This is a genomic window from Pseudomonas sp. TMW 2.1634, assembly GCF_001703595.1.
GTDB lineage: Bacteria > Pseudomonadota > Gammaproteobacteria > Pseudomonadales > Pseudomonadaceae > Aquipseudomonas > Aquipseudomonas fragi.
The window spans coordinates 567,851-625,521 of record NZ_CP016849.1 but is presented as its reverse complement, the minus strand read 5'-3'; the positions used below and the strand labels follow the sequence as shown (position 1 = coordinate 625,521).

44 protein-coding genes, 3 tRNA genes and 3 pseudogenes (2 of these 50 running past the window's edge) are annotated in these 57,671 nt (G+C 61.5%); 15 read left to right on the top strand and 35 right to left on the bottom strand.

What is annotated here, in order from left to right; genetic code table 11:
* From BFC21_RS02950 to BFC21_RS02930, 5 genes and pseudogenes are all read right to left on the bottom strand, one after another.
* Positions 1 to 740, bottom strand: a pseudogene (locus tag BFC21_RS02950) (TonB family protein); it reaches 51 nt to the left of the window's first position.
* Positions 737 to 1,183, bottom strand: coding sequence for a protein TolR (tolR, locus tag BFC21_RS02945; RefSeq protein ID WP_016780534.1), 447 nt, complete (start codon positions 1,181 to 1,183; stop codon positions 737 to 739). The pseudogene BFC21_RS02950 and the gene tolR overlap by 4 nt, the downstream one beginning before the upstream one ends.
* A gap of 14 nt (positions 1,184 to 1,197) precedes the next feature.
* Positions 1,198 to 1,908 (bottom strand): protein TolQ, encoded by a 711-nt coding sequence (gene tolQ / locus BFC21_RS02940; protein WP_088377145.1) that lies wholly within the window; start codon positions 1,906 to 1,908, stop codon positions 1,198 to 1,200.
* A gap of 48 nt (positions 1,909 to 1,956) precedes the next feature.
* A complete protein-coding gene (locus BFC21_RS02935) occupies positions 1,957 to 3,873 on the bottom strand; it encodes a phytase (RefSeq protein WP_120265662.1) in 1,917 nt (638 codons plus the stop codon).
* 83 nt (positions 3,874 to 3,956) lie between these two features.
* Entirely contained in the window at positions 3,957 to 6,491 is a 2,535-nt protein-coding gene (locus BFC21_RS02930) for a TonB-dependent receptor (protein ID WP_120265661.1), read from the bottom strand.
* 397 nt (positions 6,492 to 6,888) lie between these two features.
* Between BFC21_RS02930 and BFC21_RS02920 the strand changes: the two genes are divergently transcribed.
* Both BFC21_RS02920 and BFC21_RS02915 read left to right on the top strand, forming a co-directional pair.
* Positions 6,889 to 7,809, top strand: coding sequence for a GGDEF domain-containing protein (locus BFC21_RS02920; RefSeq protein WP_120265660.1), 921 nt, complete (start codon positions 6,889 to 6,891; stop codon positions 7,807 to 7,809).
* The gene (locus BFC21_RS02915) at positions 7,806 to 8,840 is read left to right on the top strand and encodes an AraC family transcriptional regulator (protein WP_120265659.1); all 1,035 of its coding nucleotides are present in this window, start codon (positions 7,806 to 7,808) and stop codon (positions 8,838 to 8,840) included. Before BFC21_RS02920 ends, BFC21_RS02915 begins: the two co-directional genes overlap by 4 nt.
* A 137-nt stretch (positions 8,841 to 8,977) precedes the next feature.
* On the opposite strand, the gene BFC21_RS02910 is transcribed toward BFC21_RS02915, so the two are convergent.
* Positions 8,978 to 9,988 carry an Ldh family oxidoreductase gene (locus tag BFC21_RS02910; protein WP_120265658.1) on the bottom strand — a complete coding sequence of 337 codons (1,011 nt, stop codon included), beginning with the start codon at positions 9,986 to 9,988 and terminating at the stop codon, positions 8,978 to 8,980.
* 132 nt (positions 9,989 to 10,120) lie between these two features.
* Between BFC21_RS02910 and BFC21_RS02905 the strand changes: the two genes are divergently transcribed.
* The 6 genes from BFC21_RS02905 to BFC21_RS02880 all read left to right on the top strand — a co-directional run bounded on the left by BFC21_RS02905 (position 10,121) and on the right by BFC21_RS02880 (position 15,388).
* A complete protein-coding gene (locus tag BFC21_RS02905) occupies positions 10,121 to 10,996 on the top strand; it encodes a MurR/RpiR family transcriptional regulator (protein ID WP_016780528.1) in 876 nt (291 codons plus the stop codon).
* Positions 10,997 to 11,009: 13 nt separating this feature from the next.
* Entirely contained in the window at positions 11,010 to 11,765 is a 756-nt protein-coding gene (locus BFC21_RS02900; RefSeq protein WP_088377139.1) for a transporter substrate-binding domain-containing protein, read from the top strand.
* A 104-nt stretch (positions 11,766 to 11,869) separates the two neighbouring features.
* Entirely contained in the window at positions 11,870 to 12,589 is a 720-nt protein-coding gene (locus BFC21_RS02895) for an ABC transporter permease (RefSeq protein ID WP_088377138.1), read from the top strand.
* Positions 12,586 to 13,296 (top strand): ABC transporter permease, encoded by a 711-nt coding sequence (locus tag BFC21_RS02890; protein WP_016780525.1) that lies wholly within the window; start codon positions 12,586 to 12,588, stop codon positions 13,294 to 13,296. The genes BFC21_RS02895 and BFC21_RS02890 overlap by 4 nt, the downstream gene beginning before the upstream one ends.
* Positions 13,297 to 13,344: 48 nt before the next feature.
* Positions 13,345 to 14,586 carry an FAD-binding oxidoreductase gene (locus BFC21_RS02885; RefSeq protein ID WP_088377137.1) on the top strand — a complete coding sequence of 414 codons (1,242 nt, stop codon included), beginning with the start codon at positions 13,345 to 13,347 and terminating at the stop codon, positions 14,584 to 14,586.
* A 16-nt stretch (positions 14,587 to 14,602) separates the two neighbouring features.
* Positions 14,603 to 15,388 (top strand): amino acid ABC transporter ATP-binding protein, encoded by a 786-nt coding sequence (locus BFC21_RS02880; RefSeq protein ID WP_088377136.1) that lies wholly within the window; start codon positions 14,603 to 14,605, stop codon positions 15,386 to 15,388.
* Here the strand turns inward: BFC21_RS02880 and BFC21_RS27110 are convergent.
* Complete coding sequence (locus BFC21_RS27110) at positions 15,368 to 16,087, bottom strand: hypothetical protein (protein ID WP_162939280.1); 720 nt, start codon at positions 16,085 to 16,087, stop codon at positions 15,368 to 15,370. The genes BFC21_RS02880 and BFC21_RS27110 overlap by 21 nt on opposite strands.
* A 70-nt stretch (positions 16,088 to 16,157) precedes the next feature.
* Positions 16,158 to 18,194, bottom strand: a complete 2,037-nt coding sequence (locus BFC21_RS02865; protein ID WP_088377135.1) for an NADPH-dependent 2,4-dienoyl-CoA reductase — start codon at positions 18,192 to 18,194, stop codon at positions 16,158 to 16,160.
* A 211-nt stretch (positions 18,195 to 18,405) separates the two neighbouring features.
* On the opposite strand from BFC21_RS02865, the gene BFC21_RS02860 reads away from it, so the two are divergent.
* Both BFC21_RS02860 and BFC21_RS02855 read left to right on the top strand, forming a co-directional pair.
* Positions 18,406 to 19,536 carry a carbon-nitrogen hydrolase family protein gene (locus BFC21_RS02860; RefSeq protein WP_088377134.1) on the top strand — a complete coding sequence of 377 codons (1,131 nt, stop codon included), beginning with the start codon at positions 18,406 to 18,408 and terminating at the stop codon, positions 19,534 to 19,536.
* Positions 19,537 to 19,540: 4 nt separating this feature from the next.
* Complete coding sequence (locus BFC21_RS02855) at positions 19,541 to 20,581, top strand: AraC family transcriptional regulator (protein ID WP_088377133.1); 1,041 nt, start codon at positions 19,541 to 19,543, stop codon at positions 20,579 to 20,581.
* Positions 20,582 to 20,816: 235 nt separating this feature from the next.
* On the opposite strand, the gene BFC21_RS02850 is transcribed toward BFC21_RS02855, so the two are convergent.
* The 20 genes from BFC21_RS02850 to leuC all read right to left on the bottom strand — a co-directional run bounded on the left by BFC21_RS02850 (position 20,817) and on the right by leuC (position 41,715).
* The gene (locus BFC21_RS02850; RefSeq protein ID WP_088377132.1) at positions 20,817 to 21,650 is read right to left on the bottom strand and encodes a DUF2242 domain-containing protein; all 834 of its coding nucleotides are present in this window, start codon (positions 21,648 to 21,650) and stop codon (positions 20,817 to 20,819) included.
* A 288-nt stretch (positions 21,651 to 21,938) separates the two neighbouring features.
* Positions 21,939 to 22,015 (bottom strand) — tRNA-Asp (locus BFC21_RS02845).
* Between the two features lie 101 nt (positions 22,016 to 22,116).
* Positions 22,117 to 22,193 (bottom strand) — tRNA-Asp (locus BFC21_RS02840).
* Between the two features lie 55 nt (positions 22,194 to 22,248).
* Positions 22,249 to 22,324: transfer RNA gene (locus BFC21_RS02835), tRNA-Val, on the bottom strand.
* Between the two features lie 98 nt (positions 22,325 to 22,422).
* A complete protein-coding gene (locus BFC21_RS02830) occupies positions 22,423 to 23,190 on the bottom strand; it encodes an SDR family oxidoreductase (RefSeq protein WP_162939380.1) in 768 nt (255 codons plus the stop codon).
* Positions 23,191 to 23,198: 8 nt separating this feature from the next.
* Positions 23,199 to 24,410: an O-succinylhomoserine sulfhydrylase gene (locus tag BFC21_RS02825; protein ID WP_016780516.1), complete on the bottom strand. Its 1,212-nt coding sequence runs from the start codon at positions 24,408 to 24,410 to the stop codon at positions 23,199 to 23,201.
* A 64-nt stretch (positions 24,411 to 24,474) separates the two neighbouring features.
* Positions 24,475 to 25,980 (bottom strand): amidophosphoribosyltransferase, encoded by a 1,506-nt coding sequence (gene purF / locus BFC21_RS02820; RefSeq protein WP_016780515.1) that lies wholly within the window; start codon positions 25,978 to 25,980, stop codon positions 24,475 to 24,477.
* 41 nt (positions 25,981 to 26,021) lie between these two features.
* Positions 26,022 to 26,579: a CvpA family protein gene (locus BFC21_RS02815; protein ID WP_088377130.1), complete on the bottom strand. Its 558-nt coding sequence runs from the start codon at positions 26,577 to 26,579 to the stop codon at positions 26,022 to 26,024.
* A 106-nt stretch (positions 26,580 to 26,685) separates the two neighbouring features.
* Entirely contained in the window at positions 26,686 to 27,303 is a 618-nt protein-coding gene (locus BFC21_RS02810) for an SPOR domain-containing protein (protein WP_088377129.1), read from the bottom strand.
* Complete coding sequence (gene folC, locus BFC21_RS02805; protein WP_088377128.1) at positions 27,287 to 28,594, bottom strand: bifunctional tetrahydrofolate synthase/dihydrofolate synthase; 1,308 nt, start codon at positions 28,592 to 28,594, stop codon at positions 27,287 to 27,289. Before folC ends, BFC21_RS02810 begins: the two co-directional genes overlap by 17 nt.
* Positions 28,591 to 29,511: an acetyl-CoA carboxylase, carboxyltransferase subunit beta gene (gene accD, locus BFC21_RS02800; RefSeq protein WP_088377127.1), complete on the bottom strand. Its 921-nt coding sequence runs from the start codon at positions 29,509 to 29,511 to the stop codon at positions 28,591 to 28,593. The genes folC and accD overlap by 4 nt, the downstream gene beginning before the upstream one ends.
* A 269-nt stretch (positions 29,512 to 29,780) precedes the next feature.
* Positions 29,781 to 30,404 carry a phosphoribosylanthranilate isomerase gene (locus tag BFC21_RS02795; protein ID WP_088377126.1) on the bottom strand — a complete coding sequence of 208 codons (624 nt, stop codon included), beginning with the start codon at positions 30,402 to 30,404 and terminating at the stop codon, positions 29,781 to 29,783.
* A gap of 56 nt (positions 30,405 to 30,460) precedes the next feature.
* Complete coding sequence (gene truA, locus BFC21_RS02790) at positions 30,461 to 31,285, bottom strand: tRNA pseudouridine(38-40) synthase TruA (protein WP_088377125.1); 825 nt, start codon at positions 31,283 to 31,285, stop codon at positions 30,461 to 30,463.
* 425 nt (positions 31,286 to 31,710) lie between these two features.
* The gene (locus tag BFC21_RS02785) at positions 31,711 to 34,104 is read right to left on the bottom strand and encodes a FimV/HubP family polar landmark protein (protein ID WP_120265656.1); all 2,394 of its coding nucleotides are present in this window, start codon (positions 34,102 to 34,104) and stop codon (positions 31,711 to 31,713) included.
* A gap of 61 nt (positions 34,105 to 34,165) precedes the next feature.
* On the bottom strand, positions 34,166 to 35,176 hold the full coding sequence (locus BFC21_RS02780) for an aspartate-semialdehyde dehydrogenase (RefSeq protein WP_016780507.1): 1,011 nt from the start codon (positions 35,174 to 35,176) through the stop codon (positions 34,166 to 34,168).
* 1,221 nt (positions 35,177 to 36,397) lie between these two features.
* Entirely contained in the window at positions 36,398 to 37,510 is a 1,113-nt protein-coding gene (gene asd / locus BFC21_RS02775; protein ID WP_016780504.1) for an aspartate-semialdehyde dehydrogenase, read from the bottom strand.
* 68 nt (positions 37,511 to 37,578) lie between these two features.
* The gene (gene leuB / locus BFC21_RS02770; RefSeq protein WP_016780503.1) at positions 37,579 to 38,661 is read right to left on the bottom strand and encodes a 3-isopropylmalate dehydrogenase; all 1,083 of its coding nucleotides are present in this window, start codon (positions 38,659 to 38,661) and stop codon (positions 37,579 to 37,581) included.
* A 56-nt stretch (positions 38,662 to 38,717) separates the two neighbouring features.
* On the bottom strand, positions 38,718 to 39,485 hold the full coding sequence (locus BFC21_RS02765) for a class I SAM-dependent methyltransferase (RefSeq protein ID WP_016780502.1): 768 nt from the start codon (positions 39,483 to 39,485) through the stop codon (positions 38,718 to 38,720).
* Positions 39,486 to 39,640: 155 nt separating this feature from the next.
* Entirely contained in the window at positions 39,641 to 40,285 is a 645-nt protein-coding gene (leuD, locus tag BFC21_RS02760) for a 3-isopropylmalate dehydratase small subunit (protein ID WP_016780501.1), read from the bottom strand.
* Entirely contained in the window at positions 40,282 to 41,715 is a 1,434-nt protein-coding gene (gene leuC / locus BFC21_RS02755) for a 3-isopropylmalate dehydratase large subunit (RefSeq protein WP_016780500.1), read from the bottom strand. The genes leuD and leuC overlap by 4 nt, the downstream gene beginning before the upstream one ends.
* 133 nt (positions 41,716 to 41,848) lie before the next feature.
* Here leuC and BFC21_RS02750 point away from each other — a divergent pair, with 133 nt between their 5' ends.
* Together BFC21_RS02750 and BFC21_RS02745 are read left to right on the top strand one after the other, a co-directional pair.
* Positions 41,849 to 42,769 (top strand): LysR family transcriptional regulator, encoded by a 921-nt coding sequence (locus tag BFC21_RS02750; protein WP_088377123.1) that lies wholly within the window; start codon positions 41,849 to 41,851, stop codon positions 42,767 to 42,769.
* Between the two features lie 39 nt (positions 42,770 to 42,808).
* Positions 42,809 to 43,997: pseudogene (locus tag BFC21_RS02745) on the top strand (acetyl-CoA C-acyltransferase family protein).
* A gap of 111 nt (positions 43,998 to 44,108) precedes the next feature.
* Here the strand turns inward: BFC21_RS02745 and BFC21_RS02740 are convergent.
* On the bottom strand, positions 44,109 to 44,975 hold the full coding sequence (locus tag BFC21_RS02740; protein WP_088377121.1) for a pirin family protein: 867 nt from the start codon (positions 44,973 to 44,975) through the stop codon (positions 44,109 to 44,111).
* 326 nt (positions 44,976 to 45,301) lie between these two features.
* Between BFC21_RS02740 and BFC21_RS02730 the strand changes: the two genes are divergently transcribed.
* Complete coding sequence (locus tag BFC21_RS02730) at positions 45,302 to 47,734, top strand: TonB-dependent siderophore receptor (RefSeq protein WP_088377120.1); 2,433 nt, start codon at positions 45,302 to 45,304, stop codon at positions 47,732 to 47,734.
* 85 nt (positions 47,735 to 47,819) lie between these two features.
* On the opposite strand, the gene hcnC is transcribed toward BFC21_RS02730, so the two are convergent.
* The 3 genes and pseudogenes from hcnC to BFC21_RS02715 all read right to left on the bottom strand — a co-directional run bounded on the left by hcnC (position 47,820) and on the right by BFC21_RS02715 (position 50,789).
* Positions 47,820 to 49,076, bottom strand: a complete 1,257-nt coding sequence (gene hcnC / locus BFC21_RS02725) for a cyanide-forming glycine dehydrogenase subunit HcnC (RefSeq protein ID WP_088377119.1) — start codon at positions 49,074 to 49,076, stop codon at positions 47,820 to 47,822.
* Position 49,077: 1 nt separating this feature from the next.
* Positions 49,078 to 50,475 (bottom strand): annotated as a pseudogene (hcnB, locus tag BFC21_RS02720) (cyanide-forming glycine dehydrogenase subunit HcnB).
* A complete protein-coding gene (locus BFC21_RS02715) occupies positions 50,472 to 50,789 on the bottom strand; it encodes a (2Fe-2S)-binding protein (protein ID WP_016780495.1) in 318 nt (105 codons plus the stop codon). Before BFC21_RS02715 ends, hcnB begins: the two are co-directional and overlap by 4 nt.
* A 176-nt stretch (positions 50,790 to 50,965) precedes the next feature.
* Here BFC21_RS02715 and BFC21_RS02710 point away from each other — a divergent pair, with 176 nt between their 5' ends.
* Entirely contained in the window at positions 50,966 to 51,829 is an 864-nt protein-coding gene (locus BFC21_RS02710; RefSeq protein WP_088377117.1) for a LysR family transcriptional regulator, read from the top strand.
* Between the two features lie 92 nt (positions 51,830 to 51,921).
* Complete coding sequence (locus BFC21_RS02705; protein WP_088377116.1) at positions 51,922 to 53,160, top strand: AGE family epimerase/isomerase; 1,239 nt, start codon at positions 51,922 to 51,924, stop codon at positions 53,158 to 53,160.
* Between the two features lie 843 nt (positions 53,161 to 54,003).
* Here BFC21_RS02705 and BFC21_RS02700 read toward each other — a convergent pair.
* The 3 genes from BFC21_RS02700 to BFC21_RS02690 all read right to left on the bottom strand — a co-directional run.
* Positions 54,004 to 56,439 carry a TonB-dependent siderophore receptor gene (locus tag BFC21_RS02700; protein WP_120265654.1) on the bottom strand — a complete coding sequence of 812 codons (2,436 nt, stop codon included), beginning with the start codon at positions 56,437 to 56,439 and terminating at the stop codon, positions 54,004 to 54,006.
* Positions 56,440 to 56,539: 100 nt separating this feature from the next.
* Positions 56,540 to 57,517: a FecR family protein gene (locus BFC21_RS02695; protein WP_120265653.1), complete on the bottom strand. Its 978-nt coding sequence runs from the start codon at positions 57,515 to 57,517 to the stop codon at positions 56,540 to 56,542.
* Positions 57,514 to 57,671 carry the final stretch of a sigma-70 family RNA polymerase sigma factor gene (locus tag BFC21_RS02690; RefSeq protein WP_120265652.1) on the bottom strand. Its footprint extends 343 nt past the window's final position, so the window shows 158 of its 501 coding nt (coding positions 344-501); its start codon lies off the right edge, out of view — the gene reads right to left on this strand; its stop codon occupies positions 57,514 to 57,516. Before BFC21_RS02690 ends, BFC21_RS02695 begins: the two co-directional genes overlap by 4 nt.

The following is a 57,671-nucleotide window of genomic DNA, read 5'->3' as shown; positions in this document are numbered from 1 at the left end:
CTGGCCATCGACCATACGCGGCTGGTAGCGGAATGTTGCCGCCGCCACCAGTGACGGACGAATAAACGCCGGATGGCAGTTGCCCACCACTTTGGGGTTGTCGACCTTGCCCTGCGGCGTCACCGAGTACTCAACCGTGCAGTCGCCTTCAATACCTTTGTCCAGCGCCCGCTGCGGGTAGTCCGGGGCTTGCTTGCTGATCGGCAGGTACTGACGCACATCCGCCGCCGCTGCGGCCTGTTGCGCCCGACGGGCGTTGTCCGCCGCTGCAACCCGGGCCTGTTCAGCCACGGCCTGCTGACGCTGGGCTTCAACCTGCTCGGCGCGCTGCTGCGCAGCTTTTTGTTGCTCCACTTGCGCCCGCTTCTGCTCCTTGACCCGCTTGCGCGCCAGCGCCGCCTGTTCCAGTTTGCGCGCCTGTATCTGCGGGTCCACTTTGGGTTTACCACCTCAGGTTTTGCCTCGACCACCGGCGCCGGCGCCACCACCGGCAACGCCTCTGGCGCAGGCGCAGGCGGTGCGGCGACCGGCTCGGCGGGCAGCATCACCAGCCGGGTTTTCAGGGTCGAGGGCGCAGGTTCCGGCAGTGATTGCTCCATGCTCCAGCCAAGCACCAAAAAAGCCACCACGGCGCTGTGCAGGGCCACGCTGACCACCAGCGCCTGGCTGTCACGCCATACCCGCGTCCACGGCAACGGCTGCGCCTGCACCATCGAGCCATGCATCAACGCGGCACTCATTGCGGCGCCTCGGTCACCAGCCCCAGGTTGCTCACGCCACCTTGCTGCAGGGCCGCCATCGCCTTGACCACGCTGCCATAGCCCGCCTCGTTGTCGGCACGGATATACACCTGGGTGTTGCTGTCCTGGGCCACTACCTGCCCGACCTTGGCCTGCAACTCTTCAAGGCTTACGGCGCTGTCGGTCTGGTTTTTGGTGTCCAGTTCACTGCCCAGGTTCCAGTAGTAGCCGCCTTCGGCCTTGACCGACAAGGTGAGGATTTTCTGCTGGCTGTCATTGACCAGGGCTTCGCTCGCAACCTTGGGCAACTCGATTTTCACCCCCTGGGTCAACATGGGCGCGGTCACCATAAAGATCACCAGCAGCACCAGCATCACGTCGATGTAAGGCACTACGTTCATTTCGGCCTTGGGCCCGTGTTTGCGCTGTGGTCGAGCAAGCATGTTCAAACTCCCTTTCAAGCGACGGCGGACATGTTCCGCGAACCGGCATGCAGGCTGCGGTACAAGCGCATCTGCACTTCGTTGCCGAGGCTGTAGTAACGGGTCAGCAGGGTCTGGCCACGGGCCGAGAAGCGGTTATAGGCGATGACCGCCGGGATCGCCGCAAACAGGCCGATGGCCGTGGCGATCAGGGCTTCGGCGATACCCGGGGCAACGGTTGACAGCGTTGCCTGTTGCACCTGGGACAGGCCGATAAAGGAATTCATGATCCCCCACACGGTGCCGAACAGGCCGATATAGGGGCTCACCGAACCCACGGTCGCCAAAAACTGCAGGCCTTTCTCCAGGCGAACTTCCTGCTCGCTGATGGCCACATACAGCGCCCGCTCCACCCCTTGCATCACACCTTCGGCATCCACCCCCGGCTGCTGCTTGAGCTGGGCGTATTCACTGTAGGCGGCGGCGAAGACTTGCTCGGCACCGGCATCTTCATGGCTGGTATCGCGGCTTTCGCGGTACAGGGCATTGAGCTCACCCTGGCTGCGCAGGCGCCGGGCAAAGCTGTCCATGTCGCGCTCGCTGCGGCGCAGGATGGCGCTGCGGCGCACAATCAGGAACCAGCTCAGCAGCGAAGCCAGCAGCAGAGTCAGCATCACACCCTTGACCAGCAGACTCGCGTCGCTGATCAGGCCCCAGATCGTCATATGTTCCATGGTTGCGTGCATGTTGTTGCTCCAGTAAGGGGGTATTTATAAACGGCTTAAATGACCGGGTTATGGCAGGCGCAATGCCTTGGCCACTTCGCTCCAGGGGATGTACTTGAAGTTCTGCGCCTGCTCGGGCATGCGCTTGCGACCGTCCTGCACCACCAGCATGCCTTTGCTCCACGGGCCGCCGAGGTTGGCCGAGGTCACTTCCAGGCCATCGGTTTCCGACGCGCCATCGATGCCCGCAGCGGCATTGACCCCTACCCGGAAAGCACCTCGCAAGGCATACGGCGGCTCGGCATCGACCACCACATAGCTGTCGTTGCCCTGGCTGGAGATCACCAGGTAGTTGTCTTTTTCGGTCTGGTACAGGCCCATGCCTTCGATATCGTCATGCACCGGGCCGCCCACCTTGATCACGCTGGTCAGCGTGGCCGGTTGATCCGGTCGGGCATCCACTGCCCACACCGCTACATCCTCTTCACCGATAAACAGGCGCTGATTGCGATCGTCTGCCACGCAGCCTTCAGGCTGGGTCGCGACCTTGAACTGGCGCACCAGTTCGCCCTCAACCTTGTCACCCTTGGCGTATAAGCGGTGCTGCACAAAGGTGCCGTCCTTGTCGTTGGCAAAGCTGTAGATCTCGCCCGACGGTGCCTTGAACAGGCACAGGCCGTAGATGTCGCTAACCGGCGTGGCAATCTCGCCCGCTTCCTGCAAGGTGCCAGTGGCGCGGTCGATGCTGAACACACTGAGGCTGTTGTGATCGCGGTTGGTCGCCACCGCCAGGTCCACAGTGCGCCCGCCCAACTCGAAGCCCGGGCGAACATCGACGTTGTTCAGCCGCCCGACCGGCAGATGCTGCACGCGCTTGCCCTGCAGGTCGTACACCTCAAGGCCCTGCTGCTTGTTGGTGCCCAGCACCCGGCTCAGGGCCGGGGTTTGCGGGTGAACCCAGATGGCCGGGTCATCGGCGGCATCGCCCTGGCTCATCACCACGTCGGTTTGTACCGCAGGTTTCACGCTAACCAGCACAGGGGGCAGGCTGGCCGGCGTGGCTTTCCAGGCCAATGCGCCGTCGTACAACTTGTTGCTGGCACCGTCCTGCACCAGCAGTTGCAGGCCTTGTGGCGTCTGGCGCAGGGCCAGGTGCTCGGGCTCGGTGACTCCGGTCAGCGCGAGGCTGGCAACGGGTGCCCAGCCCTTGCCCTGTTGCTGATACAGGTTCAGTTGGGCGGCCTCGGGATCGAGGCCAAGCAGGCCGCCCGGCACCAGGGCCATATCTCCGGCGGACTTTTTCAGGTTGCCAAACGGCTCGACCATCGCCACCGGCACACGGGACGCATCGGCCTCAGCATGGGCCGGGTAGGCCCACCAGCCCACATTCTCCTCGTTGACGAACAGGTTCTGCGCGGCGTCATCGACCTTGCAGAACTTGGCCTGCGGCGGCAGCGGCAGGCTGCGCACCAGCAGCGGCGTCGGCAGGCGACGGCTGTCGGCCGCCACCAGCCACTGTTCGCCCTTGCCCTCTTCGCCCACGGTAAACAGGTAGATATTGCTGGCGTCATCCTGGTACAGGCACACGCCATTCACCGCATAGTCCCGGGCAGGCAGATAGGACGGTGCCTGCCATTGATGGCTCTTGGGGTCGAGGTTGAACAGTGCGACCTGCTGCTTGTCCTTGTCGTTGCTGGCCACCAGCACCTGATCGCCCAGAGCGCGGCTGTCCAGTCCGGCAAAGGCGCCCTGTACCCGGCTCAGGGTTTTGCCCTGTTTGTCGAGCAGCATCAGGCCCTCGCGCTTGCTTGCCGCCAGACGTTCTTCACCCGTGCCATTGGGCAAGAAACCCAGGGCCTGGGCCTTGCCGGTGGACCATTGCTGCAAGGCCGGGGCGGCGATATCGGGGGCAGCCTGGACGCTGCCTGCGGTCAGGCAGGCCAGCAAGGGCAGGAAGCGGGGTTTGCGTTTGAACAAATAAGTCATGGGTAATGCCAGTCCGTAAATGGATGAAAGACCGAGTTGCCTGTATCGCGAGCAAGCCCGCTCCCACAGGGGTCATCCAGCGCTTAAAAATGGGTGTAGGTCAGGCCCAGCGAGTAGGTCGGGCCGTATTCTTCGTACTGGTTGTTGAAGCGGCTGTTGCCGCTGTACATGAAGTACGGCTGGTCCGTGAGGTTCTGGGCGTCGAACTTGAGCTGCAGGTTCTTGGTCAGCGAGTAGCGGGCGCTGAAGTCGACAAAGGTCTGCGCATCGACATAGGTGTCATGGGCCTTGTCGTTGACCCCGGCCAGTTCGTAGAGGTAGTCGGACTTGTAGTTGGCCGACAGGCGCAGGCTCAACTTGTCGTCTTCCCAGCCAAGCATCAGGTTGCCGACGGTCTTGGACTGGTTGGGCAAATCGATATCGCGCTTGAGGCTGGCCCCGGTGGCAGCGTCAACGCCCTTGATGCTGGCATTGGAGCGGCTGAAGGTGCTGTTGGCGCCCAGGATCAAACCGTTCCAGGGTGATGGCAGCCAGTCGAACTTCTGCGAGTAGGCCAGCTCCAGGCCATAAAGCTTGGCGCTGTCGCCGTTGGCGTAGCTGTGGGCTTCGGTAAAGTCGACCCATTCGCCGCTACCCGCCAGGTCGTTGTTGTAGACGAAGTTCTTGATATCCTTGTAGAACAGGAACGCCGACACCGTGCCCGCCTGCCCCATAAAGTGCTCGATGCCAAGGTCGAAGTTGCTCGATTCCAGCGGCTTGAGGTTGGGGTTGCCGAACTCGGCCTTGTCGTCTTCGATCACAAAACCCGGGGCCAACTGGCCAAAGGTCGGGCGCACTACGGTATTGGTCCAGGCTGCACGTACCTGGGTGTTTTTCGCCAACTGGTAACGGGCATGCAGCCCTGGCAGCCAGTGGTGGTAATCGCGCTGGGTGTCCTGGTCTTCAAACACGCCATCGCGCACGCCCGTGCCCTTGGCCTCGAACTCGGTGCCCTCGTAGCGCAGGCCGGCGATAAAGCGCCAGTCATCAATATCCACGGTATTCATCAGGTACGCGGCGTTGATGTCTTCGCGCATCTTGAAGTCATTGGCCCGCGAGTCCTGCTCGTTGTAGAAGTCGTCGCGGTTCAGGCCACCGATCAGGTCCTTGATCGCGCCGCCGCTGATGCCAGGGCCGTACTGGCCGAGGTTGTAGTGCAGGTTGCCCTTGTTGAACGCATTAAGGCTCAGTTGCTCGTCGCTAAAACCCAGGTCGGAGAAGTCCTTGTAGGTCCAGGCATTGAGGTCGTTGTCCTTGTTGCGCCGGCTGACCTTGCCGCCGAACTTGACCTGGGAGGCGTAGCCCTGCACGTCGTAGTCGCGGGCCAGGTCCAGGCGGATGTTTTTCTCGGTGTCCTTGGTGTGCTGTTCTTGCCAGTCCACCTTGTCGAGGCTGAAGTTGTTGGGGTCATAAAAGCCTGCGCCGATGATCGGCCGCGGTTTTTCGGTGTCGTAGAAGCCGCCGTCACCAATGCTGGAGCTGCCCTTGAACGTTGCGCCGGCGATGCCGCCCGGATTGTCTTCGCTGGACTCGCTGTAACCGGCCTGCCCGCTCAGGGTCCACAGGCCCATAGTGCGTTCGCCGCCGAATACGTAGGACTGGATTTCCTGGGTTTCCTCGCGCTGCTTGAGCTTGCGCTTGGTCTTGGTTTTGCCCACTTCGTCTTCGACCTGGGGGTCGGAGAACTCAAAGGCGGTGGAGTTGCGGGTTTCGTTGTCTTCAAAGCGGCTGTACAGCGTGCGCAGGTACAGGCTGGTGTCGTCGTCGGGCTTGTAGTCGAAGTTCAGGCCGCCACCGGCACGCTCGCGGCTGATTTCATAAACACGCTGTTCAAAACTGTTGAGGCGCGCGCCATCGGTGAAATCCCAGTCGCCGCCGGTTTCGACGTTGTCGGAGCGAAAGTCGCGCTTGTTCCAGCTCAGGGCTGCGGCCACACCGAAGTTGTCGACACCGTCACCCAGGCTGAAACGGTCGCTGATGGCCCCCGATACCTTGGGGCTGGTCTTGTGGCTGTTCTTGTTATAGCCGGCCTCGGTGCTGCCGGTATAGAACAGGCCATCATGATCGAAGGCCGAAAGGCTTTGCACGTCCACCGTGCCGCCCAGGGAGTTGGCATCCATGTCCGGGGTCAGGGTCTTGATCACCGACAGCGACTGCACCAGTTCCGAGGGCAAGACGTCCAGGGCCACGGCGCGGCGGGCGCTTTCCGGGGACGGTACCAGCGTACCGTTGATGGTCACGCTGTTGAGGTCCGGGCCCAGGCCGCGCACGCTGACAAAGCGGCCTTCGCCCTGGTCGCGCTCGATGCTGATGCCGGGCAGGCGCTGCACGGCCTCGGCGACGTTGGCGTCGGGCAACTGCGCCACGCCATCGGCATGCACCACGCTTTCAATGGTGTCCGAGTTGCGCTGTTGCTTGAGCGCCTTGTCCAGGCTGACAGCCTGGCCGACCACTTCGACGTGCTCGGTGGCACCAAGGGTTGATACCTCGGCGGCGCTCAAACGCTCGCTGGCGATTGCCAGGGCCAATGCACTGACCGTAAAGCCGACCCACTGCGCCTTGCTGCGACACTTGTACATGCTTGTCCTCCCCCAAAATCGCCCGTCAGGCCGGGCAAATGGCCCGACAACTTGGGAGCGAAAGCTAGGGTCGGTGGATGACAGAGCTGTGACAGTGTTTGGCTAAAACCCCGAAACAGAGGCTTTTTAGCGGTACTTTGAAGGCAATTGAGCTGATATGACCCGCGTCAACTTCCTCGCACCCTGTGGGAGCGGGCTTGCTCGCGATGGCATCAACGCGGTGCAACTGAGCCATCCCGTCGCCTGCATCGCGAGCAAGCCCGCTCCCACGGGGTAAACGGGGAATGTTCAAAGTTTTTGCACCACACACCTGAGCTGATTCGACCCGCAAGCCCCGTCATACAGTTGTCACACCGCTCTGCTCTGCTGACCGGCAATAGGTTTGGGTAGAACTGTGATGACTTGGTTAAACGTGCTTAAACACCATCGCTACAAGCTTGGTTTACTGTTGCTGGCGGCCAATGCCGCGGTGCTGCTGAACCTGGCATTCGGCACCCCCAAAACCTTCAGCGAGTGGCATTGGCTGGATATCTTCGGCGAAGGCGGCACCGCCCTGTTTATGCTGTTCTGGCTGGGGCTGGTGATTAAAAGCCGGCCCACCGGGCGGGTCACCAACTACCTGGCGTACGGCCTGTGCTTTATGTTTTTTTCCTGGTGGGTGGATGTGCTCGACGAATTTATCCGCCTGCCCAAGCACATCGGCTGGGATCACTGGATGGAGTCGGCGCCCATGCCCATCGGCATGATCCTGCTGACCATCGGCCTGTTCCACTGGCATCGCGAGCAACAGGCCATTAACCAGCAGATGGAGAAGCGCGAGCGGGTGTTTCGTGAACACCGCCTGTTCGACAAACTGACCCCCCTGGGCGGCGCCGAATACCTCAAGCGCCAGGTCAGCGACTGTCTGGCGCAAAGCATCGAGCAGCAACAGCCGCTGTCGTTGCTGGCACTGGATATCGACGACTTTGCCGCGATCAACCAGCATTACGGCCACACCGAAGGGGACGCCGTGCTGCAAGCCCTGAGTCAGTTACTGCTGCTCAACCTGCGCCGCCACGACCTGCTGTGCCGGCTGGCTGGCGACCGTTTTGTGGTGTTGCTGCCCAATACCGGCGAGAGCCAGGCCCGGCTGCTGGCCCTGGAGCTGCAACAGGCCGTACAGAGCCTGGCTCACAAAACCCGCCAGCATGGCGAGCGGGTGTATCTGTCGGCCAGTACCGCGGTGATGATGGCGGTGGATGAAGCCCCTGATGAACTGCTCAAGCGCCTCAACCTGGCACTGGCGCGGGCCAAGCCGCCACGGAGCAAACGCGCATGACCCTCGACAGCCGCTGGTACGAAGCCGACAGCCGCTTTATTGCCGGGCACTATCAACCCGCGACCCTGATCGACCTTGCCCTGTCGCGAGATATCGACAGCCATCGCCTGCTGCGCGGCACCGGGCTGTTCTACGACGATATCGTTGCCGGGCACACCCGCCTCAGCCCGCAGCAATGCTTCGCCCTGATCGCCAATGCACAGCGCCTGCTCGAAGCCGATGACAGCAGTTTTCTGTTTGGCCAACGCCTGTTGCCTGGGCATTACGGCCCGGCCAGCCACGCCCTGCAACAGGCGCAGAACCTGCAACAGGCCCTGGAAACCCTGATCCACCACCGCGCCCTGCTCAGCCCCTTGCTCACCCCGCGACTCTTGCTGGACGACAAGTACGCCTATGTGTACTGGCTCGACAGTTGCGGGGCCCAGGAGCAATTGCGTTTTGTGCTGGAAGCCAGCATGACGGCGCTGAAGGCAATGAGTCAGTGGCTCAGCGGCGAGCGCCTGCCGTGGGAATGCAGCTTCAGCCACCCGCAGCCGCGCTATGTCGAGCAGTACTGGGTGCATCTGGGCGAGAACACCCAGTTTGGCTGCCAGCTGGACATGATGCGCCTGCCCCGCGAATACCTGACCCGGCCCTGGCCCAACGCCTCGGCCATTGCCCGGCAAGTGGCTTACCAGCAGGCGCAGGTGCAGCTGCACGGCCTGGGCTTTCGTGCCAGCCTGCTTGACCGGTTGTATGTGTACTTGCGCGACAACGCGCGGCAGGCACCGAGCCTGGAGCAAACGGCGCAGCATTTTTGCGTGAGCCAGGCCACCCTCAAGCGCAAGCTGAACAAGCACGGCACCCACTTTCAGGCTCAGCAAGACCAGGCGCGCAAACACATGGCACTGTACCTGTACCAGTTCAAGGGGCTGAGCAACGAAGCCGTGGCCGAATACCTGAACTTCAACGACCCGGCGAACTTTCGCCGCGCCTTGAAGCGCTGGACGGGGTGTACGCCCAACCTGATACGGCAGTTTTTGGCGCTGTAAGCCACCACCAAAACCTGATGCGCGCAGATGGATTGTGGGAGCGGGCTTGCTCGCGATGCAGGCCACGCGGGTGATCTGGCAAGCCGCGGTCATGCTATCGCGAGCAAGCCCGCTCCCACAGGTTTTGCGGTGTTCAGTTAACCTGCCAGCTCGCGCAATTTGGCCAGTTCTTCAGCCCCCAGCGGGATACCTGCGCTCAACGACTTGGCGCGCTCGATAAAGCGCCGGTCCCCGGGCATGCGCTCCAGCCCCACCGCATGCATCTGCCGCACCAGTTCGGCGCTGCGCTGGGCAAAGCTGTTGCCGCCGGACTTGCTCGGGTCGATCACGATCAGCAGTTGACCGGTCCACGGGGTTTGCGCGCCCGGGTGTTTCGACCAGTCAAACTCGAACGAGAAGTTACCTCCCGTCAGCGCCGCCGCCAGCAATTCGACCATCATCGACAGCGCCGAGCCCTTGTGCCCGCCAAAGGGCAGCAAGGCGCCACCATCGAGAATGGCTTTCGGGTCTTCGGTCGGCTCGCCCTGCTTGTCCACCCCCATGCCCGCAGGCAGCGAGTGGCCCTTGCGCGCAGCTATTTGCACGTCGCCGTGGGCAATGGCGCTGGTGGCCAGGTCGAAGACAATCGGATGACCATCGGCACGGGGCGCGGCGAAGGCGATCGGGTTGGTGCCAAACAGCGGTTTTTGCGCACCGTGGGGCACCACGCAGGTCATGCTGTTGACCACGCTCAAGGCCACCAGGCCTTCTTCGGCAAACGGCTCGACATCCGGCCAGAGCGCGGCAAAGTGATGGGAGTTGCGAATCGCCAGTACCGCGATCCCGGCGCTGCGGGCTTTTGCCACCAGCAATTCACGGGCCGCAGCCAGGGCCGGCTGGGCGAAGCCACCAGCGGCGTCCACGCGGATAAAACCCGAGGCGACGTCTTCTACCACCGGCACCGCCTGGCCATCCACCCAGTTGCTGGCCAATGACGACAGATAGCCCGGAATGCGAAACACGCCGTGACTGTAGGAACCATCGCGCTGGGCTCGGGCGCAGTTGTCCGCCAGTACCCGGGCGACCTGCGGCGAGGTGCCATGACGCTCGAAAATTCGCTGCAGCAAAGCGGTCAATTCGGCGAGGGAAAGCGACTGCGTGGAAGACATTCTGGCGCTCCAATCTGATTATTTTTGTCTGAGGCAAACTATCCTTCGATGACAGTTCTCTGTCAATTGTTGACTTAATGACAGAAAACATTCACTTTCTGCAACGCGCTGAAATAAAAACAGGAAGCAGTCGTGAGCCAGCCGATTAAACAACGCCTTGAAAGCAGTCTGTCAACCGCCGCCCCGTCGGGCCGGGCGATTGCCAGTTACATGCTGGCCAATCTTTACGAGCTGCCCTTTCAGACCGCCGCCGACATCGCCAGCAAACTGGGGGTCAGCGAATCCAGTGTCGGGCGCTTTTGCCGCTCCCTGGGCTACAGCCATTTCAAGGATTTAAAAAACGATCTCAAGGACGACCTGGGCGATGGCCCGTGGCTGGTCGGTGATCGCCTGCAAGAATTCCGCCAGCAATCGAGCCAGAGCCCGCAGGCCCTGCCGCGCAGCTTCGAGCTGGAAGTCGGAGCGCTGGTCAAGGTCTACGAATACAGCCTCACGCCACAGTGGCAGGCCGTCAGCCAGCGCCTGGCCACACGGCGCAAGGTGTTTGTCGCAGGGTTCCAGACCGAGCGCGGGATCGCCGCCTCGATGGTGCACTTGCTGCAATACCTGCGCGACGGCGTGCAGCTGGTGGACGGTGCCGCCGGGCATTACGCCGACGTGCTGCTGTGCCCGCCCGCCGACTGTGCCCTGGTGGTGTTTGAAGCCCGCCGCTATTCACGCCACGCCCAGCTGTTGTGCCGCAAGGCGCGCGAGGCCGGGATCGAGGTCACGTTAATCACCGACACCTTCTGTGACTGGGCCGACCAGAGCGCCAGTGAAGTGTTCCGCGTGCCCACCGAATTCAACCTGTTCTGGGAATCCACCGCGGCCATGCTGTCGCTGGTGCATCTGCTGATCAACGAAGTGTGCAAACAACTGGGGCCTGACGTTGAGAAGCGTCTTGAGGCAACCGCGGCCTTACACAATGAGTTCGTGGGCTACACATCCTCACCCGGATCAAAACAATAAAACGAGGTGCTAGATGAAATACGTCATTCGCTTTGCAAGTGCATGCGCCCTGGTGGCCGCCGTTGCCGCCAACGCTCACGCCGATACACTGACTATCGCCACCGAAGGCGCCTACCCTCCTTTCAACACCACCAATTCTGACGGCACGGTGTCCGGCTTTGACGTCGATATCACCAATGCCCTGTGCGAACGCATGAACGCGCAATGCAAGATCGTCGCCCAGGATTGGGACGGCATCATCCCGGGGCTAATGGCGAAAAAGTACGACGCTATCGTGGCTTCGATGATCGTGACCGATGAGCGCAAGAAGAAAATCGCGTTCACCAATCACTACTACCGCACGCCGCTGTCCATTGCCGTACCTAAAGACTCTGACATCACCGATGCCCAGATCAACTTCAAGGGCCGCACCATCGGTGCCCAGGGCGCAGCGACCCAGGGCATCTACGCCGAAGACCACTACGAAAAAGCCGGAGCCAAGCTCAACCTCTATCCAACCCTGGACGAGGCCAATGCCGAGCTGAAAAACGGCCGCGTCGATGCGGTGATTGCCGACAAATTCCCGCTGCTGGAGTGGATCAACAAAGCCAGCGACGACTGCTGCAAGATCATCGGTGACGTCAACGGCACCAATGCCGACGCGGCCATTGCCGTGCGCCAGAGCGACACCGTGCTGCGCGAGCGCTTCAACAAGGCGCTGGACGAAATCGTCGCCGACGGCACTTACAAAAAAATCAGCAGCAAGTACTTCGACTTCGACATTTACTGAGTCGCCCGCCCTCGTTTGAGGGCCTCCCTGCCATTGACCCTGCCCTGCGCACTTAAGGTGCGCGGCGGCTGAATTTCGGCCCAATTTTGCCCGGGGACTCGAGCATGCTCGATCAACTCTCACTCCTTTCTTTTGCCAGTGGCGGCTGGGGCTCGGCGCTGCTCGCCGGTGCGCTGGTGACCATTGCCCTGGCCTTGAGCTGCCTGCCCATCGGCTTGCCCCTGGGCCTGGCCGTAGCGGTGGCGGCACGCTCGAAAAACCGTTGGCTGCGGGCGTGGGCGACCACTTTTTCCACAGTATTTCGTGGTTTGCCGGAACTGCTGACCCTACTGATCATTTACTACGGCTGCCAGATCGCCGCGCAAAAGCTGCTGGCCATGATGGGCTACGACGCCCAGGTGACGATCAATACCTTCGTCGCCGCGATGGTGGCTTTCAGCCTGGTATTTGCCGCCTTCTCCAGCGAGATCTGGCTGGGTGCGTTCAAGACCATCCCCAAGGGTCAGTTCGAAGCGGCCTCGGCCCTGGGCCTGAGCAAATTCACCACCTTTCGCAAGGTGGTACTGCCGCAACTGGCGCGCATCGCCCTGCCCGGTCTGTCGAACAACTGGTTGTCGCTGCTCAAGGACACCTCGCTGGTGTCGACCATCTCCCTGGTGGACCTGATGCGCCAGACCAACCTGGCGGTGAGCGTGACCAAGGAGCCGATGCTGTTCTACACCGTCGCCTGCCTGGGTTATCTGTTTTTCTCGGCGATCTCGGGGCGCCTGTTCGCCTTCCTTGAGCGCTACTTCAGCCGCCACCAACGGAGCGTGCAGCCATGAGCCTGGCGGACCTGCAAAACATGTTTCTCAACCCCGATTTGCTGGAGCGTTATGGCCCGCGCTTTATCGACGGGCTGCTGGTCACGGGCAAGCTGGTGGCGATTTCCTTCACGCTCGGCGCCTTGCTGGGCTTGCTGATCGCCCTGGGGCGTTTGTCCAGCAACCGTTTCTTGCGCAGCTTCACCGGCGCCTATGTGTATTTCTTTCGCGGCTCGCCGCTGCTGGCACAACTGTTTTTGCTCTACTACGGCTTGGGCTCATTCAAGGGCTTCTGGCAGGACGTTGGGCTGTGGTGGTTTTTCCGCGATGCGTGGTTCTGCACCCTGCTGGCTTTTACCCTCAACACGGCGGCCTACCAGGCCGAGATCCTGCGCGGCAGCATCCTCTCCGTGGCCCAGGGCCAGCGTGAAGCCTGCAAGGCCCTGAACCTGTCGCGCTGGACCGCCTTTCGCAAGATCATCCTGCCGCAGTCGCTGCTGGTGGCGATCGGCCCGCTGGGCAACGAACTGATCCTGATGATCAAGGCCAGTGCCATTGCTTCGCTGGTGACCATATACGACCTGATGGGCGTGACCAAGATGGCGTTCTCGCGCAGTTTCGACTTCCAGGTCTACCTGTGGGCCGCCGTGCTCTACCTGCTGATCGTGGAAGTGGTGCGCCGCAGCCTGAAGCTGATCGAAGGCCGCCTCGGCCGTCACTTGCAGTAAGCCCATTGTCCGGGCTGCGAACACGGCCCCTGTTTTAAGGATTTGTTTATGCACTGCGACACTATCGTTCTGGGCGCCGGCATTGTCGGCGTCAGTACAGCGTTGCACCTCCAGGCCCGCGGGCGCAGCGTGGTGCTGCTTGACCGCGCAATGCCGGGCAGCGGCACCAGCCACGGCAATGCCGGGCTGATCGAGCGCGCCAGCGTCATCCCTTACTCGTTCCCGCGGGAAATCTCGCGCCTGCTGCGCTATGGCCTCAACCAGCAATCGGACGTGCGCTACAGCCTCAAGCACTTGCCCAAGGCCGGGCCGTGGCTGTTGAAGTACTGGCAGCAATCCGCGCCCAAGGAGCTGGCCAAGGCCACCGGCGCCATGCTGCCGCTGATTGAAAAATGCGTCAGCGAACACGACCTGCTGGCCGAACCGGCCGGCGTCACGGCGCTGATCGATGACAGCGGCTGGATCGAGGTCTATCGCACCCCGGCAGACTTCGACAAGGCCCAGCGCGATGCGGCGGCCCTGAGTGAGTACAAGCTCAACTACCGGGTGCTGGGCGAGCAGCAGGTGCATGCCCTGGAGCCAGGGCTGCATACCGATGTGATCGGCGGCATCCACTGGCTTGACCCCAAGACCGTCAGCGATCCGGGCGGCCTGACCCGTGGTTATGCCGAACTCTTTGTAAAACGTGGCGGCACCTTTGTCACAGGCGACGCCACCAGCTTGCGGGCCACAGCCGGGCAATGGCAGGTCGAAAGCCAGAAAGGCCTGATCGTCGGCAATGAAGTGGTGGTTACCCTGGGCCCGCAAGCGCGGGCGATTTTCGAACCGCTGGGTTATCGCATTCCCCTGGCGATCAAGCGCGGCTATCACATGCATTACGCGGCCAAAGACGGCCAGACCATGCAGCACCCGATTCTCGATTCGGTGGGCGGTTATGTACTGGCACCGATGGTGGGAGGCATTCGCCTGACCACCGGGATCGAATTTGCCGACAGCGATGACCCGATCAATGAAATCCAGCTGCGCCGCTGCGAAGAACGGGCCCAACGCCTGTACCCGCTGGGTGAGCGTGTGGATGCCGAACCTTGGCTGGGCCGGCGCCCGTGCCTGCCGGACATGTGCCCGGTGATTGGCCCTGGCAGCCGCCACAAGGGCCTGTGGTTCAACTTTGGCCATGCCCATCATGGCCTGACCCTGGGCCCGGTCAGCGGGCGCCTGCTGGCCGAAATGATGACCGGCGAAAAACCTTTCACCGACCCTGCGCCCTATAGCGCCGAGCGTTTTCACTGATCACTGGAGACACACCATGCTCGCACAACCTGCTTACGTACACCCCGTGTCGCCAGTCACTGACACCCGCAAGGTAGTCGTGGATATCGCCGGGCTGAACAAGTACTACAGCGCCTTTCATGTACTCAAGGGCATCGACCTGAAAGTGCGCGAAGGCGAACGCATCGTGCTGTGTGGCCCGTCCGGCTCCGGCAAGTCGACGTTGATCCGCTGCATCAACCGCCTGGAAATCGCCGAACAGGGGCGCATCCTGATCAACGACACCGACCTGTCGCTGCCTACCCGTGAGGCGAGCAAGGTGCGCAGTGAAATCGGCATGGTGTTTCAGCATTTCAACTTGTTCCCGCATATGAGTGTGCTGGACAACTGCATCCTGGCGCCGATGTCGGTGCGTGGCTTGTCGCGCAAGAAGGCCATTGAACTGGCGCAACACTTTTTGACCAAGGTCGGGATTGCCAGCCAGGCTGATAAATACCCGAGCCAGTTGTCCGGCGGCCAGCAACAACGTGTGGCCATTGCCCGGGCGTTGTGCATGGAACCGAAAATCATGTTGTTCGATGAGCCGACTTCGGCACTGGACCCAGAGATGGTCAGCGAAGTGCTGGACGTGATGGTCAACCTGGCCGGCAGCGGCATGACCATGTTGTGCGTGACCCATGAAATGGGCTTTGCGCGCCAGGTGGCGGAGCGGGTGTTGTTCCTGGATGGCGGCATGGTGATTGAAGACTCGCCGCCGGAGGACTTCTTCAACGCCCCGAAAAGCCCGCGGGCCAAGGCGTTTTTAGCGCAGATCGTGCATTAAACACAGGTGTGGGAGCTGGCTTGCCTGCGATGCGATCTGGCTGGCAAACCGCAGTGATGCCATCGCGGGCAAGCCCGCTCCCACATTGTCCCTGGCAAGTCGCAGCTTCTTTGAACACCACAAAATCTGTGGGAGCTGGCTTGCCTGCGATGCCTGCGACGCGGTCTGGCTGGCAAACCGCAGTGATGCCATCGCGAGCAAGCCCGCTCCCACATTGTCCCTGGCAAGGCGCAGCTTCTTTGGGCACCACGGAACCTGTAGGAGCTGGCTTGCCTGCGATGCGATCTGGCTGGCAAACCGCAGTGATCCCATCGCGGGCAAGCCCGCTCCCACATTGTCCCTGGCAAGGCGCAGCTTCTTTGGGCACCACGGAACCTGTAGGAGCTGGCTTGCCTGCGACGCGGTCTGACTGGCAAACCGCAGTGATCCCATCGCGAGCAAGCCCGCTCCCACATTGTCCCTGGCAAGGCGCAGCTTCCTTGAGCACCACAAAATCTGTGGGAGCTGGCTTGCCTGCGATGCCTGCGACGCGGTCTGACTGGCAAACCGCAGTGATCCCATCGCGAGCAAGCCCGCTCCCACATTGTCCCTGGCAAGGCGCAGCTTCCTTGAGCACCACAAAATCTGTGGGAGCTGGCTTGCCTGCGATGCCAGCGACGCGGTCTGACTGGCAAACCGCAGTGATCCCATCGCAAGCAAGCCCGCTCCCACAAGAATTTGGCAAGGCGCAGTCTCAGCACACACCGCAAAACCTGTGGATGTCGGTTATCTACAGCTGCGCCGCCAATCTCGACCCCTGATCAATGGCCCGCTTGGCATCCAGCTCCGCCGCCACATCCGCGCCGCCAATCAAGTGCACGTTCTGCCCCGCTGCCACCAGCCCGTCCTGCAACTCACGCAACGGGTCCTGCCCGGCGCAAATCACAATGTTGTCCACTGCCAACACCTGCGGCTCGCCTTCGCCAATGCGGATATGTAGCCCTGCATCGTCGATGCCCAGGTACTCGACACTGTTGAGCATCTGCACCTGCTTGTTTTTCAGACCCGCGCGGTGGATCCAGCCGGTGGTTTTGCCCAGGCCGTCACCCACCTTGGTTTTTTTCCGTTGCAGCAGGAACACCTGGCGCGCCGGGGCATGCACCTCGGGCTTGATTCCCGCCACACCGCCACGGGCTTCAAGCGCACTGTCGATGCCCCATTCCTTCCAGAACGCCTCGCGGTCCTGGCTGGTGGCAACGCCCTGATGCACTAGGAACTCCGACACGTCAAAACCAATCCCGCCCGCGCCAATCACCGCCACTTTGGCGCCCACCGGCTTACGCTGCAGAATCACATCCAGGTAGCTCAGCACCTTGGGGTGATCGATGCCCGGAATCGCCGGAGTTCGTGGCGCGATGCCAGTGGCCAGAATGATCTCGTCAAAACCGCCATCAACCAATTGCTGCACACCCACCCGGGTATTCAGGCACAGCTCGACGCCGGTGGTTTGCAGCTTGCGCTTGAAGTAACGCAGGGTTTCGAAAAACTCTTCCTTGCCCGGCACGCGCTTGGCCACGTTGAACTGACCACCGATTTCGCTGGCCGAGTCAAACAGCATCACCTCATGCCCGCGCTCGGCGGCTACGGTGGCAGCAGCCAGCCCGGCCGGGCCGGCACCCACCACGGCGATTTTTTTCACGGCAATGGTCGGCAAATAATTGAGTTCGGTTTCATGGCAGGCACGCGGGTTGACCAGGCAACTGGTCAGTTTGCCGCCAAAGGTGTGGTCAAGGCACGCCTGGTTGCAACCGATGCAGGTATTGATCTCGTCGCTGCGCCCGGCAGCCGCCTTGTTGACGAACTCGGGGTCGGCCAGGAACGGGCGCGCCATCGACACCATGTCGGCATCGCCATCGGCCAGAATCTGCTCGGCGATTTCCGGGGTGTTGATGCGGTTGGTGGTAATCAGCGGTACCTTCACCGAGCCACGCAGCTTGGCCGTGACCTTGCTGAACGCCGCACGGGGCACCTTGGTGGCGATCGTCGGGATACGCGCTTCGTGCCAGCCGATACCGGTGTTGATCAGGGTCGCACCGGCCGATTCGACAGCCTTGGCCAGTTGCACGATTTCTTCCCAGACGCTGCCGCCTTCCACCAGATCGAGCATCGACAGGCGGTAAATGATAATGAAATTCGAGCCAACGGCTTCGCGCACGCGACGTACGATTTCCACCGGCAGGCGCATGCGGTTTTCGTAACTGCCACCCCAACGGTCGGTACGCTGGTTGGTGTGCGCCGCCAGGAACTGGTTAATCAGGTAGCCTTCCGAGCCCATGATCTCGACACCGTCATAGCCCGCGCTTTGGGCCAGCCTGGCGCAGGTCACGAAGTCGCTGATCTGCTTTTCGATGCCCTCCTCGTCCAGCTCCTTTGGCTTGAACGGGTTGATCGGTGCCTGGATCGCACTCGGCGCGACCTGGCGCGGGCTGTAGGCATAGCGCCCGGCGTGGAGGATCTGCAGGCAGATCTTGCCGCCGGCATCGTGTACGGCGCGGGTCACGACCACATGCTTTTCGGCTTCTTCGACGGTGCTCAGCTTGGCTGCGCCGCTGTACACCCCACCCTCGTCATTGGGTGCAATGCCGCCAGTGACAATCAGGCCCACGCCGCCACGAGCACGCTCGGCAAAGTAGGCAGCCATGCGCTCAAAGCCGCCAGGCTTTTCTTCCAGGCCGGTGTGCATCGAGCCCATCAGGCTGCGGTTGCGCAAGGTGGTAAAACCCAGATCCAGGGGGGCGAGTAAATGCGGGTAACGAGGGGCGGTCATCGAAAAGCTCCACAACGGGCGAAATCACGGAACGCGGGATGCTCTGCGGCTCCCGGCGCTTGATAGGAGGCACAGTAAAGACTCAATCGGCCCCACTCAATGACCCAAAGTTACAAATTATTAACCCTAGTGCGCAGCCCCCCTTGGCAAGTCGGCGCGCGCCACCTACCCTAGAGGCCGAATTCCGCTGAAAGCTGTCCGCTCTATCTCTATGCGCAAACTCATTGGCTGCACCTTACTGATTGCCCTTCTCGCCGCTGCCGGCAGCTATGCCTGGTGGACCACGCAAAGGGACGTTGGCCACTACCTGTCTGACCTGCGTATCGAGCTGGCCATCAACGACGGCGTCAATAACGACCGTGGCAACCTGCTGGGCATCGAACCCGATCTGTCGCCACGGGATTATCAAAGCCTGGCACTGGTTCACCTCAAGCTTGCGGCGTACCTCAACAGCGCCCGCGACGCCGGCCTGATCAACGACAAAACCGTAGTGGTACTGCCGGAACATATCGGCTCGTGGCTGATGTTCCGTGGCGAAAAAAGCCAGCTGTACCAGGCAGCCAACCTCAATGAAGCCATGCACTGGCTGGCCATCAGCAACCCCCTGGCCTTCGCCGGTGCCTGGTTACGGGCCGACGGCGAAAGCCGGACCAACGATGCCCACCTGCGCATGAAGGCCGCCAGCATGGCCGCCGACTACCAGACGCTGTTCGGTGGCCTGGCCAAGGAATTCGGGGTAACCCTGGTGGCTGGCAGCATTGCATTGCCCGAGCCACGCATTGAGCACGGCAAGCTGCTGCCCGGCAGCGGCCCGCTGTACAACAGCAGCGTGGTGTTTGACCGCACGGGCGTAGCGCTCGGCAAACCCCAGCTTCAGTTATTGCCCACCTATGAAGAACAGAGCTATATCCAGCCCGGCCCCGACCATGAGTTGAATGTGGTGGACACCCCGGCCGGGCGCCTGGGCATCCTGATCGGCAGCGACAGCTGGTACCCCGAGAACTACCGCACCCTCAACGAAAAAGGCGTGCAATTGATTGCCGTGCCAGCGTTTATCGTCGGCAAGACCACTTGGGACAAGCCCTGGGGCGGCTATAAAAGCGTATCGACCCCCAGCGAAATCAGCCTCAAGCCCGGCGAAGTGACCGAAGGCGATGCCTGGCATCGCCTGACCCTCATCAGCAGCCTGCCCAGCAGCACCGCCGAAGCGGGCATGACCGTGTTCCTGCGCGGCAAGTTCTGGGACAAGCACAGCACCGGCCAGGGCTTTATCAGCCGCAACGGCCAGACCAGCCCGGACCAGCCGGTGAGCGGCGCCCGGTTGCTCAATCTCTGGTTGTAATGCCATGAAGCCGCTGCCGATGCGCCTGGGCGATCTTTCGGTCGGGTTTGTCCAGGCCCTGGCTGACGCCGTGCGCAGTTGCGCCCAAGACCCGGCACCGCTGCTCGAACAGTTCGGCCTGGACCCGGCTCGCCTGGCCCAGCCGCTGGCACGCCTGTCGATCCCCCGCTATATGCGCCTGGGCCACGCCGCGATTGCCCTGACCGGCAACCCGGCCCTGGGCCTGCGCATGGGCCAGCTTAGCCGCCTGAGCCAGGTGGGGCTGGCCGGGGTTACCGCAGCCCAGGCCCCCACCGTGCGTGAAGCGGCACGCACCCTGATCCGCTTCGAGCCCTTGTACGGCTCCAACTACCGCGGGCAATCGAGCCTGCACGAAGATGCCCGGGGCGCCTGGCTGCGGTTTTACTCCATCAGCCCGTACAACGCCTACAACCGCTTTGTGGTGGACTCGATCATCGCTGGCTGGTTGCAGCACCTGTCAACGGTCGCGGCGCAACCCTTGAGCTGCGAACAGATCGATATTGAATTCAGCGAGCCGGATTACGCGCAGCACTACAGCGAGCTGGGCAGTGTCGCAATCCACTTTCGCGCCGACACCAATCAATTGCGCCTCAATCACGCCACCCTCGACTTGCGCAACCCCCAGCACTGCCCCAGCACCTGGGCGTACCTGCTGCAATTGTGCGAACGGGAACTGGAGCAACTGACCCGCACCCGCAGCCTGCGCGAGCGCATCACGCAATTGCTGGGGCCTTTGCTCAATGGCGGTCGCGAACCCGACCTGGAAGAAGTGGCGGCACGCCTGAAGCTGCCAACCTGGACCCTGCGCCGCAAGCTGACAGAAGAAGGCACGCAGTTTCGCGCCATTCTCAATGACACACGACGCGACCTCGCCATGACCTATATCCGTGATACAGAGCTGGCCTTTGGCGAAATTGCCTATTTGTTGGGGTTTGCCTCAGCCGAGGCGTTTCAGCGGGCTTTCAAGCGCTGGAATGCGCAGACGCCGGGGGAGTACCGCCGGCGTCAGCGCCAATCTGCCTGAGGCGATGCAGGGCTCAAAGCTCTGTCGCGTCATCGGCAGGGTCCAGCGGGTCCAGTTCAAAGGCCTGGTACTCAAGCAGCTCTTCCTGATAGTCGTCCATTGCAGCATCCCTTTTCAGTCTGTGTTAAGTCATGCCTGAGCATAAAGTGCCCGCATGAAGGAAAAATGACACCTTCGCGCGCACTGTCAATACCCATTGATAAACGTAGCAGAGCTTTTGAGATTTACTGCACAGTTATTGAACGGTGGAAGGCTCTGCTGCGGCAGGTGCGGGGGTGATGGCAGGCTCAGCTGCAGGCTCGACCACAGGCGTCACCGGTGCCACAACTGCTGGCACCGTTACAGGCACCTCAGCAGGCAGCACAGGCTCAACGGCTGCCGGTGGCACCACCGGCTCGCTGACAGGCGCCACCGCAGGCTCAGGCACAATAACCGGCACAGCTGCAGGCACAACGACTTCAGCCTTCACCGGCGCGGGTTCCGGCACACCCAATTCAGGCTTGGGTTGTTGCGGGGCGTGCGGCGCTTTCTTTTCTTCCTTGGGCTTGGGCAGGAACACTTCGACCAAGCCAAAGAAACGGTCATAGAACTGCGCCGAAGACACCGTCTCGCTGGCGACCTTGACCATCGAGTCATCGGTGGAGCCAATCGGCATCGACACCGACCCCAGCACACCGACACCCAGGCTGGCAGAGTTGTTGACTTTCTTCAGTGCGTATCGGTCCTGCAGCGCATTGGCGAACATGGTGGCGTGATGCTCAGAACCGCCATCGTCAGCACACACAATGTTGAAGCTGATTTCCAGATGGCTTTCGCCAGTTTGCTGGAAGCTCTTGTGGCCGCTGATCATCTTTGGGTCGTTGCTGGTGATGATATAGCCCTGGCTGAGCAAAGCGCGGCGCGCTGCTTCGCAGGCAGTCTTGTCGGTCACCGGGTAATTGCGCGAGAACGTACCGGAGTCATCGAAGTTTTCATGTTCATAGATGGCTGTTTTCTTCGACGAACAACCTGCGAGACCAGTCAGCACGAGGGCGACTACCACGGCACGCACGGGGAATGACATAAGCATTGAAGATCCTGAAGAGAACGGTACGGGGCGTATTGTGCATCAAGTGGGGTTTTTTGCGTGGGTTTGATTGGCTCATCCCCCGTGAAACTGCGCATCGCCTGTGGGAGCGGGCTTGCTCGCGATGGCATCCGCGCGAACCAGCAGAAGCACCGCGCCGCGTGTGTCGCAGGCAAGCCAGCACCCATAGCGATTTTGCAGCATCCCGAGCCAAATCCCGGGCACAAAAAAAGCGACCCTTGGGTCGCTTTTTTTGCAGCTTCAGAGAGTTCAAGGGCTCTGGAGCAAATATGGCGCAGCGGACGGGACTCGAACCCGCGACCCCCGGCGTGACAGGCCGGTATTCTAACCGACTGAACTACCGCTGCGTATCGCTCGGACTTGCGCCCGTTTGAAACTTTTAAACCTGTGACTGAACAGCTTCGGTGCTTTTCAATCGCAAACCAGGCGAGCCTGATTTGTACAAATATGGCGCAGCGGACGGGACTCGAACCCGCGACCCCCGGCGTGACAGGCCGGTATTCTAACCGACTGAACTACCGCTGCGCGTCGGTGGCAGTTCCTTTCGGAACGACCTTTCTCTTGCGAGAATCTCAAGAAGTGGTGGGTGATGACGGGATCGAACCGCCGACCCTCTGCTTGTAAGGCAGATGCTCTCCCAGCTGAGCTAATCACCCTTTGCTTCGTTGAGGCCGCGAAATTTACGCACCTATCGAAGCTAAGTCAAGGACAAGATTGGGTTTTTTTCGAAATTTGCAAAAATAGTGGTCTGGCCTTACTCGCCGTAGATCATCTTCTTGCTCATGCCGCCATCCACCACAAACTCCTGCCCCGTGACAAAACCGGCATTGCGCGACAACAACCACGCAACCATCGCTGCAACGTCTTCCACGCTCCCTGCCCGGCCCGCCGGGTGCTGGGCATGATCGGCCTCTGTCAGCGGCTCTGCGCGCCTTGCAGAGGGATCACGGGCATCGATCCAGCCCGGGCTGACAGCATTGACCCTGATCTGCGGGCCAAGGCTGATGGCCAGTGCGTGGGTCAATGCCAGCAACCCGCCCTTGCTCGCCACATAAGCCTCGGTATCAGGCTCCGACTGACGGGCGCGGGTAGAAGCCAGGTTAACGATCGCCCCGCAATGCGCACGCAGATACGGCGCGCAATGCTTGGCCAGCAACATCGGCCCGGTGAGATTGACCGCCAGGACGCGGTTCCAGTGTTGCAGGTCGAGGCTTTCCAGAGGCGTATTGTGCGGATCCGCAATCGCGGCGTTGCACACCAGCCCGTCGAGCCGGCCGAACTGCCCCAGCACCTGGGCGACACACTGGATGACATCGGCCTCAACCGACACATCCATCGTCACGAACCAGGCACTTTCACCCAGCGCCTTGGCCACCCTGGCGCCACGGGCACGGTCAATATCGGTCAACACCACTTGCCAGCCTTCACTGACCAGCCAGGCCGCAATCCCCAGGCCAATGCCGCGTGCAGCGCCGGTCACCAGCGCTACACGGCCATTACCGCCAACCGGTGCTTCGAGCATCCAATCGGTCACAGCGCAGCCAGGCCCCGTGCAAGGTCGGCCTGCAGGTCGGCAACATCTTCCAGACCCACGGCAATGCGGATCAGGCTGTCACGAATACCGGCCGCTTCACGCTCCTGCGGTGCCAGGCGGCCATGGGAAGTGGTCGCCGGATGGGTAATCGTGGTTTTGCTGTCACCCAGGTTGGCAGTGATCGAGATCAGGCGGGTGGCGTCGATAAAGCGCCAGGCGCCCTCCTTGCCGCCCTTGACCTCAAAACTGACAACGGCACCAAAACCGCGCTGCTGGCGCTGGGCCAATTCGTACTGTGGATGACTCTTGAGACCGGCGTAGTGAACCTTCTCTACGCCGTCCTGCTGCTCCAGCCACTCGGCCAGGGCCTGGGCACTGGCGCAGTGAGCGCGCATACGCAGATTGAGAGTCTCCAGCCCCTTGAGGAAGATCCACGCATTGAACGGGCTCAGGGTCGGCCCGGCAGTGCGCAGGAAACCGACGATTTCTTTCATCAGCTCGCCACGACCGGCAACCACGCCGCCCATGCAACGGCCCTGACCATCGATAAACTTGGTTGCCGAATGCACCACGATGTCTGCGCCCAGCTTCAGCGGCTGCTGCAAGGCTGGCGTGCAGAAGCAGTTGTCTACTACCAGCAAGGCCCCCTTGGCATGGGCGATTTCTGCCAGTGCGGCGATATCCACCAGCTCGGCCAGCGGGTTGGACGGCGACTCGACAAACAGCAGCTTGGTGTTGGGCTTGATTGCCGCATCCCAGCCGGCCAGTTCGGCCAAAGGCACATAATCAACCTGCACGCCGAAGCGCTTGAAATACTTTTCAAACAGGCTGATGGTCGAACCGAACACACTGCGCGACACCAGGATATGGTCCCCGGCGCTGCACAGGCTCATGACCACCGACAGGATGGCTGCCATGCCCGTCGCCGTGGCTACGGCCTGCTCGGCACCTTCAAGGGCGGCAATGCGCTCTTCGAAAGCACGGACCGTAGGGTTGGTGTAACGCGAATAAACGTTGCCTGCCACCTCGCCCGAAAACCGCGCTGCCGCGTCGGCGGCCGTGCGGAACACATAGCTGGAGGTCAGGAACATCGCATCGCCGTGCTCGCCTTCTGGCGTACGGTGCTGGCCTGCGCGCACCGCCAGGGTGTCGAACGCTACGCCGTCGAGGTCGCTGTCCAGCCGACCTGCATCCCAATCCTGACTCATGCTGCCACTCCTTGCTGTATTAGAGAAACGCAAACCGGCCCATCAGGGCCGGTTTGGTGAAATCCTAGTTGTTGTATATGCCGATGGTGGCACCCACACCCTGGGCAACCACCTTGGACGCATCGTTGCGCGCACGCTCGATACGCTCCAGGTAGTTGTCGTCAATATCGCCGGTGACGTACTTGCCGTCAAACACCGCGCAATCGAACGCATCGATCTTGATCTTGCCGCCCCCCACCGCATCGATCAGGTCAGGCAGGTCCTGATAGATCAGCCAGTCGGCACCAATCAGCTCGGCCACTTCCTGGGTGCTGCGGTTGTGTGCGATCAGCTCATGGGCGCTTGGCATGTCAATGCCATACACGTTCGGGTAACGCACAGCCGGAGCAGCCGAGCAGAAGTAGACATTCTTGGCGCCGGCTTCACGAGCCATCTGAATGATCTGCTTGCAGGTAGTACCGCGCACGATCGAGTCGTCCACCAGCATCACGTTCTTGCCACGGAACTCAAGCTCGATGGCATTGAGCTTCTGGCGCACGGATTTTTTACGCGCAGCCTGGCCCGGCATGATGAAGGTACGGCCGATGTAGCGGTTTTTCACAAAGCCTTCGCGGAACTTGACGCCCAGGTGGTTGGCCAGCTCCAGCGCAGCACAACGGCTGGTGTCCGGAATCGGGATGACCACATCGATGTCGTGCTCAGGACGCTCGCGCAGGATCTTCTCGGCCAGTTTCTCACCCATGCGCAGACGGGCCTTGTACACCGACACACCGTCGATGATCGAATCCGGACGCGCCAGGTACACATGTTCGAAGATGCACGGGGTCAGTTTCGGGTTGGCCGCGCACTGACGGGTGTGCAGCTTGCCGTCTTCAGTGATGTACACCGCTTCGCCCGGTGCCAGGTCGCGGATCAGGGTAAAGCCCAGTACATCAAGGGACACGCTTTCGGAGGCGATCATGTACTCGACGCCTTCGTCGGTATGACGCTGACCGAAGACGATCGGACGAATGCCGTTCGGATCGCGGAAACCGACAATGCCGTAACCGGTGATCATTGCCACCACGGCGTAACCGCCGAGGCAACGGTTATGGACATCAGCCACAGCCGCGAACACGTCTTCTTCAGTGGGCTGCAACTTGCCGCGCTGCGCCAGCTCATGGGCGAAGACGTTAAGCAACACTTCCGAATCGGAGTTGGTGTTGACGTGACGCAAGTCAGATTCGTAAATCTCCTTGGCCAGCTGTTCAACGTTGGTCAGGTTACCGTTATGCGCCAGGGTGATGCCATAGGGCGAGTTGACGTAAAACGGCTGGGCTTCAGCTGAAGTCGAGCTGCCAGCGGTTGGATAACGAACGTGGCCAATGCCCACGTTGCCGACCAGACGCTGCATGTGACGCTGATGAAACACGTCACGAACCAGCCCGTTGTCCTTGCGCAGAAATAACCGGCCATTATGGCTGGTCACAATACCGGCAGCATCCTGGCCGCGGTGCTGGAGGACGGTTAGCGCGTCATACAGCGCCTGATTGACGTTCGACTTACCGACGATACCGACGATGCCACACATGCGACGCAACCCCTACTTAATGGATCTGAACTGAACACCGCTCACTTGGGCTGGGTAGCCGGCAAGAGGTGCTCCTTGAACGGAATATCAGCGGGTACGCTGATTCCGCTGGCCAGCCACTGACTGCTCCACCCCAGAATGAGGTTTTTGGACCAGTCGGCAACCAATAGAAATTGTGGCACGAGCTGCGACTCTTGCCACCATGAGTCTTGCTGTACAGGCCCCAGGCTCAACAGCCCGACGGCAGTGACCACCAGCAACGCGCCACGCGCAGCGCCGAAGGCCATGCCAAGGAAACGATCGGTCCCGGACAGGCCGGTGACGCGAATCAGTTCGCCGATAAGAAAATTGATCATTGCGCCTACCAGCAAGGTGGCGACAAACAGGATGGTGCACCCGGCGATGACACGGGCGGAAGGTGTTTCGATGTATCCGGAGAGGTATTGCGACAGCGAACCGCCGAACATCCAGGCAACGACCCCGGCAATGATCCAGGTGCACAGCGACAATGCTTCTTTTACGAAGCCGCGCTTCAAGCTGATCAAAGCGGAGATGGCGATGATTGCAACGATCGCCCAGTCAACCCAGGTAAATGGCACAGTTCAGCCTACGGATAGATGAGGCGGCGCATTTTAGCAGAGCGCCGCCGCTCAGGTAAGGCGATTTATCCGTGCCGGTGCAATCAGATTGCACCTTTTTACCCTGTCAGCCACGCTCAGGCTGAAAGCGCACCACAAAACCCTTGAGGTTTTGCTGCTTGCCGAGCAAATCACGCAGGCGGTCCGCCTCTGCACGCTCCAGCAACGGGCCGACAAAAACTCGGTTCATCCCGCCCGAAGATCGCACATAAGCGTTATAGCCTTGATTGCGAAGGGTTTTTTGCAAGTTGTCGGCACTGGCACGATTGGACAGGCTCACCAACTGGACCGACCAACTGATCGGCAAGCCGTTGGGGTCAACCCGTTTTTGCGTGGTATCGAGTTTGGCAGGAGCCTGGGCAACCGTCTGTGCCGGCGTGACGGCTGGCGGCTTGGGCGCAGCCACTACAGGCTTGGCCACTACCGCTGCTGGCGCCTGCTGTTCGACTACCGGCTGCTGAACCGGAGCCGGCTCCTCAGGGATAACCTGTGGTTCAGGCACGGCAACCGGCTCGACCTTGACCTGCGGCATTACCGGCATTTCAGGGGCACTCGGCGCATCGACCTGGATCTGACGCTGCTCGTCCTGCCGGGAGAACAACATCGGCAGAAAAATAACCGCCAGCGCCACCAGCACCAAGGCACCCACCATCCGTTGTTTGTACGCCTTATCCAGCAAAGCCATGTGCAGCCTCCTGCGTGGCACGCTGCTCCAACCACTCGAGCGCCTGCGCAACACAATAAAATGATCCGAACAACAGGATTTCGTCTTCAGCCGTGGCCCGCTCGCACTGCGCCTCAAGCGCTTGCGCCACACTGGCGTAAGCCGAAACCGAAGCGCCCAAACCTTGCAGGGCGGCCTCGACCTCAGCCCCCGGGCGCGTGCGCGGGGTGTCCAGCGGCGCAACGGCCCAATGCACGACCGACCCGGTCAGCTGTGACACTACGCCATCCAGGTCCTTGTCCGCCAGCAAACCAAACACCGCCAGGCGCTTACCGGCAACCGGCCGTTGCGTCAGGCGGCGCGCCAGGTACTCGGCAGCATGGGGGTTGTGGCCCACATCCAGCAGCACGCTCAGGGTCTTGCCCTTCCAGTTGAACTGGCGACGATCCAGCCGCCCGGTGATTCGAGTAGCCGCCAGCGCTGCCACAATCCGCTCGGGCTGCCAGGGCAGACCGCTCAGCGCGTAGGCCTGCACGGCCAGCGCCGCGTTTTCCATCGGCAGATCCAGCAGCGGAATATCGCGCAGCTCGAGCATTTGCCCCTGGGCATCCAGACCCTGCCAATGCCAGACCTCATCGGTACTGCTCAAGTCAAAGTCACGACCGCGCAAAAACAGCGGGCAGTCCAGTTCGGCTGCCCTGTCGAGCAAGGTATGTGGCGGATTGAGATCACCACACAGGGCCGGCTTGCCCGCACGGAAGATCCCGGCCTTTTCAAAGGCCACGGATTCGCGGGTATTGCCCAGGTATTCGACATGATCGACACCGATACTGGTCACCAGTGCCAGGTCGGCATCCACCAGATTGACCGCATCCAGTCGCCCGCCCAGCCCGACTTCCAGCACTACGGCATCCAGCTGGGCACGCTCAAACAGCCAGAAGGCGGCCAGCGTACCCATTTCAAAATAAGTCAGGGACGTATCGCCACGTCCTGCGTCCAGGGCCGCGAAGGCCTCACAGAGCAGTTCGTCGCTGATTTCAGCCCCGTCAATCTGTACGCGCTCGTTATAGCGCAGCAGGTGGGGCGAGCTGTAAACCCCCACCTTGAGCCCTTGCGCCTGCAGCAATGCGGCCACAAACGCACAGGTCGAGCCCTTGCCATTGGTACCCGTCACCGTCACCACCCGTGGCGCAGGCTTTTGCAGCCCCATGCGGTTCGTTACCTCGCGTGCGCGATCCAGCCCCATATCAATGGCGGCTGGATGCAGCTGTTCAAGATAGGCGAGCCACTCGCCAAGGGTGCGCTGGGTCATAGGTTTGCAGGTGCCGGCGGAACAACGATAGTTTCAACAGGCGCAGCTACGAACACAGGGGTTGGCAAGCCCATCATCTGTGCCAGCAGGTTGCCCAGGCGTGGACGCAGTTCCTGACGGGAAACGATCAGGTCGATCGCGCCGTGCTCCAGCAGGAACTCGCTGCGCTGGAAGCCTTCGGGCAGTTTTTCGCGAACGGTCTGCTCGATCACGCGCGGGCCGGCAAAGCCGATCAGCGCCTTGGGTTCAGCCACGATCACGTCACCGAGCATCGCCAGGCTGGCCGAAACACCGCCATACACCGGATCGGTCAGAACCGAGATAAACGGGATGCCTTCTTCACGCAGACGCGCCAGCACCGCCGAGGTCTTGGCCATTTGCATCAGGGAGATCAGGGCTTCTTGCATCCGCGCACCGCCGGAGGCTGCAAAGCAGATCATCGGGCAGCGGTTTTCCAGTGCGTAGTTGGCGGCACGCACAAAGCGCTCGCCAACGATGGCGCCCATCGAGCCGCCCATAAAGGAGAATTCGAACGCCGATACCACCACCGGCATGCCCAGCAAGGTGCCGCTCATGGAAATCAGGGCGTCTTTTTCACCGGTCTGCTTCTGCGCGCCAACCAGGCGATCCTTGTACTTCTTGCTGTCGCGGAACTTGAGGCGGTCAACCGGCTCCAGGTCTGCGCCCAGCTCGGCACGACCGTCGGCATCCAGGAAGATGTCAATGCGCGCGCGGGCGCCTATGCGCATGTGGTGATTGCATTTAGGGCAAACGTCCAGGGTCTTTTCCAGCTCAGGACGATAAAGTACAGCGTCGCAAGACGGGCATTTGTGCCACAGGCCTTCAGGTACCGAGCTCTTTTTGACCTCGGAACGCATGATCGAAGGAATCAGCTTGTCTACCAACCAGTTGCTCATGCTTTCTTTCTCCAGTACCGGTGGCCAGAACAGTAGAGTTCAGGCCCCGTGTATGCCCTTGAGCTAAATTATTCAGGTGTGTGGCGATGATTGCCGGGGCCGCGGTCCGCACTCGGCAAACCAGCAAACACCCTGCAACCCTCAGCCTTCCCGACAGCACGCACCAGAGCGGCCGCCACTTTAATTTCTGCCCGTCTTCTCACCGGGCCCGCCTGCTTCGCAGAACGGTATTGATGGACGGCGGCAGAGTGCCAGCCGTCACATCGGCATCAGTTTGTTGTACGCACGGCCTGCATAAAGGCACGAATCATGTCGTGATCCTTGATGCCCTTGCTCTTTTCCACACCGCCACTGACATCCACGGCATAGGGCCTTACCCGGGCGATGGCATCGGCGACGTTGTCGACCGTCAGGCCACCCGCCAGGATAATCGGCTTGCTCAGATCCTGTGGTATCAAAGACCAGTCAAAGGCCTGACCAGTTCCGCCCGGCACACCTTCAACATAGGCATCGAGCAAAATACCGCTGGCTCCTGCATACGCCTTGCAGGCGCCGGCGATGTCATCACCGGCCTTGACCCGCAGGGCCTTGATATAAGGACGGTGATAGCCTTCGCACTGCTGCGGGGTTTCATCGCCATGGAACTGCAACAGGTCCAGCGGCACGGCATCCAGGGTTTCGTTCAGTTCACAGGCACTGGCGTTGACGAACAACCCCACCGTGGTCACGAACGGCGGCAAGGCAGCAATGATGGCCCGGGCCTGCAATGCCGTGACTGCCCGCGGGCTTTTGGCGTAGAACACGAAGCCTATGGCATCAGCACCGGCCTCAACCGCAGCCAGTGCATCTTCTATGCGGGTAATACCGCAGATCTTGCTGCGAACAACGGACATCTCGATAACACCCCGGACGCGAAAGCCCCGAATGGTAACAAATGCTTATCCGGACGTCAGCCGTCCAGACCGCTAAAACCGGTCAAGAAATGTGGACCAATGTAACGTTGCGGTAATTGGAACTCATCGCGGTATTCAACTTGCACCAGATACAGCCCGTAAGGGTGGGCCGTGACGCCACCGGAGCGGCGTTCGCGACTCTCCAGCACTTCCTTGATCCATTCCACCGGGCGCTCGCCCGTGCCGATGGTCATCAGTACGCCGGCGATATTGCGTACCATATGGTGCAGAAAGGCACTGGCGCGAATATCCAGCACGATCATGTTGCCGTGGCGGGTTACGCGCAGATGGTGCATTTCCTTGATCGGCGATTTGGCCTGGCACTGGCCGGCGCGAAAGGCGCTGAAGTCGTGCACACCCAACAGAAAGCGGGCCGCCTCGGCCATGCGCTCGACGTCAAGCGGACGGTGGTTCCAGGTGATTTCCTGATTCAGGTGCGCAGGCCGGATCTGGTCGTTGTAGATCACATAGCGGTAGCGCCTGGCGATAGCCTTGAAGCGCGCATGAAAATGCGCAGGCATGACCTGGGCCCAGGTAACGCTGATGTCATGGGGCAAATTGATATTGGCGCCCATGACCCAAGCCTTCAGTGAACGTTCGGCCTGGGTGTCAAAATGCACCACCTGCCCGCAGGCGTGCACACCGGCATCGGTACGCCCGGCGCACATCAATGAAACCGGTGAAGCGGCCACTTTGGACAAGGCGTTTTCCAGGGTTTCCTGGACGGTCAGCACCCCATTGGCCTGGCGCTGCCAGCCGCTGTAGCGCGAACCTTTGTATTCCACGCCAAGGGCGATTCGGTAAAAACCTTCCGCGGCCATTTCAGCGGCCGGGTTATCTATATTAGCCAAGGAGTTACAGCCTGATCATAAACGCAAAGGCGCCATTATAAGGCGCACCCGGCAAGACGCCATGAAACATTTCACGCTGAGGCGCGCAATACCGCGTAGCAGCTGCCGAGGAACGAAGGCTGCGTCCGGTGACGAAGTCGCCGTAAAACCAGAAGCACGGACCGGCAAGAAGATCGTTCACTCAGGCTTTACGAGCGCTTCGCACTCTGACGCAGCCTTCGTTCCTCGGCAGCTGCTACAGAATTCACATCTGGATCACGCTGCACCTGTAGCAGTTGACGAGTAGAACGAGGCTACGTCAGGTTTGGTGCGCCAAGCCGGACTCAGCCTCGCTGCGCGAGTCAGCTGCTACATAGAGCCATTGACCGGCAACAGAGTATCTACATGCATTGCACTCAGGTCAGGCGCGCCATCATTTCCAGGGCTTCAGCCTGTTGCTGTGGATTACCCTCTTCCATGACTTCGGTAAGAATATCCCGCGCACCCTCGTCGTCACCCATATCGATATAGGCCTGGGCCAGATCGAGTTTGGTGGCGGTCTCATCGGCGCCCGACAGGAAGTCGAACTCCGGCTCATCATCTGCAAAGGGCTGCTCCAGCGATGACTGCTCAAGGCTTTGCGACAGACGATGCAACTCGGCATTGACCTTGTCCAGCTCCAGGGAAAAGCTGTCTGGCTGTGCTGCGGGCGGTACACTCTCGGGTGCCAGGGACAAATCGAAGTCCGATGGCAGCTCCAGATCAGGGCTCGACGCTTGCTCTTGCGCCGCCTGGGCCTGTTGCTCGAGCACGGCTTCAAAGCTGTCGGCCGCCGGTTTGTCGGGGCTCGGTTCGGTCGCCAGCACGGTGGGCGAAGCAGCTTCGAGCTCATCAAGGCTCAGGTCAAAATCGTGATCAAACGCTTCGACTGGCGGAATCAGTTCAGGCTCAGCCTCGACCTTGCGATCGTCACGCATCATGTCCTGGACAAACTGCGCCTGTAGCTGGGTGGCAACTGCCGCCGTGGCGATGCCCGCTGCCGCAGCCGCTACCATGCCCGGGTAACGCTGTTTAAGCTGCTCGACCTGGGCGTGATTCTTGCCATTGGCAACCAGTTGCCGTTCCTGGGCAACAAAGTCTTCGCGCGCGCCTTGCTCGCCGTACACCTGCATCAGTTTTAAACGAAGATCACTGCGTTGCGGCTCCTGCTCGATTGCCGCCTTGAGCAGTGCTTCGGCCTGGCTCAGTTGGCGCTGGCCGATCAATCGCTCAGCCTCGTCCAGCACATCCGCAGCAGGCTTGGCCAGGGAGACGGCAGCGACCACAGGCGCCACGGTCTCAACCACAGGTGCTGGTGCCGGTGCCGGTGCCGGTGCCGGTGCCGGTGCCGGTGCCGGTGCCGAGTCAAGCTTGACGCTGCGCGAGGGCGTTTCAAGCCCTTCGAAACTGCTCTGCGGCATGTCCAGGTCAGCCGAAAACTCGGCTTCATGCTCAAGGTCGCGGGCCATCCGCGCGTGTTTCTCTGCTTCTTGCAAGGCATTGCGACGGCGCACAAGCAGTAATAGCAGCAACAACAGCAAGATCGCCCCGCCGCCGATCAGGCCCAGCAGCAGCGGACTGCCCAGCAAGTCCTGGAGCTTGCGCTCGTTGCCGGGCGCTGCCGCGTTTTCAACCGGGCTTGGCGCCACCGCCGTAGCAGGCGCACCTTCGCTGGCAGGAGCAATATCGGCTTCAGGGGCGTCTTCTGCCGGTGCCGCAAGCTGTGCCGGCATCGCAATGGTCGGGTCAACAGGCGTGCCTTTGTCGGCCTCCAGCCTGGCCAACTGATCGTTCTTCAATTGAATCAAGCGTTGCAACTTGTCCAACTGGCTTTGCAAATCCTGCATCCGGCTTTGCAGCTCGGCATTTTCACGGCGGCTGGAGTCCAGCCCTTCCTGAGTCATCGCCAGCTTGTCGCTCAAACGCTTCGCATCACCGGCAGCGCCCTTGCCTGCCTGGCCTGAAACCAGGCTCAGGGCATCCGCATGCACGGTTTTGGCAGCCGGGATTGGCACAGGCTTACGCCCGGTGGCATCCAACTGCTGCGCCAGCGGTACGGTTCGCCGGCCATTGCGCCAGTCGGCGTTTTGCGCCGCGACTTCGCTGACGGCCTTGGCCTGAGGCAATTGCACACTTTGCTCGGCACTGGGCAAACGCAGCACCTGGCCGGTTTTAAGGCGGTTGATATTGCCGTTGATAAAGGCATCAGGGTTTAGAGCCTGAATGGCCAGCATGGTCTGCTGCACCGAGCCACCGTTGCGGGCCTTGGCTGCGATTTCCCACAGGGTGTCACGGGCGGTGGTGGTGTATTGCGCAGGTGCTGTGGCGCCAGGCGTCGAGGCCGATGCTGCCGCAGCCGTTTGCGGCGAGAACTTGGCCGGATCGAACAACACGCTGTAGTCGCGCATCAAGCGGCCGTTGGGCCACATCACCTGCACCAGGAATTTGACGAAAGGTTCGGACAGCGGCTGACTGGACGTAACACGCAACACGCTCTTGCCGTCGGCATTGATCACCGGCGTGAAACGCAGATCCTCCAGATAGGCTGGGCGCGGCACCCCGGCCTTGCTGAATTCCTGCTCGGGGGCCAGGCTTGGCACCACTTGCGCGGCAGTCAGGTCCTTGACATCAAGCAGCTCGATTTCTGCCAGCAGCGGCTGGTTCTGAGTCGACTTGAGCGTCAGCTCCCCGAGCTCAAGCGCCTGTGCCATGCCGGATGACAGCGCCGAAGCGGCAGCGATTGCCAACACCAATTTGCGAACCTGAACCATAGCCTCTTCCTTATTGGTACAGACCTCGTCCCACGAGACCTGTATAGCAGCCAAGTATCTTTTACAGCTGGTCTTTTATCAACAACTCAGCCAACTGCACGGCATTGAGTGCGCCACCCTTGCGCACATTATCTGACGTCAACCACAGATTAAGTTCCGTGGTGTCGTCCACACCGTGGCGCACCCGGCCGACATACACGACGTCCTGGCCTACGGCATCGCCCACGGCGGTCGGGTAATCATCCGCGTCGACCAGCTCGATCCCGGCGCCCGCTTCCAGCGCAGCATTGACCGCCTCCAGATCCACCGGCCCGGCCAGTTGCAACGACACGCTGAAGCTGTCGCCAAAAAACACCGGCACTTGCACACTGCTGGCCGACACCTTCAGCGTAGGCATACCCAGCACTTCGCGCAGCTCATGAACCAAACGTTTTTCCAGGGGCACATGCCCCTGAGCGTCCGGTTTACCGACCTGGGCCAGCACATTGAACGCCATCTGACGATCAAAGAAGCTGGTTTCCAGCGGGTGCAGATTCAACAGTGCAGTGGTTTGGCGCGCCAGCTCCGAGACCGCTTCACGGCCTTGAGTCGAGACCGCCATGCAGGCGGTGACGTTCACCCGCTGGATGTCCATCAATCCACGCAAGGGCGTCAACACCACGGCCAGAGCGGTCGCAGAAGGGCTCGGGCTGCTGACCTGCAGCGGTTTTTTCAAACTGTCGAGCACCTGGGCGTTGGCTTCAGGCACCACATGCGGCGCCTGTGCTGAAGGCAATGCGCCAGACAGGTCGATCACCATGCAACCGGCTGCACTGGCCTTGGCGGCAAAGCTCAGGGTTACGGCAGGGCCAGCGGCGAAGAAGGCCAGTTGCACGCTGCTGAAATCGAATGCATCGACATCGCGCACCCGCACGTTCTTGCCGCGGAACGGCACCGACTGCCCGTCAGACTCACTGCTGGCCAGCAAATGCAGCTTGCCGACCGGGAACTCCCGTTCTTCGAGCATTTGTACGATGGTTTCACCGACAGTGCCGGTGGCGCCAACAACGGCGATATCAAAGGACGGGGTCATGGGTCTACCTCAGGCGAAACGTGGGGAGCGGCACTGTACCGGGCACAACCGTTACAGGCAACGCACCTGGCCGATTTGATCCTGCAAGATCGGCGCAGTCTGTTCAGGCAGACCGCGTTGCTGCCATCGCGGGCAAGCCCGCTCCCACAATGATCCTGCATGCCGCCGCTTAATGTGGCACAGCACTACCTGTGGGAGCTGGCTTGCCTGCGATGCAGGCGGCGCAGTTCGTTCAGGTAGACCGCTTCGATACCATCGCGGGCAAGCCCGCCCCCACAATGATCCTGCATGCCGCCGTTTAATGTGGCACAGCACTGCCTGTGGGAGCTGGCTTGTCTGCGATGCAGTCTGTTCAGGCAGACCGCTTCGATACCATCGCGGGCAAGCCCGCTCCCACAATGATCCTGCATGCCGCCGTTTAATGTGGCACAGCACTGCCTGTGGGAGCTGGCTTGCCTGCGATGCAGGCGATGCAGTCCGTTCAGGTAGACCGCTTCGATACCATCGCGGGCAAGCCCGCTCCCACAATGATCCTGCATGCCGCCGCTTAATGTGGCACAGCACTGCCTGTGGGAGCTGGCTTGCCTGCGATGCAGGCGGTGCAGTTCGTTCAGGTAGACCGCTTCGATACCATCGCGGGCAAGCCCGCTCCCACAATGATCCTGCATGCCGCCGCTTAATGTGGCTCAGCACTGCCTGTGGGAGCTGGCTTGCCTGCGATGCAGGCGATGCAGTCTGTTCAGGTAAACCGCGTCGCTGCCATCGCGGGCAAGCCCGCTCCCACAATGATCCTGCATGCCGCCGCTTAATGCGGCTCAGCACTACCTGTGGGAGCTGGCTTGCCTGCGATGCAGGCGGTGCAGTTCGTTCAGGCAGACCGCGTCGCTGCCATCGCGGGCAAGCCCGCTCCCACAATGATCCTGCATGCCGCCGCTTAATGTGGCTCAGCACTGCCTGTGGGAGCTGGATTGCCTGCGATGCAGGCGGCGCAGTCCGTTCAGGTAGACCGCTTCGATACCATCGCGGGCAAGCCCGCTCCCACAATGATCCTGCATGCCGCCGTTTAATGTGGCACAGCACTGCCTGTGGGAGCTGGCTTGCCTGCGATGCAGGCGATGCAGTCCGTTCAGGTAGACCGCTTCGATACCATCGCGGGCAAGCCCGCCCAATAAAAAGCCCGCATCCCTTGCGGGATGCGGGCTTTAGCCTGCCGGGAGCGAATCAGCGCTCCAGCAAGATCCGCAGCATGCGGCGCAACGGCTCGGCCGCACCCCACAACAACTGGTCGCCCACGGTGAAGGCACCGAGGAACTGCGAACCCATGTTCAACTTGCGCAGACGGCCTACCGGCACATTCAGGGTGCCTGTCACCTTGGTCGGGCTCAGTTCCTGGATGCTCGCTTCACGCTGGTTCGGTACCAGCTTGACCCAAGGGTTATGCTGGCTGATCAGGGCTTCGATATCCGCAATCGGCACGTCCTTGTTCAGCTTGATGGTCAAGGCCTGACTGTGGCAACGCATCGCACCGATACGCACGCAAATACCATCCACCGGAACCGGGTTCTTGAAGCGACCCAGGATCTTGTTGGTTTCTGCCTGCGCTTTCCACTCTTCGCGGCTTTGACCGTTTGGCAGCTCCTTGTCGATCCACGGGATCAAGCTGCCGGCCAATGGCACGCCGAAGTTTTCAGTCGGGTAAGCATCGCTGCGCATGGCTTCAGCCACACGGCGGTCAATATCCAGAATCGCGCTGGCCGGGTCGGCCAGTTGATCGGCGACTGCAGCATGGGTGGTGCCCATTTGCTTGATCAGCTCACGCATGTTCTGCGCACCGGCGCCCGAGGCCGCCTGGTAGGTCATGGCACTCATCCACTCCACCAGACCCGCTTCAAACAGGCCACCCAGGCCCATCAGCATCAGGCTGACGGTGCAGTTGCCGCCAATATAGTTCTTGGTGCCGGCATCCAGCTGCTGGTCGATAACCTTGCGGTTGACCGGATCCAGAATAATGACCGCATCATCCTGCATGCGCAGGGTCGACGCCGCATCGATCCAGTAACCTTGCCAGCCCGCCTCACGCAGCTTGGGAAAAACCTCGCTGGTGTAGTCGCCGCCCTGGCAGGTCAGGATTACATCGAGGGTTTTCAGCTCTTCAATGTTGTAAGCATCCTTGAGCGGAGCAATATCCTTGCCCACGGACGGACCTTGTCCACCGACATTGGAAGTCGTGAAAAACACCGGCTCGATCAGATCGAAATCCTGCTCTTCCAGCATCCGCTGCATGAGCACGGAACCAACCATACCGCGCCAACCGACCAGACCTACACGTTTCATCGCAACTACACCTTTAACAAAAAGTGGGGTCGTTACTTCCACCAACAGGAAGTAACGGGCCCGAGAGATTACAGATTCTGCAGCGCCGCGACTACTGCATTGCCCATTTCCTGTGTACCGACCTTGGTGCAACCCGCCGACCAGATGTCACCGGTACGCAAACCCTGGTCCAGAACCAGGCTGACGGCCTGTTCGATAGCATCGGCAGCGGCGGTCTGATTGAAGCTGTAACGCAGCATCATCGACACCGACAAAATGGTCGCCAGCGGGTTGGCAATGCCCTGCCCCGCGATATCCGGCGCCGAACCGTGGCAAGGCTCGTACATGCCCTTGTTGTTGGTGTCCAGGGACGCCGAAGGCAGCATGCCGATAGACCCGGTGAGCATCGAAGCCTGGTCGGACAGGATATCGCCGAACATGTTCTCGGTCACGATCACGTCAAATTGCTTGGGTGCGCGCACCAGTTGCATCGCGGCGTTGTCGACGTACATGTGGCTCAGTTCGACGTCCGGGTAATCCTTGGCCACTTGTTCGACCACTTCGCGCCACAGCTGGCTGGAAGCCAGTACGTTGGCCTTGTCCACCGAACACAGCTTTTTGCCACGTACACGGGCCATGTCGAAACCGACGCGGGCAATGCGACGGATTTCGCTTTCGCTGTACGGCAGCGTGTCATAGGCCTGACGCTCGCCGTTTTCCAGCTCACGGGTGCCGCGCGGGGCGCCGAAGTAGATGCCGCCGGTCAATTCACGGACGATGAGGATATCCAGGCCCGCAACGATTTCCGGCTTGAGGCTCGATGCATCAGCCAATTGCGGATACAGGATCGCCGGGCGCAAGTTGCCGAACAGGCCCAGTTGCGCACGGATTTTCAGCAGGCCGCGCTCAGGGCGAATGTCGCGCTCGATCTTGTCCCATTTCGGGCCACCCACGGCGCCCAGCAACACAGCGTCGGCCGCACGGGCGCGCTCCAGGGTTTCGTCAGCCAGCGGCACGCCATGCTGGTCGATGGCTGCGCCGCCGATCAGGTCGTGGGTCAGCTCGAAGCCCAGGTTGAACTTGTCACTGGCCAGCTCCAGCACCTTGACCGCTTCGGCCATGATTTCCGGACCGATACCGTCGCCTGGGAGAATCAGAATCTGCTTGCTCATGGGTTCCTCTTTCTTGTCTGTTGATGCCCCCGCAGGCGCACCCGGAAATATTCAGGTTACTTCTCGGCCCACAGCACCAGCACATCGGTGCTGAACGTGCCATCGGCTTCAATTTCAAAATAATCGCGTACTTCGGCGCCCATCGACTGCTGCAACTGGCGGATGGCCGCGCTCATGACCTGTGGCGTACGCATGCGCTCGATCCAGGAGCTGAACTCTAAACGCAAACGCTGACGCTGTGTGCTACGGGTATGCAAACCGGCTTCACTGACCTGACGCAGCCACTCGGCGGTTGAATAGTCACGCACATGGCTGGTGTCGCGCAGCACCTCGACACTTTGCAGATAGGTGTCGAACAACGGGCTGCCGGGTGAGATCACATCGATAAATGCCGCCACGCCGCCTGGTTTGAGCACCCGGCGCACTTCGCGCAGGGCCACGCCCAGATCACTCCAGTGGTGCGCCGAGTAACGGCTGAGCACATAGTCGAACTCGCCGTCGGCAAACGGCAAGCGTTCTGCCGCGCCGCAAACGGTGCTGATATTGCCCAGTTCGCGAGCGGTTGCAGCAGCACTGACTACATCGAGCATTTGCTGCGACAAGTCGTAGGCCACCACATCCTTGACCAGCCCCGCTACATGAAAGCTCACATGGCCGGCACCACACCCCAGGTCCAGTACCCGCGCCTGCGACTTGCCCGCCAGTTCGGCCTGCAGCAAGGCGAATTCGGCACCTTGCGCATGCACGGCGCTGCTCAGATAAGCCGAGGCCTGCTCACCGAATTGCTTTTGTACAACCTGGTTATGCCGGGCGGTGCTGGTCATGAAAAATTCCTTTTAATGCTCAAGATAGATGCAGCTTCCACAGGGGAACGCATTACCACTGTGGGAGCGGGCTTGCTCGCGATACAGACAACTCGGTGCATCTGGCTAATCGAGGTGATGCCATCGCGAGCAAGCCCGCTCCCACAGTTCTTCGATCAAGCGTCGCGAAACAACCACGGCTGGCTTGCGCGGTGCTTGCTTTCGAACGCGGCAATCGCATCGCCGTCCTGCAAGGTCAGGCCGATATCGTCCAGGCCGTTGAGCAGGCAATGCTTGCGGAACGCATCAATCTCGAAGCTCAACACTTTGCCATCCGGGCGGGTCACGGTTTGCGCCTCAAGGTCGATCTTGAGCTGGTAACCCGGCTCGGCTTCAACCTGGGCAAACAACTCATCCACTTCAGCGTCGCTCAGGATGATCGGCAACAGGCCGTTCTTGAAGCTGTTGTTGAAGAAAATGTCGGCGTAGCTCGGCGCGATGATGCTGCGAAAGCCGTACTCTTCCAGCGCCCACGGCGCATGCTCGCGGCTGGAGCCGCAACCGAAGTTTTCCCGGGCCAGCAACACGCTGGCGCCCTGGTAGCGCTCGGCGTTGAGCACGAAATCCTTGTTCAACGGGCGTTTGGAATTGTCCTGGTACGGCTGCCCCACATCCAGGTAGCGCCATTCGTCAAACAGGTTCGGGCCAAAGCCGGTGCGCTTGATCGACTTCAAGAACTGCTTGGGAATGATCTGGTCGGTGTCGACGTTGGCACGATCCAACGGCGCAACCAGACCGGTGTGCTGAGTAAAAGCCTTCATGCTGCGCTCCCTTCGATCAATTCGCGGACGTCGATAAAACGACCGTTTACAGCGGCGGCGGCGGCCATTGCCGGGCTCACCAGGTGGGTACGGCCACCGGCGCCCTGACGGCCTTCGAAGTTACGGTTGGAGGTGGATGCACAATGCTCGCCAGACTCCAGGCGGTCAGGGTTCATCGCCAGGCACATTGAGCAACCCGGCTCACGCCATTCAAAGCCCGCCTCCAGGAAAATCTTGTCCAGACCTTCTGCTTCAGCCTGTGCCTTGACCAGCCCCGAACCCGGCACCACGATCGCCTGCTTGATGGTGGACGCCACTTTGCGACCCTTGGCAATTACGGCCGCAGCACGCAAGTCTTCGATCCGTGAGTTGGTGCACGAACCGATAAACACGCGGTCGAGCTGGATATCGGTGATCGCCTGATTGGCGGTCAAACCCATGTACTTCAACGCACGTTCAATCGAGCCACGCTTGACCAGATCGGCTTCCTGAGCCGGGTCCGGCACGTTCTGATCAACGGCCAGGACCATCTCGGGCGAGGTGCCCCAGCTGACTTGCGGCTTGATCTGCGCGGCGTCGAGTTCAACCACGGTATCGAACTTGGCATCGGCATCGGACACCAGGTCTTTCCAGGCTTCTACCGCCAGGTCCCATTCAACGCCTTTCGGCGAGAACGGACGGCCCTTCACATAATCGACCGTCTTCTGGTCCGCAGCCACCAGGCCCACACGGGCACCGGCTTCGATGGACATGTTGCAGATGGTCATGCGGCCTTCAACCGACAGGTCGCGAATCGCGCTGCCGGCGAATTCGATGGCGTGGCCATTGCCGCCCGCAGTGCCGATCTTGCCGATCACCGCCAGCACGATGTCCTTGGCGGTCACGCCGAACGGCAATTGCCCTTCGACCGAGACCAGCATGTTCTTCATTTTTTTCGCCACCAGGCACTGGGTGGCGAGCACATGCTCCACCTCGGAAGTGCCGATACCGTGGGCCAACGCACCAAAGGCGCCGTGGGTCGAGGTGTGCGAGTCGCCGCAGACCACGGTCATGCCCGGCAAGGTGGCGCCCTGCTCCGGGCCGATCACGTGAACGATGCCCTGGCGCACGTCGTTCATCTTGAATTCGGTAATGCCGTATTCGTCACAGTTGTCGTCGAGGGTTTGTACCTGCAGACGGGAAACCTGATCGGCAATCGCTTCGATCCCGCCCTTGCGCTCCGGCGTGGTCGGTACGTTGTGGTCCGGGGTCGCGATGTTGGCATCGATGCGCCAAGGCTTGCGCCCGGCCAGTCGCAGGCCTTCAAAGGCTTGCGGCGACGTCACTTCGTGGATGATGTGACGGTCGATGTAGATCAGCGCCGAGCCATCGTCGCGCTGCTTGACCAAATGCGAATCCCAGAGCTTGTCGTAGAGCGTTTTGCCGGCCATCAGACGGTTTCCTCATCAGCTTCTTTTCTGTGCCAATAACCACTTGGCTTGTGAGGTCGATCCTATGGGGTTACAGTGAATAACTCAAATTCATAATTTTTATGCTTTGGATAACCAACAGGAATTCGAATAGATGGATCTCGCGAATCTCAACGCGTTTATTGCCATTGCCGAAACCGGCAGCTTTTCCGGGGCCGCCGAACGGCTGTTCCTGACCCAGCCGGCCATCAGCAAACGCATCGCCAGCATCGAGCAGCAACTCAAGCTCAGGCTGTTCGACCGGCTGGGCCGCGAGGTCAGCCTGACCGAGGCGGGCCGGGCCTTGCTGCCCCGCGCCTATCAGATCCTCAACGTGCTGGATGACACGCGGCGGGCGCTTAACAACCTCAATGGCGAAGTCAGCGGGCGCCTGACCCTGGCCACCAGCCATCATATCGGCCTGCACCGCCTGCCACCGTTGCTGCGCGAGTTCACCCGCACTTACCCCAAGGTCGCGCTGGATATTCAGTTTCTCGATTCAGAAGTGGCCTACGACGAAATTCTCCACGGTCGTGCAGAACTGGCGGTGATCACCCTCGCCCCTGAGCCTCACTCACTGATTCGCGCCGTACCTGTATGGGATGACCCGCTGGATTTCGTGGTGGCCCCGGAGCACAGCCTGACCCGGCAAAAAGCCGTGAGCATGGCCGATATTGCCCGCCACCCGGCGGTGTTCCCCGGCGGTAATACCTTTACCCACCATATCGTCCATCGTCTGTTCGAAGCCCAGGGCCTGACACCCAACATCGCCATGAGCACCAACTACCTGGAGACCATCAAGATGATGGTGTCCATCGGCCTGGCCTGGAGCGTGTTGCCGCGCACCATGCTCGATGAGCAAGTGGCCTCGATTGCCCTGCCGGGTATCCAGCTGACCCGCCAGCTGGGGTATATCCTGCATACCGAACGTACCCTGTCCAATGCCGCCCATGCCTTTATGACCCTGCTCGACAGCCAGGTAGATACCCTGCCTGCACAAACGGACGACGCTCAATCCCGTATTCGGGTGAAATAATCCCGCGCATTTGGCCCGATAAAACAATAAGGACTCGCCATGCACGCTTCTGACATTTTCATCCTCAGCGCCCGGCGCACGGCCATTGGCACCTTTGGTGGCTCGCTCAAGGACGTGCCCCTGTGCGATCTGGCCAGCACTGCGGTAAAAGCCGCGCTGCAAAGCAGCCAGGTCGACCCCGAGCGTATCGGCCATGTGGTGATGGGCAACGTTATTCCCACCGAACCCCAGGATGCCTATCTGGCGCGGGTTGCGGCGATGAATGCCGGGATTCCCAAGGAGACACCGGCCTACAACGTCAACCGCCTGTGCGGCTCGGGTTTGCAGGCAATCATCTCGGCCGCCCATACCCTGATGGTCGGCGACGCCGAGTTCGCCATTGGCGCCGGGGCTGAAGCCATGAGCCGCGGCCCGTACCTGATGCCCGCTGCCCGCTGCCCGTTGGGGCGCGCGCATGGGTGATACGCAGATGCTCGATTACATGCTGGGCATCCTGCACGACCCGTTCCACGGCATCCATATGGGCGTCACCGCCGAAAATATCGCCCTGCGCAACACCATCAGCCGCCAGACCCAGGATGCGCTGGCGCTTGAAGACCAGCAGCGTGCCGCCCGGGCCATCGCCCGGGGTTATTTCGACAGCCAGATCGCCGCAGTCGAAGTACGCAGTCGCAAAGGCAGTGTGTTGTTCCAGCACGATGAGCACCCGCGTGCCACCACCCTGGAGCAGCTGGCGCAGATGAAACCGGCCTTCAAGAAAGACGGCAGCGTGACCGCGGGCAATGCATCTGGGCTCAATGATGGTGCAGCGGCGCTGGTGCTGGCCACTGGTGCGGCGGTACAGGCGGGCAATCTTGCGCCGATGGCGCGGTTGGTGGCCTACGCCCATGCGGGGGTAGAGCCAGAGTTGATGGGCTTGGGGCCGATACCGGCGACGCGGCTGGCGTTGAAACGGGCGGGGTTGAAGATCGAGGATATGGACGTGATCGAAGCCAATATCGCCTTTGCCGCCCAGGCTTGCGCCGTGATGCAGGAACTGGGCATGGACCCGGCCAAGGTCAACCCCAACGGTTCGGGCATCGCCCTGGGCCATCCGGTGGGCGCCACGGGGGCAATCATCGCGACCAAGGCCATCCATGAGCTGCACCGGATCAAAGGCCGCTACGCCCTGGCGACCATGTGCATTGGTGGCGGCCAGGGCATAGCGGTGATCTTCGAGCGGGCTTGATAATGCACTCGCTGGTGGGAGCGGGCTTGCTCGCGATTGAGGCCCCGCGGTCTGGCAGGCAAACCGCGGCGAGGCCATCGCGGGCAAGCCCGGCTCCCACAGACAGCGTCGTTACGCCTGCATGCGGCCGAACTTGCCCGACTGGAAGTCCACGAACGCCTGATGGATCTCGGCATCGGTGTTCATCACAAACGGGCCGTGCCCGACAATCGGCTCATCGATCGGTTCGCCGCTCAAAATCAGCAGCACCGCATCGTCGGTGGCCTGCAGGCGGATCTGCGAACCGTCACGCTCGAACAGCGCCAGCTGGCCTTCACGTACAACGTCCTGGTCATTGACCGTCACCGCACCGTGCAACACCACCAGCGCCGTGTTGCGCCCTTGATGCAGATCGAAGGTGGCCGACTTGCCTGCGTGCAGACGGATATCCCACACGTCGATGTCGGTAAAGGTGCGCGCCGGGCCGCGCTGGCCGTCGAATTCACCGGCAATCAGGCGCAACCGGCCGGCATCGTCCTTGAGCGCCAGGTCAGGGATATCCCTGTCGACAATGCCCTGATAACCCGGCGCAGCCATTTTGTCCTTTGCAGGCAAGTTGACCCATAGCTGCACCATCTCCAGGGGGCCGCCACTGCGGGCAAACGCCTCGGAATGGAACTCCTCATGCAGGATCCCCGATGCGGCCGTCATCCACTGCACATCACCCGGGCCGATCACCCCGCCGTTACCAGTGGAGTCGCGGTGCTCGACTTCGCCCTTGTAGACGATGGTCACCGTTTCAAAACCACGGTGCGGATGCTGGCCTACCCCACGACGCTCTGTAGTGGGCGTGAACTCGGCTGGCCCGGCGTAATCCAGTAGCAAAAATGGGCTGATGTGTTTGCCCATGCTGTCGTAGGAAAACATCGTGCGAACCGGAAAACCATCGCCGACCCAATGAGGGCGTGGCGCTTGATAAACACCCAGAATCTTTTTCATGTTGCACCTCCTGTAAATCATGAGCACCACTATAGATTCGCTTCACCCACAAGACTAGATAGGCTTTTTGGCACTGTTCGTTCCACAAATAGAACAACCCCCCCTGTGGGAGCGGGCTTGCTCGCGATCCTGTCAATGCGGTCTACCAGGAAAACCGCGTCGCCCGCATCGCGAGCAAGCCCGCTCCCACAAAGGCTCGCCACTGCGGCCTGAAGCTGAAAACCAACTATTTAAAAAACCTGTTTCTGGTTTCTCAATCGCGCTGCGTCTAATAACTATTCCCATTAACAAAAAAGACTTTTCCTACTTCGGAGCCTAGGCACGCGATGCAACAACCCAACTTGAGCCGAACCCCTCTTTCGATCGCCCTGGTGGCCTCGATGCTGCTGGCCACTTCCATTGCCCAGGCGGCGCCAGTGACCTTGAACATCCCGGCGCAAGCGCTGGCCAGTGCGCTGAATGAACTGGGCAAGCAGGCCAACCTGCAAATCCTCTACAGCCCGGATCAGGTACAGGGCATCAAGTCGCGTTCGGTCAGCGGTTCGCTGGAACCGGTCAAGGCGCTGGAGTCCCTGCTGCAAGGCAGCGGCATTGCCTGGCAGCTCAATGGCGATACAGTGATTTTGAACGCGCCCCAGGGCAAAGGCCTGGAGCTGGGCGCGACCAACATTACCGGTCAGGGCCAGGGCGACTCGCTGACCACCGAAGACACCCATGCCTATACCACCGGCGCCAGCAACAGCTCGACCAAACTGCCGCTGTCGCTTCGCGAAACCCCGCAGACCGTCACCGTAGTAACCCGCCAACTGATGGACGATCAGGCCGCCCAGAGCATTGGCGATGTGCTGCGCAATGCTCCCGGGGTGTCCACCCAGGCCTACGACAGCAAACGCATGGAGTATTCCGCTCGCGGCTATGCCATCACCAACTTCCAGTACGACGGCGTCAACACCCTGTATGACGGGGTATTCGATGAAGGCGCAACCAAGGTCGACATGGCCCTCTATGACCGCGTCGATATCGTCAAGGGCGCCACCGGCCTGCTCTCGGGCTCCGGCGAGCCCTCGGCCACGGTCAACCTGATCCGCAAAAAACCGACCCGCGAGTTCAAGGCCTCGGTCACCGCCAGCGCGGGCTCGTGGGACAACTACCGCACCGAAGGCGATATTTCCGGGCCACTGAATGAAGACGGTAGCGTGCGCGGGCGCCTGGTGGCGGTGTATCAGGATGCCGACTCGTACCGCGATCACGCCTCGAAGAAAAACGACGTGTTCTACGGCATCATCCAGGCCGACCTCACCCCCGACACCCTGTTCACCTTCGGCATGGACTACCAGAACATCAAGCCGCGCGGCGCGTCCTGGACCGGCAACCCCTACTACTTTTCGAACTACACCAAGACCGATTTCAGCCGTTCGTTCAACCCGGCCACCGACTGGAGCCGGCGTGACGTGCAGATCCAGTCCACCTTCGCCTCCCTGGAACACCGCTTTGCCAATGACTGGAAGGTCAAAGGCACCCTCACCCAGCAAACCAACGACCACGACACCCTGCTCGCCTCGGCCAGCGGCGGCCAGCCTGACCCGGTCACGGGGGACGGCATGTTCTTCTACTGGGGCAAATGGGAAGGCCATCGCGTACAAAACACCTTCGACATCAATGCCAGCGGCCCCTTCAGCCTGTTCGGCCGTGAACATGAGCTGGTGGTGGGCGCCACGTCACAATCGTCGCGCCAGACCGGCGCCACCTTTGACGGCACCCAGTTTGGCCTGGTGCCGGGCAGCATCTTTGACTGGAACGGCAAATATCCGCAGCCGGACTTCCCGAAAAACGGCAAGTACGAAACCAACCAGAACCAGAACAGTGCCTATATCGCCGCACGCTTCAAGCCGGCAGACGACTGGTCGATCATCCTCGGCAGTCGCCTGAGCGACTTCCAGTACAACAGCACCTACACCTACTACCAGCAGTCCAGCTCGTTCCAGGACAACAAGACCACGTCCAAGCAACACGGCAAGGTCACGCCCTACGCCGGGGTGGTGTATGACATCAACGATACCTACTCGGTCTACGGCAGCTACACCTCGATCTACAAACCCCTTGTCGAGCGCAGCAGCTCGGGCACCACGCTGGCGCCCACCGAAGGCAACAGCTACGAACTCGGGGTGAAGGCTGAATACTTCGGCGGCCGCCTGAATGCCAGTGCGGCGGTGTTTCGCACCGAACAGAAAAACGTACCCATCCAGATTGGCACCAACGCAGAGACCAACCTGGGCATATTTGAATCCCTGGATGGTGCCACCACCAACGGCATCGAACTGGAGCTGGCCGGTGAGCTGATGCCGGACTGGAACCTGATGGCCGGCTACACCTACGCCCGGACCCGCGCCGACGATGGCGAACGTGTCTACGGCTACCCGCTGGAAACCACCAAGCCCGAAGACGTGGCGCGGGTGTTCACCACCTACCGCCTGCCGGGGGTGCTGAACAAGGTTACCGTGGGGGGTGGCGTGAACTGGCAGAGCCCGTTCTACGGCAAGATCTACAACGATGCCAAGGGTGACTACGACATCATCGAGCAGCAGAGCTACGCCCTGGTCAACCTGATGACCCGCTACGAGTACAACGAACACCTGACGTTCAACCTCAACGCCAACAACGTGTTCGATAAAAAGTACCTGTCGGGCCTGGGCAACTTCAACACCACCTACTACGGCGAACCGCGCAGCCTGATGCTGACATCCAGGTACACCTTTTAATCAACAGATCTCCCACAGGTCATGCATCGACACTGTGGGAGCGGGCTTGCTCGCGAAAGGCCAGTGCCATCGCGAGCAACCTGTATCAAGCACCCACGGCTTTTCTCACCCCCACCGGCTGCAAGTCAAAGCGGTCTGCCAAAAACGGCGTGACATCCAGCGGCAGCGGCTCGTGGCGCACCAGTGCATCGAGCATGACGCCGGTGATCGCCGACGTCAGGATGCCGGTGCGAAAATGCCCACACGCATTCAGATACCCCTCTACCCCCTGCATCGGCCCCAGGATCGGCAACTCATCGGGAGAACCAGGCCGCAGCCCGGCCCAGGTGCGCTTGAGGTTGGCGTCCTTGAGCTGGGGAATGCAGCGCATCGCCCCCTGTACCAGCCCGGTGATTTCAGGGAAGGTGGTGGTCACGTCGAAGCCTTTGTCTTCGGTGGTACTGCCAATCAGGATTTCACCGTTATCTTTTTGCGCCAGGTAGCAATCGCTGGTGGTCAAGCAGCCGTTGAGCAACTTGGGCATCCGCTCGGTCAGCACAATCTGGCCCTTGACCGGCGCCACAGGGATGCTCAGGTCGGTGGCCATCACACTGAGTTCTGCTGCCCAGGCACCCGCCGCGTTGATCAGGGTTGTGCTGTGGAACGCGCCCTGGTTGTCAGTGCGCACACCGGTCACCTTGCTGCCCTGGCGCATGACCTCGGTCACGGTGGTGTTGAAGTACAGATCGACACCATTTTGCCGAGCCCCTTCGGTGTAGGCATCGGTCAGGCGGAACGGGCTCACCTGGTGATCGCACAAGAACTCCAGCGCACCTTGCGCATCATGGCTCACGCTTGGCTCTGCCTCGCGCAGCGCCGCCTGGTCGAGCCAGCGCACCTCATCGGCCAGATGGGGGATATTGGCGACAATATGCTCGGCATACAGGCGATCTTCATCGTCATAAATCACATACTTGAGCCCGGTGCGCTCGAACTTGAAATCCATCCCGTGGTTTTCCAGCAGCTCCTTGTGCAGGCCGGGGTACAGGGCATTGGATTGCAGGGCGAAATCGAAAAAACACTCCGGCAGGATATGCGGGGTGGTGGCGTCGACTATCACCGCCGAACCCTGGGCCTCACGCTTGCGTTCGGCCGACATCATGCGGAAAAAAATCACCCCGCAGCCCAGCCCCACGGACTCGCCGATGGCCCACAGCCCGCCTGCCGACGCGCGACTGGCATTGCCGGGGCGCTTGCAGTCGATCAGGGCGATTTTCAGGTCCTTGCGCCGGGACAGGTGATAGGCACAGGAGGCGCCAATTACTCCGCCACCGGCGATGACAACGTCATAAGTCTTGATCATGTCAGGCATCCTTGCACGCATTGGTAAACGCCGAAAATGGCACGGGTTCCAGCGGAAAACGCGGGCGCAACCAGCCCACATCCTGGCGCCCGGTGGCTTCACGCAGGCGGTCACTGCAATAGCCGACACACATGCGCCCCTGGCAGTCGCCCATGCTCACCCGGGTGCGCATTTTCAGGCCGGCCATGTCCTGCACGCCCTGGCTGAGGGCCAGGTCGATATCGGCGCGGGTCACATGCTCGCAGCGGCAGACCACGGTGTCGGCCTGCGGCAGGTCAATCTGGCGTGTACCGCGGCGGGTATATCGATCAATCCCGCCGCGAAAGCGCATCAGGGTATTGAGCCTGGACAGGTACTCGCGGCGTTGTTCAAGCGCCTGTTTCTCACTCAGGACCCCACGCTGCAGCAGGATCGACAACGCGGCGATCCGCCCCGTGAGCATCGCCGCCTCGCCCCCGCGCATGCCCGTGACATCGCCGGCCAGGTGAATGGATGCCTGGCTGCTCTGCTGCCAGCTGTCGGCTTTGGCCGCCAGGTAACCGTCGACGTTGTAGGCGTGCTCCAGTCCCATCTGCTGGCTGAGCTGAGTGCGCGGAATAAAGCCATAGCCCACCGCCAGGGTATTGGCCTTTACCGCCTGCGCCTGGCTTAGGTCGGCCTGCCAGGTGCTGGAATAGGGGGCGACGACCACTTCGCTCAGCTCCCCTTCCCCGAACGCCTCCACCACGCCCCAGCCGTAATGCACGGCCACGCCATGACGCTTGAGGTAAACCAGCATGCTCAGGCCGTCGAGGAACAACTGCGGCTGGTTGAGCAGCGCCAGGCTTTCCTTGGCAATGCGGCCAAACTCGCACGCCTCATACACCCCGGCCACCTCCACACCGGCCGCGTGCAACTGGCACGCCACCAGCATCAGCAAGGGCCCGGTGCCCGCGATCAGCGTCGGCCCCTTGGGTTTGACGACGCCACTTTTGATCTGCAATTGCAGGCCACCCAGCATGATCACCCCTGGCGTGGTCCAGCCCGGAAACGGCACGCTGCGTTCATGGCAACCGGCGCACAGCAACAGTTGATCGAAACCGACTTGCTGCAATTGCTCATGCTCGTCCAGCACTTGCAGGCTTTGCTGTCCCTACCCGCCGACCACGCGATGGTTGAGGCGTACATCCACCAAGTGGGCAATGGCCGAAAACTCGCCGTGCAATTTTTGCAGCGCCGCCTTGTAGCGCTCGCCCAGGTAGTCGAGCTCAACGCCGTCACGCAAAGGTCCGCGGTAAACCACCCCGCCCAGGCGCGACGCTTCTTCAAGCAAGGTGCTTTGTACGCCATGCTGCGCCAGCTCTATCGCCGCCGACAGGCCCGCCGGGCCACCCCCGACAATCACCGCACGCGCGCTCATAGCACCAGCTCCTGGCTGGCGACGCGGTTGATACCCGTCTCGACTTGCATGCCGGGCTTGACCACGGTCTGGCAGGCGCGACGCTTGTGCCTGCCATCGATATTCACCAGGCAGCAGTAGCACACGCCCATGCCGCAATAAGCGCCCGTCATGCGCCCGTGATCGTTGGGGGCCAATTGCCGCATGCCCACTGAGTTCAACACGCTGAGTACGGTCTCGCCTTGCGCGGCATTGACAGCCTGGCCATTGACCAGAATGGACATGTCGGCCTGCTTCAAGGGTTGGATATCGTACTGTCGCTTCAAGTCATCCATGTCTGTCATTCCTTTTTGTGGGTGTCGCTCGGTCAATCACTGGCACCTTGTGCCAGGACCGGTGACCTTAGCCTGCTTCTGAAAACAAACATTGATGCGTGCCAATAAAGGGCGCGTTTCATGTGTTTTTCAGCCATTGCCCTTACACTGGAGGCCCCTTGCACACTGGCGCGCTTATGGACCTCGACCTGGCCCGTACCTTCCTTGAAATCGTCCGCTACGGCAGCCTGGTGGGCGCGGCGGAAAAACTCCATGTCACCCAGACGGCTGTCACTGCCCGGGTTCACAAGCTGGAAAGCCTGCTGGGCGTGACCCTGTTTATCCGTAACCGCGCGGGGGCCAAGCTCACCCCCGAAGGCGAGGCCTTCGTGGTGTACGCCAACCAGCTGCTGCAAACCTGGGAGGCCGCCCGCCGCGACCTGCCACGGCCCGAAGGGCTGGACCAGTTGCTGCATATCGGCGGTGAGGTCAGCCTGTGCAACCCGCTGATCCTCAACTGGGCCAAAGCCCTGCGCCAGCACCTGACCACCCATGCCCTGCGCATCCAGATCAGCGATGCCGGGCAACTGCTGCGCCAGATTGAAATGGGCCTGCTGGACGCCGCCCTGGTCTATCAACCCGCCTACTGGCCCGGGGTGCAGGTGGAGCAGTTGCTGGAAGAAAAACTGATCCAGATCCGCCGCCCCGAGCAGCCCGAGCCTTATGTGTATGTTGATTGGGGCGAAGGCTTTCGCCGTCAGCATGACGCTGCCCTGCCCGACAAGGCGCGAGCCGCCATCAGTTTCAACCTGGGGCCGGTGGCCCTGCATTACATCCTGGACAACGGCGGCAGCGGCTACTTCCGCACCCGCGTGGTCAAGAGTTACCTGGATAGCGGCGCTCTGGAACGGGTGCCCAAGGCCCCGGAATTCAGCTACCCCACCTACCTGGTGTACTCCCGCGAGCGTGACTGCGCCGCCTTGCAGGAAGGCATCGCGTTACTGCGCGAGATCGTCAAGCAGGACAGCGACTGGTCGCAGCAGTGGGAGCCGGAAATTTAAGACGATCGGCCACCGATGAATGCTTTCAGCCCGAGGGCCAATCCCTTAGGCTGCGAGCGCTGAGCAACGCATAAAAACAATACAGGTGGCACATGACCGACCTTACCCGGACCCACGACAGCTGGCTGACTTCGACCTCCCATCAACAGTGGCTGCGCGACCAGGGCCAGGCGCTGGTGGATTTCGCCAAGGCCGCCCGCGTGCCATCAGGCTTCGCCCAGCTGGACCGGTATGGCCGCCGAGCGGACGATGCACCCGCCGACACCCTCACCACGGCGCGCATGGTCCACAGTTTTGCCCTCGCCCACATTCAAGGCCTGCCTGGATGCGCGCCGCTGATCGACCACGGCCTGGCGGCACTGGCCGGCCCGCTGCGCGACAGCGAGCATGGCGGCTGGTTTGCCAACCCTGACGCGCAGGACGGCAACCGCCGCAAGGCTGCTTACCTGCATGCCTTTATCGCGCTGGCCGCCAGCTCGGCAGCAGTGGCCGGGCGCGGTGGCTCGGCCGAGTTGCTGGGTGATGCGGTGGCCATTGTTGAAGGCCGGTTCTGGTCCGAGCCGCAAGGCGCCCTGCTGGAAAGCTTTGCCGGCGACTGGAGTGACTGCGAGGCGTATCGCGGAGCCAACAGCAATATGCATGGTGTTGAGGCGTTTCTGGCCCTGGCTGATGTCCTCGACGAAGACCTGTGGCTCGATCGCGCCCTGCGCATTACCGAGCGCCTGATCCACCAGCAGGCGGCGCAGTCCGGCTACCTGCCGGTGGAGCATTTCGATCACAACTGGCAGCCGCTGCCCGACTACAACCGCGACAACCCGTCAGACGGCTTTCGCCCTTTCGGCAAAACCCCGGGCCATGCCTTTGAGTGGGCGCGCCTGTTGCTGCACCTGGAGGCGGCGCGCAAACAACGCGGGCTGCCGGCGCCCGAGTGGTTGCTGGCAGACGCGCGCCAACTGTTCGCCAGCGCCTGCCAGCATGGCTGGGCTGACAATGGCGGAATCGTCTACACCCTGGACTGGAATCATCAACCGTTGGTGCGCGAGCGGCTGCACTGGGTCGTGGCCGAAGCGGCGGCTGCGGCGGCCGCGTTGCTGCAACGCACCGACGAGCCTGGGTATGAGGTGTGGTATCAGCAGTTCTGGGACTATATCGACCTGCACATGATCGATCGTGTGAACGGCAGCTGGCATCACGAACTGGGGGCCGACAACCTGCCATCGCAGACCATCTGGCCCGGCAAGCCGGACCTTTACCATGCCTACCAGGCCACCTTGCTACCCCGCTTGCCGCTGGCCATCAGCCTGGCCAGCGCGCTCAAGCTGCGGCGCTGAAAGCTGGCATACCGCGGCGCAGCCATCGCGGGCAAGCCCGGCTCCCACAGGCATTGCGCCGACCTTGTGGGAGCGGGCTTGCTCGCGATTCGGGCGATATGGTCAGTCAGGCACACCGCGGCGCGGCCATCGCGGGCAAGCCCGGCTCCCACAGGCATTGCGCCGATTTTGTGGGAGCGGGCTTGCTCGCGATTCAGGCGATATGGTCAGTCAGGCACACCGCGGCGCGGCCATCGCGGGCAAGCCCGGCTCCCACAGGCATTGCGCCAACCTTGTGGGAGCAGGCTTGCTCGCGATTCGGGCGATGCGGTCAGTCAGGCACACCGCGGCGCGGCCATCGCGGGCAAGCCCGGCTCCCACAGGCATTGCGCCGACCTTGTGGGAGCGGGCTTGCTCGCGATTCAGGCGATGCGGTCAGTCAGGCACACCGCGGCGCAGCCATCGTGGGCAAGCCCGGCTCCCACAGGCATTGCGCCGACCTTGTGGGAGCGGGCTTGCTCGCGATTCAGGCGATGCGGTCAGTCAGGCACACCGCGGCGCAGCCATCGTGGGCAAGCCCACCTCCCACAGGCATTGCGCCAACCTTGTGGGAGCGGGCTTGCTCGCGATTGAGGCGATGCGGTCAATCAGGCATACCGCGGCGCAGCCATCGCGGGCAAGCCCGGCTCCCACAGGCATTGCCCCAACCTTGTGGGAGCGGGCTTGCTCGCGATTGAGGCGATACGGTCAGTCAGGCACACCGCGGCGTGGCCATCGCGGGCAAGCCCGGCTCCCACAGGCATTGCGCCAACCTTGTGGGAGCGGGCTTGCTCGCGATTCAGGCGATGCGGTGCATCAGGCACATCACCAGTCGTATTGAACCTCCAGCGATGCCGTGCGCTGCTGGCCGTAGTAGCAGCCGAAGCTGTAGTTGCACGAGGACACATACTCGCGGTCAAACAGGTTCTGCACGTTGAGGCGGGTGCTCACACCCTTGAAGCTCGCATCCAGCGCCGCCAGGTCGTAGCTGAGCGTGGCGTCATACACCACAAACGACGGCGTCTTGAAGGTGTTGCCCGAATCCCCGAAGTTTTTCCCGGTATACCGCGCACCACCGCCCAAGGTCACGCCTGCCAGCGCCTGGCCGGTAAAGTGGTAGTCCGCCCACACGCTGGCCGCCCACGGCGATTGCGCCTCGCTACGGTTGCCTTCATTGCCGTAGTTGGACTTGGTGTAGAACACGTCCAGATATGACACCGACGCAATCAGGTCAATGTTGTTGAAGCTGCTTTTACCTTCAACTTCAATGCCTCGCGACCTGACCTCACCTGCCTGAACCTGATACTCCAGATACTCAAGGTCACCGGTCAGGACGTTCTGCTGGGTGATCTCGAACACCGAGGCAGTGAGCAGGCTGGAGTCGTTGGGCTGGTATTTGACCCCCACTTCATATTGCTTGCCCGTCATCGGCGCGAACGCCTTGCCACCCCGGGCCGGCGCCGCAGTGCCCACCGACGGCAGGAAGGATTCGGTGTAGCTGATATACGGCGCCAGGCCGAACGAGGTGACATAGGTCAGGCCCACGCGCGCGGTGAATTTGTTGTCGTCCTGACTCTCCCGGGAGTTGGCCAGCAGGTCGTTGTTCTCCACCCGAGCCCAGTCCTGGCGCCCGCCAATGGTGAGGATAAAGTTGTCCAGCTTGATCTGGTCCTGCACATACAGGCCGGTCTGCTTGACCTTGTTGTCCCATTGGGTGGTCAGGGTCGGCACGCCCAGGGTGCGGTAGTGGGTGGGGTTGTAGAGGTCGATGATCTCGCTGCCGGACAGGTTGTAACCCTGATACTTGCGAGTGAAATCGCGGTAGTCCAGGCCCACCAGCAAGGTGTGCTGCAAGGGGCCGGTGACGAAGTCGCTCTGCAGGTGGTTGTCGAAGCTGTACGAGCTGTTCTGCTGGCGCCAGTCGAGTTTGGTGCGGCTGGCGTGGGTGTCAGTCGCGCCGTCCGGGGCGGTGACGAAACGGTTGAGGTAAAAGCCCTTGTAACGGTCATTGACGTCGATATAGCTCAGGCTCTGGCGGTAGGTCATGACCTCGTTGAAGGCATGGGAAAACTGGTAGCCGAGCACATACTGGTCGCGCTTGTAATCGTTCCACTTCGAGTCGCCGGAGAAGAAGTCGCGATCGATCTTTTCGCCCCGGGAGTTGCGGTACAAGCTGCCCACCACCGGCAAGGACTGGTAGTCGGCCAGGGCATCGTCGCGTTGCAATTGCGCGTAGACCGTCAGCTCGGTGCTGTCATCGGGCGCCCAGGTAAAACTGGGCGCCAACAGCATGCGCGAGTCTTCGGTGTAGTCGATTTGTTCGCTGCCGGTGTTGCCGACGCCAATCAGCCGGTAGCTCAGGGTTTTGGCGTCGTCCAGCGGGCCGGTGGTGTCGAAGGCCAGGTTGTAGCGGTCAAAACTGCCGGTGCCGACCTTGACCTGATGTTTGGCCTCGGTGCTCGGGCGCTTGGACACCATATTGATCATGCCCCCCGGCTGGTTTTGCCCGTAAAGCACCGAAGACGGGCCCTTGAGCACTTCGATGCGCTCCAGGGTATAGGGGTCGATCTGCGGGGTGCCGCCCAGGCTGCCCGCCGAAGGCAGATAGGCACCGTCAAGGTAGAGCAACGTCGGGGCAAAGCCGCGGCTGGTGATTTCATCGGCAATGGTGTTGCGGTCGGTGTAGCCGTTGGTGCTCAGCCCCGGGGTGTAGCGCAGCGCCTGGGTCAGATCGCGGGCGCCTTGCACCTCAACCTGGTCGGCGGTGACCACGTTGAGGGTCTGCGGGATTTCCAGGATCGGCGTGTCGGTCTTGGTGGCGGTGGCCGAGCGGGTGGCGACAAAGCCGTCGACGTGACCACGGCCATCCTCGCCCACACGCGCCGATACGTTGGTCGCGCCCAGGTTCAACGCCCCGGCCTCGGCATGCGGGTACACACTCAGGGCGCCGCTGTCGGTCACGCTCAAGCCCAGGCCACTGCCCGCCAGCGCACGTTCAGCGGCCTGTTGCGGGGTGTACATGCCATTGACCGGCGCAGAGGTCTTGCCCTGCAACAAGGCCGGCGCCACCGACAGGGTCATGTTGCTGTCCCGGGCGATGCGGCTCAGGGTCACGCCCAGCGGCGCGGCAGGCAGGTCAAAAAAGCGCGTAGCGCTTTGTTCGCCGTGCATGACCTCTGCTCGCGCGCCTTGTGGATGACAGGCAATGCTCAGGGTGATGGCCAGCGCCAGCAGGCAGGTTTTGGGTTGAGCGTACGGCATGGGGCGTCCTTTCTCGTTGCAAGGTAGGCAGTTGTAACCTTGACCAACGAGAAAGGCGTTCCCCTCACCCTATTCGCAATTAATTCGCATTCTGGTGTTTTTACCGGCGCACCTCGATCAGGGTCAGCCACGGTCCGTAGCGCGTGACCTTGATCGGCAGGGTTTGCGCCAGCGTATTGAGGGTTTGCGCGGTATTGTCCAGCGCGAATACACCGAACACCCGTACCCGCGCCGCTTCAGGGCTGATGCGCAGCATGCCGGTCTGGTAGGGCCGCAATGCCTCGACCAGGGCCGACAACGGTTCATCATGCAGTTCGACGCGGCCCTGCAGCCAGTCGGTCTGGCTGCGCGAGGTCGGGGTTTGCGGGTCGATCTGGGTGGCGGTAAACGACACCGCCTGACCGGTTTCGATGCGCCGCTGCTGACCGCCCAGGGTGTCCAGTTGCACGCTGTGTTGCTGCACGCTGGCCAGGCTTTCATCGCTGCCCTGGCGCACCATAAAGCGCGTCCCCAGCGCCTGCACCTGGCCCTGGGCGGTGGTGACCACAAACGGCCGCTTGGCATCGGCGGCCACCTCCACCTGCAGCTCGCCTTCGCGCAGGCGCACGCGGCGCTGGCCGCTGCTGAACTGGATATCCACCGCGCTGCGGGCATTGAGCGTCAGCAGGCTACCATCGGTCAGCTCGACCGTCTTGCGCTCGCCGGTGGCCGTCTGGTAATCGGCCGTCAGGCCTGCCAGGGGCGTGACGCGGTCCACCAGGCCTGCTCCAGCCAGGCCCAGCAGCAACAGCAGCAGGCCGCCTTGCAGGGCCTTTTTACCGGGCGTGACAGTGCTGGCCAGCAGGGCCCGGCGCGCGGCCTGCAACTGCCCGGGGCTGCGCCGCTCCGCCGAGTGCAGGTCAGCCACCTGGGCCTTGAGCACCCCCGCGACCTGCTGCCAGGCGGCCAAGTGCGCGGGGTTCTCGGCCAGCCAGGCCTTGAACACCTGGCGCTCCGACGGGCAGGCCTGGCCGGACTCCAGACGCAGCATCCAGTCAATGGCGGCACGGGTGACCGGATCTACCTTGGCTGTACTCATGGGCACTCCGCCGTCTGCGACAGGCAATGAACAAAGGCGCGGCGCAAATCGCGCTCCACCGTGGCCAGCGACACGCCCAGCAACTCGGCGATGGCCTGCTGGGGCATGCCTTCGAGGCGATTGAGCAAAAAAGCGCGTTTGACCCGCGACGGCA

Excerpts from the sequence above, each read along its gene's own strand:
- BFC21_RS02765 (WP_016780502.1), bottom strand. The coding sequence starts at position 39,485 with ATGACCAGCACCGCCCGGCATAACCAGGTTGTACAAAAGCAATTCGGT.
- tolR (WP_016780534.1), bottom strand. The coding sequence starts at position 1,183 with ATGCTTGCTCGACCACAGCGCAAACACGGGCCCAAGGCCGAAATGAAC.
- BFC21_RS02935 (WP_120265662.1), bottom strand. The coding sequence starts at position 3,873 with ATGACTTATTTGTTCAAACGCAAACCCCGCTTCCTGCCCTTGCTGGCC.
- leuB (WP_016780503.1), bottom strand. The coding sequence starts at position 38,661 with ATGAGCAAGCAGATTCTGATTCTCCCAGGCGACGGTATCGGTCCGGAA.
- purF (WP_016780515.1), bottom strand. The coding sequence starts at position 25,980 with ATGTGTGGCATCGTCGGTATCGTCGGTAAGTCGAACGTCAATCAGGCG.
- BFC21_RS02795 (WP_088377126.1), bottom strand. The coding sequence starts at position 30,404 with ATGTCCGTTGTTCGCAGCAAGATCTGCGGTATTACCCGCATAGAAGAT.
- BFC21_RS02695 (WP_120265653.1), bottom strand. The coding sequence starts at position 57,517 with ATGAGTACAGCCAAGGTAGATCCGGTCACCCGTGCCGCCATTGACTGG.
- BFC21_RS02855 (WP_088377133.1), top strand. The coding sequence starts at position 19,541 with ATGAAGCCGCTGCCGATGCGCCTGGGCGATCTTTCGGTCGGGTTTGTC.
- BFC21_RS02930 (WP_120265661.1), bottom strand. The coding sequence starts at position 6,491 with ATGTACAAGTGTCGCAGCAAGGCGCAGTGGGTCGGCTTTACGGTCAGT.
- accD (WP_088377127.1), bottom strand. The coding sequence starts at position 29,511 with ATGAGCAACTGGTTGGTAGACAAGCTGATTCCTTCGATCATGCGTTCC.
- BFC21_RS02730 (WP_088377120.1), top strand. The coding sequence starts at position 45,302 with ATGCAACAACCCAACTTGAGCCGAACCCCTCTTTCGATCGCCCTGGTG.
- BFC21_RS02885 (WP_088377137.1), top strand. The coding sequence starts at position 13,345 with ATGCACTGCGACACTATCGTTCTGGGCGCCGGCATTGTCGGCGTCAGT.
- BFC21_RS02890 (WP_016780525.1), top strand. The coding sequence starts at position 12,586 with ATGAGCCTGGCGGACCTGCAAAACATGTTTCTCAACCCCGATTTGCTG.
- leuD (WP_016780501.1), bottom strand. The coding sequence starts at position 40,285 with ATGAAGGCTTTTACTCAGCACACCGGTCTGGTTGCGCCGTTGGATCGT.
- BFC21_RS02920 (WP_120265660.1), top strand. The coding sequence starts at position 6,889 with ATGACTTGGTTAAACGTGCTTAAACACCATCGCTACAAGCTTGGTTTA.
- BFC21_RS02700 (WP_120265654.1), bottom strand. The coding sequence starts at position 56,439 with ATGCCGTACGCTCAACCCAAAACCTGCCTGCTGGCGCTGGCCATCACC.
- truA (WP_088377125.1), bottom strand. The coding sequence starts at position 31,285 with ATGGCCGCGGAAGGTTTTTACCGAATCGCCCTTGGCGTGGAATACAAA.
- BFC21_RS02825 (WP_016780516.1), bottom strand. The coding sequence starts at position 24,410 with ATGAGTCAGGATTGGGATGCAGGTCGGCTGGACAGCGACCTCGACGGC.
- leuC (WP_016780500.1), bottom strand. The coding sequence starts at position 41,715 with ATGGCCGGCAAAACGCTCTACGACAAGCTCTGGGATTCGCATTTGGTC.
- tolQ (WP_088377145.1), bottom strand. The coding sequence starts at position 1,908 with ATGCACGCAACCATGGAACATATGACGATCTGGGGCCTGATCAGCGAC.
- BFC21_RS02740 (WP_088377121.1), bottom strand. The coding sequence starts at position 44,975 with ATGAAAAAGATTCTGGGTGTTTATCAAGCGCCACGCCCTCATTGGGTC.
- BFC21_RS02780 (WP_016780507.1), bottom strand. The coding sequence starts at position 35,176 with ATGACCCCGTCCTTTGATATCGCCGTTGTTGGCGCCACCGGCACTGTC.
- BFC21_RS02830 (WP_162939380.1), bottom strand. The coding sequence starts at position 23,190 with ATGCTCGAAGCACCGGTTGGCGGTAATGGCCGTGTAGCGCTGGTGACC.
- BFC21_RS02915 (WP_120265659.1), top strand. The coding sequence starts at position 7,806 with ATGACCCTCGACAGCCGCTGGTACGAAGCCGACAGCCGCTTTATTGCC.
- BFC21_RS02750 (WP_088377123.1), top strand. The coding sequence starts at position 41,849 with ATGGATCTCGCGAATCTCAACGCGTTTATTGCCATTGCCGAAACCGGC.
- BFC21_RS02705 (WP_088377116.1), top strand. The coding sequence starts at position 51,922 with ATGACCGACCTTACCCGGACCCACGACAGCTGGCTGACTTCGACCTCC.
- BFC21_RS02850 (WP_088377132.1), bottom strand. The coding sequence starts at position 21,650 with ATGCTTATGTCATTCCCCGTGCGTGCCGTGGTAGTCGCCCTCGTGCTG.
- BFC21_RS02715 (WP_016780495.1), bottom strand. The coding sequence starts at position 50,789 with ATGGATGACTTGAAGCGACAGTACGATATCCAACCCTTGAAGCAGGCC.
- asd (WP_016780504.1), bottom strand. The coding sequence starts at position 37,510 with ATGAAACGTGTAGGTCTGGTCGGTTGGCGCGGTATGGTTGGTTCCGTG.
- BFC21_RS02860 (WP_088377134.1), top strand. The coding sequence starts at position 18,406 with ATGCGCAAACTCATTGGCTGCACCTTACTGATTGCCCTTCTCGCCGCT.
- BFC21_RS02900 (WP_088377139.1), top strand. The coding sequence starts at position 11,010 with ATGAAATACGTCATTCGCTTTGCAAGTGCATGCGCCCTGGTGGCCGCC.
- BFC21_RS02810 (WP_088377129.1), bottom strand. The coding sequence starts at position 27,303 with ATGGCTTTGCTGGATAAGGCGTACAAACAACGGATGGTGGGTGCCTTG.
- BFC21_RS02880 (WP_088377136.1), top strand. The coding sequence starts at position 14,603 with ATGCTCGCACAACCTGCTTACGTACACCCCGTGTCGCCAGTCACTGAC.
- BFC21_RS02910 (WP_120265658.1), bottom strand. The coding sequence starts at position 9,988 with ATGTCTTCCACGCAGTCGCTTTCCCTCGCCGAATTGACCGCTTTGCTG.
- BFC21_RS02895 (WP_088377138.1), top strand. The coding sequence starts at position 11,870 with ATGCTCGATCAACTCTCACTCCTTTCTTTTGCCAGTGGCGGCTGGGGC.
- BFC21_RS02785 (WP_120265656.1), bottom strand. The coding sequence starts at position 34,104 with ATGGTTCAGGTTCGCAAATTGGTGTTGGCAATCGCTGCCGCTTCGGCG.
- hcnC (WP_088377119.1), bottom strand. The coding sequence starts at position 49,076 with ATGATCAAGACTTATGACGTTGTCATCGCCGGTGGCGGAGTAATTGGC.
- BFC21_RS02865 (WP_088377135.1), bottom strand. The coding sequence starts at position 18,194 with ATGACCGCCCCTCGTTACCCGCATTTACTCGCCCCCCTGGATCTGGGT.
- BFC21_RS02710 (WP_088377117.1), top strand. The coding sequence starts at position 50,966 with ATGGACCTCGACCTGGCCCGTACCTTCCTTGAAATCGTCCGCTACGGC.
- folC (WP_088377128.1), bottom strand. The coding sequence starts at position 28,594 with ATGACCCAGCGCACCCTTGGCGAGTGGCTCGCCTATCTTGAACAGCTG.